This window comes from Halorubrum xinjiangense (assembly GCF_900102375.1).
GTDB lineage: Archaea > Halobacteriota > Halobacteria > Halobacteriales > Haloferacaceae > Halorubrum > Halorubrum xinjiangense.
Map to the genome: position 1 here is coordinate 56033 of NZ_FNBO01000007.1, position 55480 is coordinate 111512.

At 69.9% G+C, this 55480-nt stretch carries 54 protein-coding genes and 2 tRNA genes (2 of these 56 cut by a window edge); 27 read left to right on the forward strand and 29 right to left on the reverse strand.

Annotation, left to right across the window (positions count from 1 at the left end):
• Positions 1 to 94, reverse strand: the start of a protein-coding gene (locus F3H13_RS09510) for an MBL fold metallo-hydrolase (protein ID WP_149798800.1). Its footprint begins 734 nt before the window's first position; only the first 94 of its 828 coding nucleotides appear in the window; it begins with the start codon at positions 92 to 94; its stop codon lies off the left edge, out of view.
• 122 nt (positions 95 to 216) lie between these two features.
• Here F3H13_RS09510 and F3H13_RS09515 point away from each other — a divergent pair, with 122 nt between their 5' ends.
• Positions 217 to 1278: a succinylglutamate desuccinylase/aspartoacylase family protein gene (locus F3H13_RS09515; protein ID WP_149798801.1), complete on the forward strand. Its 1062-nt coding sequence runs from the start codon at positions 217 to 219 to the stop codon at positions 1276 to 1278.
• A gap of 30 nt (positions 1279 to 1308) precedes the next feature.
• On the opposite strand, the gene F3H13_RS09520 is transcribed toward F3H13_RS09515, so the two are convergent.
• The 3 genes from F3H13_RS09520 to F3H13_RS09530 all read right to left on the reverse strand — a co-directional run bounded on the left by F3H13_RS09520 (position 1309) and on the right by F3H13_RS09530 (position 2890).
• Complete coding sequence (locus tag F3H13_RS09520; RefSeq protein ID WP_149798802.1) at positions 1309 to 1794, reverse strand: Tfx family DNA-binding protein; 486 nt, start codon at positions 1792 to 1794, stop codon at positions 1309 to 1311.
• 126 nt (positions 1795 to 1920) lie between these two features.
• Entirely contained in the window at positions 1921 to 2388 is a 468-nt protein-coding gene (locus F3H13_RS09525; RefSeq protein ID WP_149798803.1) for a TRAM domain-containing protein, read from the reverse strand.
• 154 nt (positions 2389 to 2542) lie between these two features.
• The gene (locus tag F3H13_RS09530; protein WP_149798804.1) at positions 2543 to 2890 is read right to left on the reverse strand and encodes a hypothetical protein; all 348 of its coding nucleotides are present in this window, start codon (positions 2888 to 2890) and stop codon (positions 2543 to 2545) included.
• A 221-nt stretch (positions 2891 to 3111) separates the two neighbouring features.
• Between F3H13_RS09530 and F3H13_RS09535 the strand changes: the two genes are divergently transcribed.
• The 3 genes from F3H13_RS09535 to F3H13_RS09545 are packed head-to-tail and all read left to right on the forward strand — an operon-like array spanning position 3112 to position 5471.
• Complete coding sequence (locus F3H13_RS09535; RefSeq protein WP_149798805.1) at positions 3112 to 4368, forward strand: RNA-guided endonuclease InsQ/TnpB family protein; 1257 nt, start codon at positions 3112 to 3114, stop codon at positions 4366 to 4368.
• 48 nt (positions 4369 to 4416) lie between these two features.
• A complete protein-coding gene (locus tag F3H13_RS09540) occupies positions 4417 to 4632 on the forward strand; it encodes a hypothetical protein (RefSeq protein WP_149798806.1) in 216 nt (71 codons plus the stop codon).
• A complete protein-coding gene (locus tag F3H13_RS09545) occupies positions 4629 to 5471 on the forward strand; it encodes a BKACE family enzyme (RefSeq protein WP_149798807.1) in 843 nt (280 codons plus the stop codon). The genes F3H13_RS09540 and F3H13_RS09545 overlap by 4 nt, the downstream gene beginning before the upstream one ends.
• Positions 5472 to 5963: 492 nt before the next feature.
• On the opposite strand, the gene F3H13_RS09555 is transcribed toward F3H13_RS09545, so the two are convergent.
• Positions 5964 to 7862, reverse strand: a complete 1899-nt coding sequence (locus F3H13_RS09555; RefSeq protein WP_149798809.1) for an ATP-binding protein — start codon at positions 7860 to 7862, stop codon at positions 5964 to 5966.
• Between the two features lie 132 nt (positions 7863 to 7994).
• On the opposite strand from F3H13_RS09555, the gene F3H13_RS09560 reads away from it, so the two are divergent.
• The gene (locus F3H13_RS09560; RefSeq protein ID WP_149798810.1) at positions 7995 to 8246 is read left to right on the forward strand and encodes a hypothetical protein; all 252 of its coding nucleotides are present in this window, start codon (positions 7995 to 7997) and stop codon (positions 8244 to 8246) included.
• A 300-nt stretch (positions 8247 to 8546) separates the two neighbouring features.
• Here F3H13_RS09560 and F3H13_RS09565 read toward each other — a convergent pair whose 3' ends face one another.
• Both F3H13_RS09565 and F3H13_RS09570 read right to left on the reverse strand, forming a co-directional pair.
• The gene (locus F3H13_RS09565) at positions 8547 to 8852 is read right to left on the reverse strand and encodes a hypothetical protein (protein ID WP_149798811.1); all 306 of its coding nucleotides are present in this window, start codon (positions 8850 to 8852) and stop codon (positions 8547 to 8549) included.
• The gene (locus tag F3H13_RS09570; protein WP_149798812.1) at positions 8852 to 10396 is read right to left on the reverse strand and encodes an acyl-CoA carboxylase subunit beta; all 1545 of its coding nucleotides are present in this window, start codon (positions 10394 to 10396) and stop codon (positions 8852 to 8854) included. The genes F3H13_RS09565 and F3H13_RS09570 overlap by 1 nt, the downstream gene beginning before the upstream one ends.
• A gap of 295 nt (positions 10397 to 10691) precedes the next feature.
• Between F3H13_RS09570 and F3H13_RS09575 the strand changes: the two genes are divergently transcribed.
• From F3H13_RS09575 to F3H13_RS09590, 4 genes are all read left to right on the forward strand, one after another.
• Entirely contained in the window at positions 10692 to 11330 is a 639-nt protein-coding gene (locus tag F3H13_RS09575) for a 50S ribosomal protein L1 (protein ID WP_149798813.1), read from the forward strand.
• On the forward strand, positions 11327 to 12370 hold the full coding sequence (locus F3H13_RS09580) for a 50S ribosomal protein L10 (protein WP_149798814.1): 1044 nt from the start codon (positions 11327 to 11329) through the stop codon (positions 12368 to 12370). Before F3H13_RS09575 ends, F3H13_RS09580 begins: the two co-directional genes overlap by 4 nt.
• 16 nt (positions 12371 to 12386) lie before the next feature.
• Complete coding sequence (gene rpl12p, locus F3H13_RS09585) at positions 12387 to 12728, forward strand: 50S ribosomal protein P1 (protein WP_149798815.1); 342 nt, start codon at positions 12387 to 12389, stop codon at positions 12726 to 12728.
• Positions 12729 to 12846: 118 nt separating this feature from the next.
• Positions 12847 to 13038: a hypothetical protein gene (locus F3H13_RS09590; protein ID WP_149798816.1), complete on the forward strand. Its 192-nt coding sequence runs from the start codon at positions 12847 to 12849 to the stop codon at positions 13036 to 13038.
• 26 nt (positions 13039 to 13064) lie between these two features.
• Here the strand turns inward: F3H13_RS09590 and F3H13_RS09595 are convergent, their stop codons facing one another.
• Positions 13065 to 13682: an SWIM zinc finger family protein gene (locus tag F3H13_RS09595; RefSeq protein WP_223174400.1), complete on the reverse strand. Its 618-nt coding sequence runs from the start codon at positions 13680 to 13682 to the stop codon at positions 13065 to 13067.
• 167 nt (positions 13683 to 13849) lie between these two features.
• Between F3H13_RS09595 and F3H13_RS09600 the strand changes: the two genes are divergently transcribed.
• Positions 13850 to 14065, forward strand: coding sequence for a DUF7472 family protein (locus F3H13_RS09600; RefSeq protein WP_149798817.1), 216 nt, complete (start codon positions 13850 to 13852; stop codon positions 14063 to 14065).
• A 71-nt stretch (positions 14066 to 14136) separates the two neighbouring features.
• Here the strand turns inward: F3H13_RS09600 and F3H13_RS09605 are convergent, their stop codons facing one another.
• From F3H13_RS09605 to F3H13_RS09620, 4 genes are all read right to left on the reverse strand, one after another.
• Complete coding sequence (locus F3H13_RS09605; protein ID WP_149798818.1) at positions 14137 to 15315, reverse strand: DNA primase; 1179 nt, start codon at positions 15313 to 15315, stop codon at positions 14137 to 14139.
• Between the two features lie 102 nt (positions 15316 to 15417).
• Positions 15418 to 16068 (reverse strand): HVO_2922 family protein, encoded by a 651-nt coding sequence (locus F3H13_RS09610; RefSeq protein ID WP_149798819.1) that lies wholly within the window; start codon positions 16066 to 16068, stop codon positions 15418 to 15420.
• Between the two features lie 125 nt (positions 16069 to 16193).
• Positions 16194 to 16838, reverse strand: coding sequence for a protein sorting system archaetidylserine decarboxylase (locus tag F3H13_RS09615; protein ID WP_149798820.1), 645 nt, complete (start codon positions 16836 to 16838; stop codon positions 16194 to 16196).
• Complete coding sequence (locus F3H13_RS09620; protein ID WP_149798821.1) at positions 16835 to 17884, reverse strand: AAA family ATPase; 1050 nt, start codon at positions 17882 to 17884, stop codon at positions 16835 to 16837. The genes F3H13_RS09615 and F3H13_RS09620 overlap by 4 nt, the downstream gene beginning before the upstream one ends.
• Positions 17885 to 18345: 461 nt before the next feature.
• Here F3H13_RS09620 and F3H13_RS09625 point away from each other — a divergent pair, with 461 nt between their 5' ends.
• The 4 genes from F3H13_RS09625 (at position 18346) to F3H13_RS09640 (ending at position 22737) form a co-directional block, all read left to right on the forward strand.
• Positions 18346 to 19503, forward strand: a complete 1158-nt coding sequence (locus F3H13_RS09625) for an ABC transporter substrate-binding protein (protein WP_188128048.1) — start codon at positions 18346 to 18348, stop codon at positions 19501 to 19503.
• A gap of 10 nt (positions 19504 to 19513) precedes the next feature.
• Positions 19514 to 20554 carry a carbohydrate ABC transporter permease gene (locus tag F3H13_RS09630; protein WP_149798823.1) on the forward strand — a complete coding sequence of 347 codons (1041 nt, stop codon included), beginning with the start codon at positions 19514 to 19516 and terminating at the stop codon, positions 20552 to 20554.
• Positions 20551 to 21495 carry a carbohydrate ABC transporter permease gene (locus F3H13_RS09635; protein WP_149798824.1) on the forward strand — a complete coding sequence of 315 codons (945 nt, stop codon included), beginning with the start codon at positions 20551 to 20553 and terminating at the stop codon, positions 21493 to 21495. Before F3H13_RS09630 ends, F3H13_RS09635 begins: the two co-directional genes overlap by 4 nt.
• 96 nt (positions 21496 to 21591) lie before the next feature.
• Positions 21592 to 22737: an ABC transporter ATP-binding protein gene (locus F3H13_RS09640; RefSeq protein WP_149798825.1), complete on the forward strand. Its 1146-nt coding sequence runs from the start codon at positions 21592 to 21594 to the stop codon at positions 22735 to 22737.
• 44 nt (positions 22738 to 22781) lie between these two features.
• Here F3H13_RS09640 and F3H13_RS09645 read toward each other — a convergent pair whose 3' ends face one another.
• From F3H13_RS09645 to F3H13_RS09655, 3 genes are all read right to left on the reverse strand, one after another.
• Complete coding sequence (locus F3H13_RS09645) at positions 22782 to 23462, reverse strand: hypothetical protein (RefSeq protein ID WP_149798826.1); 681 nt, start codon at positions 23460 to 23462, stop codon at positions 22782 to 22784.
• A 154-nt stretch (positions 23463 to 23616) separates the two neighbouring features.
• Positions 23617 to 24030, reverse strand: a complete 414-nt coding sequence (locus F3H13_RS09650; RefSeq protein WP_149798827.1) for an SHOCT domain-containing protein — start codon at positions 24028 to 24030, stop codon at positions 23617 to 23619.
• A gap of 77 nt (positions 24031 to 24107) precedes the next feature.
• The gene (locus F3H13_RS09655; protein ID WP_149798828.1) at positions 24108 to 24596 is read right to left on the reverse strand and encodes a DUF192 domain-containing protein; all 489 of its coding nucleotides are present in this window, start codon (positions 24594 to 24596) and stop codon (positions 24108 to 24110) included.
• 60 nt (positions 24597 to 24656) lie between these two features.
• Between F3H13_RS09655 and F3H13_RS09660 the strand changes: the two genes are divergently transcribed.
• Positions 24657 to 24730: transfer RNA gene (locus F3H13_RS09660), tRNA-Val, on the forward strand.
• A gap of 146 nt (positions 24731 to 24876) precedes the next feature.
• Here F3H13_RS09660 and F3H13_RS09665 read toward each other — a convergent pair.
• From F3H13_RS09665 to F3H13_RS09680, 4 genes are all read right to left on the reverse strand, one after another.
• On the reverse strand, positions 24877 to 25692 hold the full coding sequence (locus F3H13_RS09665) for an ABC transporter permease (protein WP_149798829.1): 816 nt from the start codon (positions 25690 to 25692) through the stop codon (positions 24877 to 24879).
• Positions 25689 to 26765 carry an ABC transporter ATP-binding protein gene (locus F3H13_RS09670; protein WP_149798830.1) on the reverse strand — a complete coding sequence of 359 codons (1077 nt, stop codon included), beginning with the start codon at positions 26763 to 26765 and terminating at the stop codon, positions 25689 to 25691. The genes F3H13_RS09665 and F3H13_RS09670 overlap by 4 nt, the downstream gene beginning before the upstream one ends.
• Positions 26766 to 26837: 72 nt before the next feature.
• The gene (gene ligA / locus F3H13_RS09675) at positions 26838 to 29015 is read right to left on the reverse strand and encodes an NAD-dependent DNA ligase LigA (RefSeq protein ID WP_149798831.1); all 2178 of its coding nucleotides are present in this window, start codon (positions 29013 to 29015) and stop codon (positions 26838 to 26840) included.
• Between the two features lie 631 nt (positions 29016 to 29646).
• Positions 29647 to 30828, reverse strand: coding sequence for a metal-dependent hydrolase family protein (locus F3H13_RS09680; protein WP_188128043.1), 1182 nt, complete (start codon positions 30826 to 30828; stop codon positions 29647 to 29649).
• A 146-nt stretch (positions 30829 to 30974) separates the two neighbouring features.
• Here F3H13_RS09680 and F3H13_RS09685 point away from each other — a divergent pair, with 146 nt between their 5' ends.
• On the forward strand, positions 30975 to 32660 hold the full coding sequence (locus F3H13_RS09685) for an HVO_2922 family protein (protein WP_149798832.1): 1686 nt from the start codon (positions 30975 to 30977) through the stop codon (positions 32658 to 32660).
• A gap of 59 nt (positions 32661 to 32719) precedes the next feature.
• Here F3H13_RS09685 and F3H13_RS09690 read toward each other — a convergent pair whose 3' ends face one another.
• The 7 genes from F3H13_RS09690 to F3H13_RS09720 all read right to left on the reverse strand — a co-directional run bounded on the left by F3H13_RS09690 (position 32720) and on the right by F3H13_RS09720 (position 38809).
• Positions 32720 to 33037: a glutaredoxin family protein gene (locus F3H13_RS09690; protein ID WP_149798833.1), complete on the reverse strand. Its 318-nt coding sequence runs from the start codon at positions 33035 to 33037 to the stop codon at positions 32720 to 32722.
• A complete protein-coding gene (locus tag F3H13_RS09695; protein WP_149798834.1) occupies positions 33034 to 33417 on the reverse strand; it encodes a DUF7126 family protein in 384 nt (127 codons plus the stop codon). Before F3H13_RS09695 ends, F3H13_RS09690 begins: the two co-directional genes overlap by 4 nt.
• Positions 33417 to 34334 (reverse strand): glutamine-hydrolyzing GMP synthase, encoded by a 918-nt coding sequence (guaA, locus tag F3H13_RS09700; protein ID WP_149798835.1) that lies wholly within the window; start codon positions 34332 to 34334, stop codon positions 33417 to 33419. The genes F3H13_RS09695 and guaA overlap by 1 nt, the downstream gene beginning before the upstream one ends.
• Positions 34335 to 35990 (reverse strand): CTP synthase, encoded by a 1656-nt coding sequence (locus tag F3H13_RS09705; protein WP_149798836.1) that lies wholly within the window; start codon positions 35988 to 35990, stop codon positions 34335 to 34337.
• 673 nt (positions 35991 to 36663) lie between these two features.
• Positions 36664 to 36747: transfer RNA gene (locus F3H13_RS09710), tRNA-Leu, on the reverse strand.
• A 30-nt stretch (positions 36748 to 36777) separates the two neighbouring features.
• Entirely contained in the window at positions 36778 to 37848 is a 1071-nt protein-coding gene (locus tag F3H13_RS09715) for a sensor histidine kinase (protein ID WP_149798837.1), read from the reverse strand.
• A gap of 79 nt (positions 37849 to 37927) precedes the next feature.
• A complete protein-coding gene (locus tag F3H13_RS09720; protein WP_149798838.1) occupies positions 37928 to 38809 on the reverse strand; it encodes an EamA family transporter in 882 nt (293 codons plus the stop codon).
• Between the two features lie 159 nt (positions 38810 to 38968).
• Here F3H13_RS09720 and F3H13_RS09725 point away from each other — a divergent pair, with 159 nt between their 5' ends.
• Both F3H13_RS09725 and F3H13_RS09730 read left to right on the forward strand, forming a co-directional pair.
• Complete coding sequence (locus tag F3H13_RS09725) at positions 38969 to 39559, forward strand: DUF309 domain-containing protein (protein ID WP_149798839.1); 591 nt, start codon at positions 38969 to 38971, stop codon at positions 39557 to 39559.
• A 51-nt stretch (positions 39560 to 39610) separates the two neighbouring features.
• Positions 39611 to 40414, forward strand: coding sequence for a M14 family metallopeptidase (locus F3H13_RS09730; protein ID WP_149798840.1), 804 nt, complete (start codon positions 39611 to 39613; stop codon positions 40412 to 40414).
• A gap of 48 nt (positions 40415 to 40462) precedes the next feature.
• Here the strand turns inward: F3H13_RS09730 and F3H13_RS09735 are convergent, their stop codons facing one another.
• On the reverse strand, positions 40463 to 40843 hold the full coding sequence (locus F3H13_RS09735; RefSeq protein WP_149798841.1) for a cupin domain-containing protein: 381 nt from the start codon (positions 40841 to 40843) through the stop codon (positions 40463 to 40465).
• A 55-nt stretch (positions 40844 to 40898) separates the two neighbouring features.
• Here F3H13_RS09735 and F3H13_RS09740 point away from each other — a divergent pair, with 55 nt between their 5' ends.
• The 3 genes from F3H13_RS09740 (at position 40899) to F3H13_RS09750 (ending at position 45310) form a co-directional block, all read left to right on the forward strand.
• The gene (locus F3H13_RS09740; protein ID WP_149798842.1) at positions 40899 to 42083 is read left to right on the forward strand and encodes a CBS domain-containing protein; all 1185 of its coding nucleotides are present in this window, start codon (positions 40899 to 40901) and stop codon (positions 42081 to 42083) included.
• A gap of 72 nt (positions 42084 to 42155) precedes the next feature.
• Entirely contained in the window at positions 42156 to 44207 is a 2052-nt protein-coding gene (locus tag F3H13_RS09745) for a DUF460 domain-containing protein (RefSeq protein WP_149798843.1), read from the forward strand.
• A 116-nt stretch (positions 44208 to 44323) separates the two neighbouring features.
• Positions 44324 to 45310 (forward strand): tyrosine--tRNA ligase, encoded by a 987-nt coding sequence (locus F3H13_RS09750; protein WP_149798844.1) that lies wholly within the window; start codon positions 44324 to 44326, stop codon positions 45308 to 45310.
• A 6-nt stretch (positions 45311 to 45316) separates the two neighbouring features.
• On the opposite strand, the gene F3H13_RS09755 is transcribed toward F3H13_RS09750, so the two are convergent.
• Positions 45317 to 46102 (reverse strand): topoisomerase DNA-binding C4 zinc finger domain-containing protein, encoded by a 786-nt coding sequence (locus tag F3H13_RS09755; RefSeq protein WP_188128044.1) that lies wholly within the window; start codon positions 46100 to 46102, stop codon positions 45317 to 45319.
• A gap of 579 nt (positions 46103 to 46681) precedes the next feature.
• Entirely contained in the window at positions 46682 to 49024 is a 2343-nt protein-coding gene (locus F3H13_RS09760; protein WP_149798845.1) for a DEAD/DEAH box helicase, read from the reverse strand.
• A gap of 274 nt (positions 49025 to 49298) precedes the next feature.
• Between F3H13_RS09760 and F3H13_RS09765 the strand changes: the two genes are divergently transcribed.
• The 6 genes from F3H13_RS09765 to F3H13_RS09790 all read left to right on the forward strand — a co-directional run.
• A complete protein-coding gene (locus tag F3H13_RS09765) occupies positions 49299 to 49661 on the forward strand; it encodes a TRAM domain-containing protein (protein ID WP_149798846.1) in 363 nt (120 codons plus the stop codon).
• Positions 49662 to 49783: 122 nt separating this feature from the next.
• Positions 49784 to 53824: an LAGLIDADG family homing endonuclease gene (locus tag F3H13_RS09770; RefSeq protein ID WP_149798847.1), complete on the forward strand. Its 4041-nt coding sequence runs from the start codon at positions 49784 to 49786 to the stop codon at positions 53822 to 53824.
• Entirely contained in the window at positions 53825 to 54124 is a 300-nt protein-coding gene (locus F3H13_RS09775; protein ID WP_149798848.1) for a DUF7854 family protein, read from the forward strand.
• A gap of 105 nt (positions 54125 to 54229) precedes the next feature.
• Positions 54230 to 54568: a DUF7855 family protein gene (locus F3H13_RS09780; RefSeq protein ID WP_149798849.1), complete on the forward strand. Its 339-nt coding sequence runs from the start codon at positions 54230 to 54232 to the stop codon at positions 54566 to 54568.
• Positions 54565 to 55368 carry a DUF7856 family protein gene (locus F3H13_RS09785; protein ID WP_149798850.1) on the forward strand — a complete coding sequence of 268 codons (804 nt, stop codon included), beginning with the start codon at positions 54565 to 54567 and terminating at the stop codon, positions 55366 to 55368. Before F3H13_RS09780 ends, F3H13_RS09785 begins: the two co-directional genes overlap by 4 nt.
• A 59-nt stretch (positions 55369 to 55427) precedes the next feature.
• Positions 55428 to 55480 carry the start of a DUF7857 domain-containing protein gene (locus F3H13_RS09790; RefSeq protein WP_149798851.1) on the forward strand. 784 nt of this gene lie beyond the right edge of the window, so 53 of the gene's 837 nt are visible here — the first part of the coding sequence; it begins with the start codon at positions 55428 to 55430; its stop codon lies beyond the right edge, outside the window.

The following is a 55480-nucleotide window of genomic DNA, read 5'->3' on the forward strand; positions in this document are numbered from 1 at the left end:
CCCCGCGCTCGCGGGCCGTTCGGCAGGTCTCGCAGTCGCAGCCGACGGTCGGCGTCCCCGTCGTGTCGCCCGTCCCGAGGAGGGTGACCCGCATGGAACGTGGTGTGCGGGCCACGGCCTTAGCGTCCGCGGTCGCGGCGGGCGAGCGAGGGGGCGACGCGAGGTCGCCGCGTCGCCACCCCGGAGGTATAACTCCGGGCCGCCCCGATCCGGACCATGCACACCAGTCGCAGCCTCACCCTCGCGCGGCTCCCCTCGGGCGTGCCGGTCCGGACGACGGTCCACGCGTACGGCGAGGGCGAACTCGTCGACGGCGACGACGGCCCCGAACTCGACGCGCCCGGCGACGTCCCCGTGGTGTACGCGCAGGCCGCACAGCACGGCCGAGAGGTGAACGGTACCGCAGTCCTCCGGCGCCTCCACGACCGGCTCGTCGGGGACGCGACGGAAGCCGGCGACGGAGCCGAGTCCGGGGACGAAGCCGGCCCGACGGCCGCCGAACTCGCCGGCACGCTCGTGACGGTCCCGGTTGCGGACCCGCTCACCTTCGATCACGTCTCGTACACGACGCCGGAGTCGCTCGACTCGCGGCAGCCGAACATGAACCGCTGCTGGCCCGGCGATCGGGAGGGCTCGCTCCACGAGCGGATGGCGGCCCGGCTCTGGGCGTTCGCGGGGGAGGCGGACGCGATCGTCGATCTCCACACCGGCTCGCCGTCGATGGCGACGCACACGGTGTACATGCGCGGCGACGACGACTGCCGCGGGCTCGCGGAGGCGTTCGGCACCGACCTCCTGCTCGCGGAGGCCGCCGGGGACGACGCCGACACGGAGTGGGACGAGCGGGGCTTCGCCGGGAAGCTCCGCGTCGCCGCCACCCGCGAGGGGATCCCGACGATCACGCCCGAGCTCGCTCACAGCCGGGAGATCGTTCCGGAAGCGGTCGAGACCGGCGTGCGGGGGATGCTCGGCGCGTTGCGACAGCGGGGACTGCTCTCCGGCGACCCCGACCCGTGGGACGGGGTCGTCGCGCGCAACCACCTCGGACGGGTGATCGCCGACGAGGCCGGGCTGTTCGTTCCCGAACCCGATCTCGCCGTCGGCGACCGGGTCGCGGAGGGCGAGCGCGTCGGGGAGGTGTTCGACCCGACGACGTTCGAGACGCTCCAGGTCGCGCGCGCCGACCGCGACGGGATCGCGTACTCGGTCGCTCGGGAGGCGACCGTCACCGCGGGCGCGACGCTGGTCGGCGTCGCGGAGCGGATCGACAGAGAGTGAGAGCGAGTCGAGCCGATCAGACGTCCGGTGCTACGGCCGCCGAACGCGGATCTGTCCGTCTGCGGCGACCGTGACGAACAGCCGGCTGCGGACCTCGCGGCCGCGGACCGCGTCGCCGGCGCGGTCGCCGATCGTTTTCATCAGCTCGGGCGCGGTCTGGTTCACCTTGACGCCCGCCTCGTCGCAGGCGTCGTACACACGCTTGGGCGCGTCGTAGAGGTCGGTCCCATCCTCGATCTCGACGCGGACCGGCGCCGACAGCGCCTCCGCGAACGCGACCGTCTCGCGGGCGCGCTCGACGTTGTCGCGGGCGCTCGCCTCGACGCTGGAGACGTTCGCGCGCGAGGTTCCGAGCCGGTCGGCGATGTCCGACTGCCGGAGCCCGCGCTCGCGGAGCGCCAACACCTCCGCCTGTCGGCGGGTGAGCACGCTCTCGTCGGCGTCGAAGCCGGCTCGCTCCAGGATCGAGTCGGCGTCGACGTCCGCTGGGTCCGGCCGCCCGTCGTCTGCCACCATGTGGTCACCGATGAGCCGGCCGCTCAAAAAACGGCGGTTTCGCGCGGGGTCGAGAACGGGCGCGGGTCGCCCGAGAAATTGACGGCGTCCGGACTGTCCGTGGGGTGGGGCTCCCCCGAGACGCCGTCACTTGCCCCAGAAGTTCTCGCGGCTGCCGAGCCGCTCGCGGTCCGTGCGGTCCGGGCGACCGCGCTCGTCGTCCTCGTCGTCGTCCGCGGCCTCGTCGGTCGCCGCTCCCTCCTCGTCTTCCTCCGGGTCGTCGGGGAGGCGCTCGACCACTTCCTGCGCCGTCGCGTGACTGGACTTCACGCGGTGGATCTTGACCTCGGCGCGCGCCGGGGGCAGGAGGCCGTCGACGAGGACGATGAACCCGTCGTCGGTACGGCCGACGCCGGCCCCGCTCTCGTGGATGTCGTCGACCTCGACGACGACCGCCTCGCCGGGCTGGACCGGCTGCTGTTTCAGCTCGTAGATCGGCATGTCGTAGTGGTTACACCACTCCGCGCCGCCTTTGTTGCCGTAGTGTTGACACCCCATCCCCTGGATCCGTTCGTCGAAGCTGGGGCAGTCGTCGGCGAGTGGACAGTCCGCCATACCCTAGGGGAGACCGGCCGCGGTTGTAAACGTTTTCGACTCTCAGACCGAAATTTATGAAAACGGCCGATTCACGCGGTCGAGCGGCGGCTACTTCGAGAGGAGAACGAACGGAGAGGGCGGCGCACGGACCGAGGCACGGACCGCGTCGGAATCAAAGGAACTCGCGGACCTCGGAGTACCACATGTCGTGGTGGTCGACGGCGCCGAGCGCGTCGGCGACGTCGACCGCGATGGCGTGCCAGCAGCGCTGGTCGGGGTCGTCGGCGTCGAGGTTGTACGTCGCGTCCGCGCAGTTGCACTCCCCGTCTTCGACCACGTACTCGTCCTCGTGACCGACGACGACGGTGAAGTCGCGGTAGCGCTTCACGCGCCCCTCGCCGACGGCCTCGATGGCGCGCTGGCCGCGGTCCCCGTGAGCCTCGACGATGGCCGCGGCGATCGGGCCGGTCAGCTCCCCGGCATCGTCGATCGCCGACCGCCAGTCGTCGACCGGCTCCATGCCAACCCGTTCTCGGGCGTTCGGTTAAACAGCGTCGGTCAGATCGAGGTAGGTCGGGTCGAACCGGAGCGGGGGTCCCGACGCGTGGTTTCAACTGAAGCGGTAGCGCGGAGTCCCCTTCCTCAAGGAGCGACCGGAGGGAGCGAGTAGGGAGGCGAGGAGCGCGTTTGTGTTGGTCGCAAACACCAATCTATAAGTAGCCTATTGATCACATTGAAACTGTGGCAGACGACTACGTGCGTCGGACGGCAATCACTCGTCTCTCGGTAGACGATGAGCAACGCGAGTTGCTTGAGGAAACCATCTCCGAGTGGAAGCGTGGATGCCAACTCGCCACGGACATGGCGTGGGGCAAATACAACGCGAAAAGCGACGTACAGCCCCTCGCATACGACGACGTGCGCGAACACACCGACCTCGGGAGTCAGCACGCGATTCTCGCCACCCACCAAGCCGCACAAGCCATCACCGGCTGTATCGAACGGAAGGCGAAGGACAAGAAGGTGAGTAAGCCCACCTTCACCGCACCCACGGTGAAATACGACACCCGGACCATGACGGTATTTGATGATGATACGGTGTCACTCTCCACCACAGAGAGTCGCGTACGGTGCGACCTAGCCCTCTCTGACGCCGACGATGGCTACCAACGGCAATACCTCGACTCTGACAACTGGAGCGTCACGGAAAGCACGCTCACCGTCCGTGACGGCGACTATTTTTTACACATCGGCTTCCGCCGACCCAAGACCGACACCGAACGGAACACCGCCGAGGACGGGACGGTCCTCGGGGTTGACCTCGGTATCGAAAACCTCGCCGTCACAAGCACCGCCTCCTTCTTCAGCGGGCGGGAGTTAACCCACGATCTCCGCGAGTTCGAGAAGGTACGCGCCGGACTCCAACAGACTGGGACGAGGAGTGCCCATCGGACGCTCGAACGATCGAGCGGCCGTGAACTTCGCTACGTTCGGGATGTACTCCACCGAGCATCCAACGCTATCGTCTCGGAAGCGCTCCGGTACGAGTGCGACGTGATCGCGTTCGAGGACCTAACCAATATCCGCGACCGTACGGGAGCGTCGTGGGGACACAAGTGGGCGTTCCGAACGCTGTACGAACAGGTGGAATATAAAGCCGAAGCGGAAGGTATCACGGTGAAGCAAGTTGGATCGGCATACACATCCCAACGGTGCGCCGAGTGTGGATTCACGGCAGACGAGAATCGCCGAACTCGCAACGACTTTCGATGTGTGAAGTGTGAGTCGGAAGCGAACGCGGATTACAATGCGGCGAAGAACATCGGGATGCGGTATGTCCGTCGAGGCCAACAGTCGTCTCGGCGGACGGGCGACAGTCAACTCGCCCTGAAGTCTGGAACTGTGACACCGAGTGGCGGATTCACCGCCTACCCGGACGGGTTTGAGGCCGAGTTCATGGACAAGCCCCACCCTCAACGAGCGAACCCATCAGGGTGAGCGAAGTAGGGTGGGGTAGTTGACGCCGCTCCCCCGCTTCCGGCCGCCATGGACGAGACGTGCCAGCACTTGGCGTACCGCGAGGAGGGCGACGGGCAGTCGTTCGAGACCGCCCGCGCGTTCTGTACCGTGACGGGGTCGTTCGTCCAGCCCATGCGCGCGGACGTCTGTAACGCGCGGTACGGGCTCGACCCCGAGACGGACTGCGAGTTCTACGCGGAGGCGGAGCCGGCGACGGCCGACGGCTCGGACGCCGACCGATGACCTACGACGACTACCTCGACGGGAAGCCGGCGGTCATCACCGCGGCGCTCACCGGCGGCGTCCACGGAAAAGAGGCGCACCCGGCCCTCCCGGAGACGCCCGCGGAGATCGCGGCGGCCGCGGCCGCCTGCGAGGACGCGGGCGCCAGCGTGCTCCACCTCCACGCGCGCCGCGAGAACGGCGAGCGCGCCTTCTCGACCGAGCGGTTTCAGGAAGTCGCGGACGCGGTCCGCGAGGCCACCGACGACGCCGTCCTCCAGCACTCCACCGGCGGGACCGCTGCCCCCGATGCGCTCCGGCACGAGCCCCTGCGGACCGACCCGGCCCCCGAGATGGCGTCGCTCGACATGGGGCCGCTCAACCGCTACGACCGGCTCACCTCGGAGAACACGCGCGATCTGGTGGCGTCGCTTCACGCGGAGATGAAAGAGCGCGGAATCAAGCCCGAACTGGAGGTGTTCAACGACGGCCATCTCAACGAGTCGCTGGCGATTCTCGACGACCTCGACGACCCGCCGTACCTCAACTTCCTGTTCGGCGGCGGGACCACGTCGCCGCCGCACCCCCGGAACCTGGTGAACCGGGTCGAGGCGCTGCCGGAGGGTGTCGAGTTCAACGTGATCGGGTTCGGCCCGCACCAGCTTCCCATGACGACCCAGTCGCTGCTGCTCGGGGGGCACGTCCGCGTCGGTCTGGAGGACAACCGGTACTACGAGCGCGGCGAACTCGCGACGAACGAGCAGCTCGTGGCGCGGGCGGCGCGGATCGCGGAGGAGCTCGGTCGGCCCGTGGCGACACCGGAGCAGACGCGGGAGCTACTGGGGCTGCGAGGGCGGTAACGGGAGTATGCGTTGCGAACTCCAATATCGACGCGGTATTTAAACGAAGCGGGAGGTGGCGACGGTTACTTATAAATGAACGACGCGGTGGCGCGTGCCTGCGAGGCCGCTCCGCGGCCGAGCAGCACGCGCGAGGGAGTCGGCCGACCGGAGGGAGGCCGACGAGGCTGGGGAGGCGTGAGGTGCGGTGCGGAGCGGTGCGGGGTGGGACTCAAAGGGGCAGCCGCAAGGCCACAGTAGGCGACGTAAGCACCGCAGCGAGCAACACGAGCGAGGAGCGCAACGAGCGTACTGTGGCCTCGCGGCTGGGGCTCTGGAGGTCTCCGCCGCAGATTTGTTCTCGACCATTTATAAACGAGCGGCTGGGGCTTTGGCGGTGGTCGTCGCCGATCCGCTGACGACTATTTATAAATAAGCGACTGAGAATTCGGAACGACTCTCCGCAGAGCCGCCGATTATTTATAAACAACCACGCTCGGAGAACGCTCGATCCTACTCCAGTACGATCAGCACGTCGCCCATGTCGACGCTGTCGCCCTCGCCGACGTGGACGCTCGCGACGGTGCCGCCGCGCTCGGCGACCACGTCGTTCTCCATCTTCATCGCCTCGAGGACGCAGACCACGTCGCCGGCGGCGACCTCGTCGCCCTCGTCGACGTCGACCGAGAGGATCGTCCCCTGCATCTCCGCGTCGATGGCCTCGCCGCCCTCGGCCACGTCGACGCCGCCCTCGTCACCGCCGTCATCGGACGTCGCCTGGGGCGGGCGCTGAGCGCCGCCCGCACCGCCCCCGCCCGAGCCGCCCTCGGGTACCGGGATCGCGGGCGCGCCGCGCTCCTCTAACTCGACGTCGAAGCGCTTGCCGTTCACCTCGACGGTGAACTCGCGTTCGGTGACCTCCTCGTCGTCGCCCCCGCTCGACGACGATTCGGTCCCCCACTTCTCTTGCGCCTCGGCGACCAGCTCGCGGTCGAGCTCCTCGTCGAGGTACTTCGTCGTGTGCGTCCCGTCGACGAACCGCTCGTCGTCGAGCATGAGCCGGTGGAAGGGGACGATGGTGACGACGCCCTCCAAGTCGTACTCCGCGAGCGCGCGCTTCGAGCGGGCGAGACACTCCTCGCGGTCCGAGCCCCACACGATCAGCTTCGCGATCATCGAGTCGTAGTCGGTGACGAGCTCGTCGCCCTGCCGGAGCGCGTCGTCGACGCGGACGCCGATCCCGCCCGGCGGGTCGTACGTCTCCAGCGATCCCTCGTTGGCGGGCTGGAAGTCGTCGGCGGCGTTCTCGGCGTTGATCCGGAACTCGATCGCGTGCCCCTCCAACTCGACGTCGCCCTGCGAGACGGAGAGGCCCTCGCCGCTGGCGACCCGGAGCTGCTCTTTGACGATGTCGATCCCCGTCAGCTCCTCCGTGACGGTGTGTTCGACCTGGATCCGCGTGTTCACTTCGAGGAAGTAGAACGGCGTGTCGGGGCCGAGCGGCTCGGACGGGTCGCGGTCGGGGTCCTCCTCGACGAGGAACTCGACCGTCCCGGCGTTGGTGTAGTCGGCGGCGGCGACGCCGCGGCGGGCCGCCTCGCCGATCTTCTCGCGCAGCTCGTCGGAGAGCGCGGGGGAGGGCCCCTCCTCGATCACCTTCTGGTGGCGGCGCTGGAGCGAGCAGTCGCGCTCGCCGAGGTGGACCACGTCGCTCTCGGTCACCGGGGCGTCGGCGCCCGCGTCGTCCGACGCCGCCGGGTCGTCCGCGACGATCTGGACCTCCACATGGCGGGGGGTCTGGAGGTAGCGTTCGAGGTACACCGAGTCGTTCGAGAAGTACGCCTCGCCCTCGCGTTTGGCGGATTCGAGCGCCTCCTCGGCCGCCGCGGCGCTCTCGACGACCTTCATCCCGCGGCCGCCGCCGCCGCCCTCCGCCTTGATCGCGACGGGGTAGCCGTACTCGTCGCCGAACTCCGTGACGGCGTCGACCTCGGTCACGGGCTCCGTCGTCCCGGGGACGATCGGCACGTCGGCGTCGTCCATCACGCGGCGCGCGTGCGTCTTCTCGCCGAGCCGTTCCATCGCGTCGCTTTCGGGGCCGATCCACGTGATCCCGTCGGCGGCCTCGACGCGGGCCGCGAAGTCGGCGTTCTCCGCGAGGAAGCCGTAGCCGGGGTGGATCGCGTCGGCGCCGGCCGACCGCGCCGCCTCGACGACGGCCTCGCCGTCGAGGTACGAGTCGGCCGCGCGGGCGGGCCCGACGTTGTACGCCTCGTCCGCGTACCGGACGTGGCCGCCGTGCTTGTCGGCGTCGCTGTAGACGGCGACGGTGTCGACGCCCAGCTCCGCGCAGGCGCGCATCACCCGGACCGCGATCTCGCCGCGGTTCGCCACGAGAACCTTATCGAACATTCCTGTCGGTTCTTCCACGAACTGCTACCAAACTCTGTCGGTCCGTGCCGAAACGAACAGTCGGTCCGTGCCGGGACGAATGATCGATCCGTGCCGGGACGGTTAAGGGGGTCGCGGGCGCCACGATGAGGTATGCTCGACGCGGGAAACCCGTACGTGCTGCCGTCGGTGTTGGTCGGCGCCGCCGTCTATCTCGGGCTGACGGTCGCCACCGAGGCGTCGCTTCCGATTCGGATCGGCGCGCTCCTCGTCTTCGTGGGCGTCGTCCCGGTCGTCCTCAACCGACTGCTCGGCGACCGCGGCGGACCGACGGGACTCGGCGACGGCGACGAGTCGACCGCCGCGACGGCGGGCGAGGACGCCGGCGACGAGGGGACGCGCTGAGCGACCGACCGCGGGAGATGTTACCATAGGTATATACGTCAGCGGACGTATCTCCGAACGCGCCCTGAGGCAGGGCCGGGTCGACAGTGCGACGGTTTGACGCCGCGCTGTCGGGGGAATGTACGCGACCGGACGCCTCCGCGTCCGGCGACTCCGTTCGACGTGTCGACTACTCGACCAGCGACGGGTGTATCGACCGAAACGGAAAAACCAGCGCGGCGCGGCCGCGGAAACCAGCGCGGCGCGGCCGCGGAAACCAGCGCGGCGCGGCCGCGGAAACCAACGCGACGCGGCCGCTATTCAGAAACGGTCGCTGCGACCGGCCGCGCTCCACGGGTCTGTAGGCGCGTCGGCGGGGACGCGCACCCGGCGACGGTGGAGCCGCTCGATCCGGCCGGCGAGCCCCCAGCGGTCCTCGTCGCGGCCGTCGTCCACGTCGCTCGCGGCGGCCGCCGCGGCGAGTTCGCCGTCCCGGAGGTGCGCGGCGACCGCGGCGGCGATGGCGGCCGCCTCGTCGTCGCGGGCGTCGTCCGGGATCGAGAGACCGGCAATCGGGAGGGCTTCGTCGGCGGTCTCCCCGTCGACCGGGTCGTCGTCGGCCGCCATCAGATCGGGATGTTACCGTGCTTCTTCGCGGGCTGGTCCGTGCTTTTCCCCTTCAGCATCCGCAGGTCCTCGACGAGGCGCGCGCGCGTCTCGGCCGGCTCGATGACGTCGTCGACGAAGCCGCGGTCCGCGGCGGTGTAGGGGTTCGCGAACTCCTCGCGGTACTCGTCGATGAGCTCCTGTCTGCGCGCGTCGGGGTCGTCGGCCTCGGCCAGCTCCTCGCGGTAGAGGACGTTGACCGCGCCCTTCGGCCCCATCACCGCGATCTCCGAAGTGGGCCACGCGTAGTTGACGTCGCCGCCGATGTGCTTCGACGACATCACGCAGTAGGCGCCGCCGTACGCCTTCCGGGTGATGACGGTGAGCAGCGGCACGGTCGCCTCCGAGAAGGCGTACAGCAGCTTCGCGCCGTGCCGGATGATCCCGTTGTGCTCCTGATCGGTGCCGGGCATGAAGCCGGGCACGTCCTCGAAGGTGAGGATGGGGATGTTGAACGCGTCACAGAAGCGGACGAAGCGCGCGCCCTTCTGGCTCGCCTCGATGTCGAGCGTGCCGGCGTTCACGCGTGGGTTGTTCGCGACGATTCCCACCGAATGCCCGTCGAGCCGAGCGAAGCCGACGACGATGTTCTTCGCGAAGTTCTCGTGCACCTCGAAGAAGGAGCCCTCGTCGGCGACGCTGCCGATAACGTCTTTCATGTCGTACGGCTTCCGGGGCGCGTCGGGGACGATCTCCGCGAGCTCGTCGTCGGCGCGCTCGGGGTCGTCCCACGGCTCGACGCGCGGCGGGTCCTCCACGTTGTTCGCCGGGAGGTACGAGAGCAGCCGCGCGATGTTGTCTAACGCCTCCTCCTCGCTCTCCTCCGCGAAGTGCGCGACGCCGGAGGTAGAAGAGTGGGTGACCGCGCCGCCCAGCTCCTCGAAGCTCACCTCCTCGCCGGTGACCGTCTCGATGACGTCCGGCCCGGTGATGAACATGTGCGAGGTGTCTTTCACCATGAACGTGAAGTCCGTGATGGCCGGGGAGTACACCGCGCCGCCGGCACAGGGGCCCATGATCGCCGAGATCTGGGGTATCACGCCGGAGGCCTCCGTGTTGCGTCGGAATATCTCGGCGAAGCCGCCGAGCGAGGCGACCCCCTCCTGGATCCGGGCGCCCGCGGAGTCGTTGAGGCCGACGACGGGCGCGCCCACGTCCATCGCCTTGTCCATCACCTTACACACCTTCTCGGCGAACACCTCGCCGAGCGACCCGCCGAAGACGGTGAAGTCGTGCGCGAACACGAACGTCTTCCGGCCGTTCACTTCGCCGTAGCCGGTCACCACCCCGTCGCCCGGGATCTGCTGTTCCTCCATCCCGAACGTGTGGTTGCGGTGGGTGCGGAACCGGTCGAACTCGTGGAAGGTGCCGTCGTCGAGGAAGTAGTCGATCCGCTCGCGGGCGGTCATCTTCCCTTTGTCGTGTTGCGACTGGATCCGTTCTTCGCCCCCGCCCTTCGCCGCCCGCTCGCGGCGCTCGCGGAGGTCCTCGATGCGGTCGTCCATTGTCACGGCGGACCACCCTGCGTCATTACCTCGTGGGTCGGCGACCGCCGTCAAAAGGGTTCCCCTATCCGACGTTTCGACGTTCGACATCCGTCGAATCCGCGCCGCGACGGCGACGGCGAAGCGGGGGCAGCAGGGGTCGACGGCGTGACCGCCGCGGAGCGGCCCTGCTTCCGGTTCACACGGGGACGGGCGGTTCGACGCTTTTAAACCTCCGATGGACCTCTCTCCGATGAGACAGGCTTCGCCTGTTTCACTGACCCGTAGGAGCGACCTGCGTACTACGGAGGTGAAAATGGCAGACACAATACAAGAGGCCGTAACCCTCGCACTCGACGATGCGCCCGAGCGGAACTTCCGCGAGACCGTGGACATCGCGATCAACCTGCGAGACCTCGACCTCAACGATCCGTCGAACCGTATCGACGAGTCCGTCGTGCTGCCGGCTGGAACGGGGCAGGAGACACAGATCGTCGTCTTCGCGGAGGGCGAAACCGCCGTCCGCGCAGGGGACGTCGCTGACGAAGTACTCGACAGCGACGACCTCGAAGACTTAGGAGACGACGACGACCGCGCAAAGGACCTCGCCGACGAGACCGACTTCTTCGTCGCGGAGGCCAACCTGATGCAGGACATCGGTCGGTACCTCGGTACCGTCCTCGGTCCGCGCGGGAAGATGCCTACCCCACTACAGCCGGACGACGACATCGTCGACACAGTCAACCGGATGAAGAACACGGTGCAGCTCCGGTCGCGCGACCGGCGCACGTTCCACACCCGCGTCGGCGCCGAGGATATGGGCGCCGACGCGATCTCGGACAACATCGACGTCATCATCCGGCGGCTCGAAGCGAACCTCGAGAAGGGCCCGCTCAACATCGACGGGATCTACGTGAAGACCACGATGGGTCCCGCGAAGGAGGTGCCCGTATGAGCTCGGTCCGCAAGACCGAGACGATCCCCGAGTGGAAACGCGAGGAGGTCGACGAACTCGTCGAGTTCATCGACTCCTATCAGTCCGTCGGGATCGTCGGCGTGGCCGGCATCCCGAGCCGGCAGCTCCAGGCCATGCGCCGGGAGCTCCACGGCTCGGCAGCCGTCCGCATGAGCCGCAACACGCTCACGAACCGGGCGCTCGAGGAGGTCGACGACGGCGTCGAGGCGCTGACGGAGTACGTCAGCGGCCAGGTGGCGCTCGTCGGCACCAACGACAACCCGTTCGGCCTCTTCAAGCAGCTCGAAGCCTCGAAGACCCCCGCCCCGATCAACGCGGGCGAGGTGGCCCCCAACGACATCGTGATCCCCGAGGGCGACACCGGCGTCGACCCGGGACCGTTCGTCGGCGAGCTTCAGACCGTGGGCGCGTCCGCGCGCATCATGGACGGCTCGATCAAGGTGACCGAGGACTCGACCGTGTTAGCGGAGGGCGAGGTCGTCGACGACGACCTCGCGAACGTCCTCGTCGAGCTCGGCATCGAGCCCAAGGAGGTCGGCTTAGACCTGCGCGCCGTCTACTCCGAGGGCGTCCTGTTCGAGCCGGACGAGCTCGAAATCGACGTCGACGAGTACCGCGCGGACGTCCAGTCCGCCGCGGCCGCCGCGCGCAACCTCTCCGTCAACGCCGCGTACCCGACGGCCGCCACCGCCGGCACCCTTCTCGCGAAGGCGTCCGGCGAGGCGAAGTCCGTCGGCCTGTTCGCGGAGATCGAGAGCCCGGACGTCGTGCCCGACCTGATCGGGAAGGCCGACGCCCAGCTGCGCGCGCTCGCGGCGCAGATCGACGACGAAGAGGCGCTCCCCGAGGAGCTCCAGGGCGTCGAGGCGGCGCCGGCGGCGGAGCCGGCGACCGACGACGCCGACGAGGAGGAACAGGCGGACGAAGACACGGAAGACGCCGAGGCGGCCGACACCGACGACGACGCCGACGACGACGGCGACGACGGCGGCGAAGGACTCGGCGCGATGTTCGGATAACACGAGGTACACACCAATGGAATACGTTTACGCTGCGCTCATCCTGAACGAGACTGGCGAAGAGATCAACGAAGACAACGTCAGCGGCGTGCTGGAAGCCGCCGGCGTCGACGTCGAGGAGTCCCGCGTCAAGGCGCTCGTCGCCGCGCTGGAGGACGTCGACATCGAGGAGGCCATCGAGACGGCCGCCGCGGCCCCGGCCGCCGGCGCCGCCGCGGGCGGCTCCGCGGACGCCGACGAGTCCGCCGACGAGGCGGACGACGACAACGAGGACGAGGCCGAGGCCGCCGACGAGGCGGACGACGACGACGAGGACGAGGGCGACGGCGGCGAAGGGCTCGGCGAGCTCTTCGGCTGAGCCGGCGCCCCACCGACGCCGACCGCGTCGACCGATCACCGATTTTTCCGACGCGCCAGTATCCGGAGTGATAACGCCGTCCGCGATTTTATATTGCGATCCCGGAAACGGTGAGGCGATGAAGATCGTCGACGGCGACAAGGCGGAGTGCGACCGGTGCGAGTCGGTGTTCCCGCTCGCGGACGTCTCCCTGTTAGAGAAGGAGACCAACCGCAACTACGAGCGGGTACTGTGCGACGAGTGTCTCGAGATCGTCGGCGTGCCGCGGGGGTACACGCTGCGGCGGGACATCACGCACCTCGCGACGTGAGCGGCCGGCGGCGGGTCTCGGGAGCGCTACCGAGTACGCGTGAGCCGGGACGCGGGGAACCCGTACCGCTCGCGCTCCGAGAGCGGCGTTTCTGGTCGAGCCGAGTCGACGTAGACGGCCTCGACGACGGGCTCGTGGGCGCCGTAGGCGGCGTTCGAGTCGTAGGCGGCGACGGGGCGCCCCTCGTCGGTCCGGTACGCGTCGGCCCGTTCAGTCGTGACCGCGACCACGACGAGGCGGTCTCCGGTCTCGCGGTCGCGGACGACCGCGCCCGGGTCGAAGGCGTGTCGCTCACAGAGGTGCGATCCCCCGTCCTCGGCGGGGACGAACGTCTCGGTTCCGCAGACCGCGCAGGCGCCGACGCGCTCGTCGGGAGCCGGGACCGACTCGGCGGTCACCGCCATCGCGACGCGTCGGAGGTGTTTGCACCGCGCGCCGCGGATCGCGTGGTCCGGGCACGTGCAGCTTCCGGCGTCGACGTCGACGACGTACGTGCCGCCGTCGGTCTCGACGACGTACCGACCGTCCGGGAGGGTCCGGATCGTCATCGCCTCCGAGCGGGCGCGCTCGGCGCGCTCGTCGAGGTCGGCGGCGCGGGGCGGGTCGGCGGCTGGCGGCGCGGCCGCGTTTCTGGTGTGGGTCATGTGACGACCGCGAGGCGGGGGCCTCGCTACGTCCGAACGTTGGGGCCGCGAACTCGTAAATCCACCGCCAAACCGGGGTGGAGACGGCGATTCGTCCGGTTCGGGGGCGGAGACCCCTCGCCGCGCTCATCGAAGTCCTTTTTTAGCGGCGACGGGAAGCCGCAGACATGGAAATCGACGCGGAGCTCCGTCGGCAGATCACCGTCTCGCTGGCGGCGGCGGCGGTGTTCATCGTCGGGCTGGTCGCCATCGGGGTCACCTTCGGCGGGTCGACGGTCCTCCCGGAGGCGGGAGCGATCGCGCTCGTCGCGCTGTTGGCCGGGTTCGTCCTCCTGATGGCCGGGGTCGGGACGTACCTGATGCGCGCGGAAGACGAGTCCTAGCGGGTCCGAGCCGCCCTCCTTTTAGACAGTTTCCGCGTTCGACGCGCGCCGTTCACGCCTCCTCCGCCCCGTCAGTCTTCGCCCGCCTCGCTACTCTCGCGTCCGTCCCGCCAGTCGGTCACCTCGTCGGCGGCGGCCACCCGCTTCTCGTAGTACGAGAGCGGGTCGGCCGCGACCTGCATGTGGTCGTCCTCGTTGTGGCAGATCCCGTAGTTCGCGAGCGTCTCGCAGGTCGGCGGTGGGTACTGGGTCCCCCGGTCGTCGGTCAGGAACTCGGTCTGGTAGCGGATGCCCTCGGCGTCGAGGCTCGTGTCGGCGCAGAAGGCGACGACCTCGTCGGGCGTCATGCCGATGCCGACGAGGAACGCCATCAGCGCGAACGACTCCGCCGCGGAGAGCGCGGCGTCGCGCTCGGCCTTCTCGATCAGGTTCGTCATGCACGGCGGGAACAGCGCGGGGGCGACGACGTCCGGCGGCTCGGCGTACGTCCGCTCGGAGAGCAGCCGTCGCAGGTCGGCGACGCGCGACTCCAGCGCCTCGGCGATCCCCTCGTCGGCCGCCAGCTCGAAGGGGAGCCCCTCGGCGACCCGCGCCTCGACGGCGGCCTCCAGCGCCGCGAGCAGCTCCGCGCGGGAGACGCGCACCGCGCCGTCGGCGAGCGCGCGGTTGACGAGCCGCCACGAGTCGCCCCACTCCGGCGAGGTGAGCCGGAGGTACGGGCCGACGTCGATCCGGTAGCCGTCGGGGTCGCGGCCCGCGCCGCCTCCGGTCGCGCCGCCCGCCGTTCCGCCTCCCGCGCCGCCGCGGACGCCGGCCGGAGCGGTCGCGTCCGGGCGCACGGCGTCCGCGAGGTCGAACTCCGCGAGCAGGTCGTCGAGCCCGACCGTCGGGGTCGACACCGACCGCAGCTCGTCGTCGGTCTCGAGGTCGCGGCGGACCCGCTCCATGGCGGTCGCCGCCTCCGCGGCGGCGTACTTCTCGATGGCGGGGCCGGAGTCGAGAAGCGAGACGAGGATCCGCGCGATGGGGTACGAGAGCAGCTCCGCCTGCGCGTCGTACGCCGACTCGCCGGGGAACGCGCCGCTCTCCGAGGCGACCGTCCCCTCGAGGAGGGCGCGCTCGACGCGCTCCCGGGCCCGCTCGACGGCCGGGGCGTCGGCCGCGACGAGCTCCGGCAGCGACACCGCGGCCCCCGCGACCGCCTCGCGGGCGCTCGCAAAGAACGGGTACTTGGCGTCGAGCGCGTCCATGTCGCTCCGTGGTAGTGAGGGCCGGCGAATAAGCGGTGCGGTCCGCGGTCGGGGAGGCCGCGGTCGGGGAGGGTACGGTCGGACCGGAGCGGCCGCCAACGGCTACTCGTCCGTCTCCTCGACGGCCGCGCCGGGCGCGTTCGACTTGACGCTTCGGAGCCCCTGTTTCGCCTTCTGTTTGGAGGCGTACCCCTGCCCGCTGTCGGCGACGACGTTGCCGTTGTCGTGGCGGAGCCGCCAGCGGTACTCGTCCGCGCTGTCGCGGAACAGCTCGAACGTCGCGTCGCTGCCGCCCTCGTCGGGCGCCTCCTCGTCGCGGGAGACGTCGACGACGTGCGCGCCCGGCGCGTTCCGCTGGACGCTCTCGATCCCGGAGTTCGCGTCGCGCTTGTCGGCGTACCCCTCGCCGCCGTCGGCGATGATGTTGCCGTTGTTGTGGCGGAGCCGCCAGCGGAACTGGTCGGCGCTGTCGGCGTACAGCTCGAACGTCGCCTTGCTCGCGGCCGCGTCCTCGTCGATCGCGGCCGCCTCGTCGGGCCACTCCATCTCGATCTCGAAGTGGACCGTCCCGTCCTCGCGTTCGAGCTCGACCTCGACGTCGCCGGTCCCGGCCGCGTCGACCGTCACCGTGCCGGCCTCGTCGACCGGCACCGGGTCGCCGCGCCCCAGGGCCCGAGCGATCCGGCGGAGGTACGTGGCCAGCCCCTGTCGGGTCCGCGACCGCTTCGACTCGTGGATGGTCTCTTCGGACATCGAAGAAACGGTCTCGCGCGTGAAACAAAAGCGTATGGCCCGACTCGGCTGGGTACGTCGCGTCTTGACCGGAGTATCCGGCGCCGCGCAGCGACGGGATTGTCGGTCGTCTCGCGGCGGCGAAATTATCCGTCGTCGCACGGCCGCTCCGCGATGATCGTCTCGCCGGCGCGGACGCTGTCGCCCTCGGCGACCAGCAGGTCCTCGCGGGTCACGGCCGCGGGTAGCACCACGTCCGCCCGCGAGCCGAACGAGACGTGGCCGACGCGGTCGCCGCGCTCGACGCGGTCGCCGGCCTCGACCGAGGGGTGGATCCGCCGGGCGAACCAGCCCGCGATGACGAGCAGTTCGTACTCGCCGAAGTCGATCGCGACCTGCTCGTTTCGGTCCGACTCCTTGTCGAACGCCGGGCGGTTCGCGCCGGGGCGGTGCCGGACCTCGCGGACCTCACCGGCAAGCGGCGCGCGGTTCACGTGGACGTCGGTGACGTTCATGAACACGCCGACTCGGAGCCGGGAGCCCTCTTCGCGCACCACGGAGACGGTGCCGTCGGCCGGGGAGACGACCGTTTCGTCCCCTTTCGGCGGGTCGCGCGCCGGGTCGCGGTGGAACCAGAGGACCCCGAGCGCGAGCGCGACGAGCGCGGCGCCGACCGGCGGGACGAACGGCAGCGCGACGGCGCCAGCGAGCGCCGGGACGAGCGCCAGGTCCCACGCGGCGTCGACCACCGGGAACGGGAGGAGCCGCGAGAGCGGCGGCGTCCGGCTCACGGGGCCACCTCCGCGTCCCGCAGTTCGGGCGAGAGCTCGGTCCGCCCCGCGGCCCACGCCGCGAGCAGGTGGACGAGGTGGGTCGTGTCGTCGAGCCCGTCGGACAGGTCGAGATCCGCCTCGCCCGCGAGCGCGTGGAGGCGCGCGAGATCGTCGCCGCCGTACTCGGAGCCGGCGCGGGCGACGCGGAGCGTCTCGCGGAGCAGCTCCTGCCCGTCGTACCCCTCGTCGAGGAGGTCGTCGAGCGTCGAGCGGGCGTCCTTCAGGTCGCCGCTCCGGGCGTCGGCGAGCGCCTCGCGGAGCGCGTCGTCGTCGCCGACCTCGCCGAGCGTCTCGTAGGCGGTCGACATGGTGATCTCGTCGCCCTCGACCGCGGTCGCCTGCGCAGCGAGGATCGCCTCGCGGAGGTCGCCGCCGGCCGCGCTGGCGACGAACTCCAGGCCGTCGCCGTCGTAGTCGACGCCCTCGCGGTCGCAGATCGTCTCGAGGACGTCTATCGTCTCGTCGGTGGTCGGCGAGCGCACGCGGACCGGGAAGCAGCGCGACCGGATCGGGGCGATGAGCTTCGAGGGCTGGCGGGTCGCGATCACGAACTGCGTGGTCCGGTGGTGCTTCTCCATCACGCGGCGCAGCGCCTGTTGGAAGTCCTCGCGGATCGCCTCCGCGTTGTCTAAGAGGATCGTCTTGTAGTCGCCGGACATCGGCGCGTACGACGCCGACTCCTTCAGCACGCGGTTTATCATGTCCCGTTTCGCCATGCTACTCCGCCCCGCGAGGAACCCCTCGAACCGCGGGTCGGTCCGGATCTCCTTTTTCGTCCGGCCGAAGAAGTCGGCGACGTTGATCTCGATCAGGTCGGCGTCCGGGTCGGCGTGCGACGCGTCGGCGAGCGCGCGCGCCGCCGCGGTCTTCCCGACCCCTGGCGGCCCCTGAACGACGAGGTTCATCGGCTCGTCGACGGCCCGGCGCAGGCGGTCGCGGGCCTCGTCCTGCCGGATCTCGTCGAGGGCGGGCGCGTGCGTGTCTATCCAGAGCGGTCCCTGCATTGGCGTTCGATCGGGGCCGCGCGGTCAAGAATCGGTCGGTCGGCGCACCAAGAGGGGGAGTCGGCCCGACGGCGGTGAGAACGGGTCGGATCGAACGCCTCGGATCGCTATTTTGTTACGATCACCCCCATACGAATCATCTAGAAAGGGGTGTCGACGACCACCGAATCGCCGAGATAACTCTCTTACAGGGCCTTAGAGAACATCTACGTCCGGCTAACCTATTCTGGGTTTTTTAATAATTTATTGAGTAAATGAACATCAATCGTTAAGTATAGCCCTTCCGAATCTGTGGATACATGTCACGTGACAACAGCGCAGACTCAGAGAACCGACTCACTCGTCGTCACTACGTCGCGGGCGCGGGCAGCCTCGCGACCGTAGGGATCGCCGGCTGTTCCGGCGGCGACGGCGGCGACGGAAGCGACGGCGGCGGCGGGGGCAGCGGTGACGCGGTCGAAGTGCTTCACGGCTGGACCGGCGGCGACGGCGCCGCGGCGGCCGAAGCGCTCGAAGAGGCGTTCAACGAGGCCCACTCCGACACGGACCTCGAGATGAACCCCATCGGTGGCGGCGGGAACCAGAACCTCGACGCGGTCGTCGCGAACCGGCTCCAGAGCGACGACCCGCCGGGAGCGTTCGCCGGATGGCCCGGTCCGAACCTCCTCCGCTATCAGGGCGTCCTCGGCAGCGTCGACGACGTCTGGGATGAGAACGGCTTCGAAGACGCGATGGTCGAGGAGGCGGTGGAGCTCCACCAGCAGGACGGCAGCTACCGCGCCGTGCCGCTCGGCTCCCACCGGCTGAACTGCCTCTTCTACAACGTCTCCGTCGTCGAGGACGCGGGCGTCGACGTCGACTCGCTCGACAGTCCCTCGGCGCTCATCGACGCCTTGGAGACGGTCTCGACCGAGACCGACGCCATCCCGATGACCCACGCGATGGCGGGCACCTGGACGACGACCCAGCTTTGGGGCGCCGTGCTCCTCGGCGAGAGCGGCTACCAGCCGTACATGGACTTCCTCGAGGGCAACGGCGACGAGGAGGCCGTCCGGTCGGCGTTCGAGACGACCGCGGAGATGCTGGAGAACTACATCAGCGACGACGCGTCCTCGATCGCGTTGACCGAGTCGAACCAGAACATCATCAACGGCGACGCCGCCTTCATCCACCAGGGTAACTGGGCGGCGGGCGCGTTCCGGAACGCCGAGGGCTTCGAGTACGACGAGGACTGGGGCTTCAAGACGTTCCCCGGCACGGAGGGAATGTACACGCTCCACTTCGACTCGTTCATCTACCCGGCGGACAACCCGACGCCCGAGGCCTCGAAGACCTGGGAGGCGTTCGTCGGCAGTCCGGAGGCCCAGATCGCGTTCAACCAGTTCAAGGGGTCGATCCCGACCCGCACCGACGTGAGCATGGAGGAATTCGGTCCGTACCTCCAGGAGACGGCCGAGGACTTCGCGGAAGCGGAGTACCGACCCCCGAACCTCCAGCACGGACTCGGCGTGCCCTCCGAGACGATGACGGAGCTCAACGACGTCATCTCCTCGGAGTTCACCGGTCCGTACAACGTCGACGCGGCAACGACGGGCTTCCTGGACGCGGTATCCAACTGAGCACTCCCAGATGCTCGATTTTTATCGTCGATTGTACCGGGCGATCAGGCCCTCCTCGGGGGACGACGAGGCGGCCCGCACCGACGGCGGCGTCGTGAGCGACGGCTCCGCGGCCGACCCGGTCGAGCCGGACCGCGACGCGACGGCCCGCCTCAAGTCGGCGCTGGACCGGCGCTTCGGGAGCGACTTCATGGAGTCGTCGATATTCTGGCTCCCGCCGTTCCTGCTGATGGGGCTGTTCGTCTACGGTGCGGTCATCTGGAACCTCCTCATCTCGCTGACCGACTACCAGCGCTTCGAGAACGCGCCGGACTACTCGAACCTCGACTTCGAGATGTACACCCGGGCGCTCGCGGACTCCGGGTTCATCGACGCCGCGGTCAACACGCTCATCCTGCTCATCCTGTTCACGGCGGGAACGCTCGCCGTCGGCCTCCTGCTGGCAATCCTGATCGACAGGGGGATCCGGTTCGAGAACTCGTTCCGGACGATCTACCTCCTGCCGATGAGCCTCTCGTTCGTCGTCACGGCCCAGTTCTGGCTGTGGATCTACAACTACAACAACGGGATCGCGAACAGCGTCATCGGGACGTTCGGGCTCGGGCCGGTGAGCTGGCTCGGTAACCAGGACATCGTCCTCTACGCGGTCATCTTCGCGTTGATGTGGCAGTTCTCGGGGTACGCGATGGTCGTGTACCTCGCCGGCCTGCGCGCGATACCGAGAGAGCACTACGAAGCGGCCAAGGTCGACGGCGCGTCGACCCTGAAGATGTACTGGCGCGTGATCATACCGCAGCTGAAGGGCGCGACCATCAGCGCCGCCGTGGTGTTGATGGTGTTCGGCATGAAGGCGTTCGACTTCCTCTACTCGCTGGCGGGCGGGTACCGGCCGCCGAACGGCGCCGACATCCTCGCGACGAAGATGGTGCGCGAGGCGTACGCGAACCTCAACTGGGCGTACGGGTCGGCGATCGCCATCGTGCTGTTCGCGATGGCGCTCGGCGTCATCGGCCCGTACCTCGTGTACGAATACCGGAGGGACAACCTATGAGCGACGGAGAAATTCGAACCGACGGCGGCACGACATCGACGACTGCGCGGCTGCGCCGGAACCTCGATCAGCTGACGGTCGAGGACGTCGGGCTGTACGTCGTGTTAGCCTTCGCGGCGGCGTTCTACCTCGTCCCCATCGAGTCCGGGCTGGTGACCTCGTTCAAGACCGGGATCGCGATCGTCGAAACGGCGCCGTTCGCGCCCCCGGGACCGTCCGGACTCACCCTCGAGAAGTGGCAGACGGCGATCGACGCCCTGCTTCGCGGCATGGGGAACAGCCTGCTGTACGCGGTCCCCGCGACGGTGATCTCGGCGTTCGTCGGGAGCATCACCGCATACGGGCTGACGATCCCGACGTGGAAGAAGTCGTACAAGGCGGTGGTGCTGATGCTCATCATCGCCGGGATCTTCATCCCGTATCAGGCCGTGCTGGTCCCGCTGACCCAGTTCTGGTCGCAGTGGGCCCAGCTCGACCAGGTGCTGTCGTTCGTCTGGGCGCTCGGGATCGACAACGACTACGTCGGTATCATCGAACTGGTGATCACCCACGTCGCCTACGGGATCCCCATCTGTACGCTCCTGTTCCGGACGTACTACAAGACGATGAGCGAGGAGATGATCGAGTCGGCCCGCCTCGACGGGGCGACGCTCCGCCGGGTGTACCGGCGGATCGTCCTCCCGCTTTCGGGACCGATGTTCGCCGTCGTCCTCATCTATCAGTTCACCCAGATCTGGAACGACCTCCTGTTCACGCTCGTGATCGTCTCGACGGAGTCGAGCCCCGCGGCGCCCGTCGTGTTAATCTTAGCGGGCCTCGGGAGCTCGCTGGAGGGACAGGACTTCGCGCTCCGGATGGCCGGGGCGTTCTTTGCGGCGCTGCCGACGCTGGCGGTGTACATCTTCTTCGGCGAGGAGTTCGCCGAGGGGGTGGCGGCGTGACCCGCACGTCGACCCAGTCCGGCGGCGGGGACCGCCCGAGAGACGACGCGGCGCGGCGCACGAACGACCACTCGACACCGACCACAACACACAGATATGGCAACGCTTGAACTCGACTCGATAACGAAGACGTTCCAGGACGGCGACGAGGAGATCGTCGCGGTCGACGATGTGTCGCTGTCGATCGACGACGGCGAGTTCCTCGTCGTCGTCGGTCCGTCCGGCTGCGGCAAGTCCACGACGCTCCGGATGGTTGCCGGCCTCGAGACGATCACCGCCGGCACGCTCAGCATCGACAACCGCGTCGTCAACGACGTGAAATCCCAAGACAGGGACATCGCGATGGTGTTCCAGTCGTACGCGCTCTACCCGCATATGAGCGTCCGACAGAATATGTCGTTCGGCTTAGAAGAGTCGACGGACCTCCCGGACGACGAGATCAACCAGATGGTTTCGGAGACCGGCGAGATGCTCGGTATCTCGAACCTGCTCGACCGGAAGCCGAGTGACCTCTCCGGGGGACAACAGCAGCGCGTCGCCCTCGGCCGCGCCATCGTACGCGACCCCGAAGTGTTCCTGATGGACGAGCCACTCAGCAACCTCGACGCGAAGCTCCGCGCGGAGATGCGCACCGAGCTCCAGCGGCTCCAGAACGACCTGGGCGTGACGACGGTGTACGTCACTCACGACCAGACGGAGGCGATGACGATGGGCGACCGGATCGCCATCCTCGACGGGGGCGAGCTCCAGCAGATCGCGACGCCGCTGGAGTGTTACCACGAGCCGGCCAACCGGTTCGTCGCGAGCTTCCTCGGCGAGCCGTCGATGAACTTCTTCGACGTGACGCTGGAGGGCGACCGCCTCGTCGGCGACGCCTTCGAGTACCCGATCGACGAGGGGGTTCGGGCGGACCTCGGCGACGCGACCGACCTCGTTCTCGGTATCCGCCCCGAAGCCGTCGAACTCGTCGACGAGGACGGCGACCACGAGTTCGAGACGACCGTCGACGTCGTCGAGCCGATGGGCGACGAGAACACGGTGTACCTCCACTTCGACCCCGACGCGGACCCCGAGACCGCGGCGACGCTCGTCGCGACGATCGACGGGTTCAACCGGGTCAGCGAGGGCGACACGGTGACCGCGCGGATCCCGGAGGACGCGATCCACCTCTTCGACCGGAACACGGGCGAGGCGCTCCACAACCGGTCGATGGAGAACGCGGCCGACCAGATCAACCTCTGAGAGCGGTGCGGGTCGTCGCGGGCGTTTTTTAGGTATTCTAAGGCTCACCAGTACTTCGTCCGGTCGACCCCCGCGGCGATCAGCGCCGCGGCGGCGACGTGGGCGTAGGCGCCCCACGCAAGTGCGAGGAGCGCGGCGACGCTCCGCGTCGCCGTCGTCGCGAGCGCCGTCCACGCGACGACGACGAGCACGGTCGCGCCGACCCACGCGAGGAAGTACGAACTCGACGCGGTCCCGCGGATCGCGTCGCGCTTGAGCCCGGCGTGGAGTCCCTTCCGGACGCTCACGGCGGCCGCCGACGGGAAGAGGTACGCGCAGACGACCGTGACGAGGAGCGCGACGGTCGAGAGCGTCGCGAGGCCCACGCCGGTCAGCGCGCTCGGGACCGTCCCGACAGCGACGACGTAGCTGACGGCGGCGACCGTGACGGCCGCCGGAGCGAGGTAGACGGCGGCGACGCCGAGCAGCCGCCCGGCGAGCCGCGCCGTGGCCCGCGTCGCGACGGACGGGAACCCCTCGCCCGCGAGCACGCCGCCGACGAGGCCAAGGAACGCGAGGAGCGGACCGACGGCGAGCAGGAGCGGTGCCAGAAGCGCCGCGTCGGGCCAGAGCCCCGCCGCCGCCCGGACCAGCGCACCGCCGAGCAGCAGCGCCGCGAGACACGTCGCGGTGCCGTCCAGCCGGGCCCGGTCTGCGAACGGGTACCGGAGGGCCTCGAGGAACATCAGGCGCCTCCCGACCGCTTTGCGGCGGCGCGTCCCGATCGCTCGACCGCGACGCCGTCCACCCGACCCTCGGTCGATGTCGACACGTTCGACCGGGTCACCGTCGGCTCGCAAAACGGTGTCGGTCGCGTCCACGGCGAGAGGCTGCCGTCGGTCACTCTCGGATCCGTTCGACCTCGCGGCGAAGCCCCTCGCGGACGCGGTCGGCGACGTCGTCGCCCGGGTCGTCGACCGTCTCGGCGTCCTCGGTCTCCAGCAGGCGGTCCAGCTTGCGCTCGAACTCCCGCTCATCGATGTCGCCGCGCGCGTAGCGCTCGCGGAGGGCGTCGAGCGCGGGGTCGCCGGTCGCGTTCTCGTCGCCCTCGGAGTCGTCGTCTGGAAGCGGCTTCGTCAGGGTGTGGAGGACGGGGAGGACGACGAAGAGGCCGAAGAACAACACGAGCGGGAGGGTCCACCAGAGGCCGGTGATGAGCGGGGCGGCGACGCCGGCACCGACGACGCAGAGCGCGAACACCCGCCGCCAGCGGTGGCGGAGGTTCCACGCGACCCGGCGGGCGAGTCCGGTCATGGTCGGGGCGACGCCTGCGAGGCCCAAAGCGGTTTCGTCGGCGGTCCCCGGCGGGTCGCGACGGGACGCGGCGGTCGTCACGCGCGCTCGCGGTCCTCGATCACTAGTCGGTCGCCGGGCTCGACGCCGTGGCGGTCGCTCCAGCCCCGCGGCACTTCGAGGACGTATCGCCCGGTCCCCTCGTAGCGGGTGAGCGGCTGCGACTCCGGCGCCGCCTCGTGGACGGTGGTGACCGTCCCGTTCGCGTCGACGAAGACGATGTCGAGCGCGAACGCCATGTCGCGCATCACGTAGGCACGCTCCGCGGACTCCCCGTGGACGAACAGCATCCCCTCGCCGTCGTCGAGGGCATCGGTCGCCGAGAGCCCGACGTACCGCTTCACGAAGCCGTCGGCGACCCGGGCCTCGACGGTCGCCAGCGACTCGCCGGTCTCGCCGTCGACGGCCTCGACCGTGGCGGTGTCGTAGCCGGTGATCAGGAGGGCCGGATTCGCAGCGGCGACGCCGATTCCGGCGAGGGCGATCAGTGCGAGCGCGGCCGCGACCCCGACGAGGCGACGGTTCACGGTCGGGGTTCGCGTCGCGGAAGGAAATCGTTTTCCGCTCTCAGGGGGTTGTTTCGGTGAGGGCTCGTGGTCTAGCTGGTTATGACGCGGCCTTTACAAGGCTGAGATCGGCGGTTCGAACCCGCCCGAGCCCACTGTCGGCGCCGCGAACAACTCGTGAGCGGCGCCGCTGTGACTGTTCGAGGGCGCGGTTCGAACTACGCGAGACGAGCGAAGCGAGTCTCGCCATCGAGTTCGAACCCGCCCGAGCCCGTTTCTGAGGCGAACGAGGCGACCGACCTCAGAGATCGTCCGCGTCGAACTTCAGCAAGCCGGCGAGCGGCGGCGCGAGCGTCCAGAAGACCAACATTGCGGCCGCAGACAGCTGCTGGTTCACGGCCTCGCCGCTGAACAGCCGTTCGCCGAGGAACGCGTTCGACAGGGCCTCGACGGCGGTCGTGGGGTTCGACACTTGGAGGAACACGTCGAGCTGGCCCGCGGACACGGGCAGCGCGTCGACCACCGGCCCGGCGGCGTTCAACAGCTGCCCGGTGAGCGCGCCCCACAGCAGGACGAAGAGGACGTAGATCCCGACGCCGCCGATGAGCGCCCGACGCTGGGTCGACGACGCCGCCGAGCAGCCCACGGAGATGGCGACGAACACGACGCCGAGCGCGGCCGCGAACACGGTGTAGCCGAGGAACGCGCCGGCGTTGAACACCACCGGCGCAGCGATAAGCACCAGCGCGGGCGGCAGGAAGCCGGCGAACACCGCGAGCGCGAGCGCCGCACCGCGGCCGGCAACCTTGCCCAAGACCACGTCGGCCCGCGAGTGTGGCAGCGACAGGAGCAGCTTCAGCGAGCCGGACTCGCGCTCGCCACTGACCGCGTTGTAGCCGACGACGACCCCGACGAGCGGGATGAGCGTCGTGACGAGGAAGCGACCGATAAAGGCGCTCAACAGCAGCTCCGTGGCGAACTGCTCGCTCTCGCCGGTGGGGCGCACGGCGTACGCGAACGCCGCGACGAGCAGCGAGAACAGCACCACCAGGGCGATCATGCCGCGCGACTGGACCGTCTCCCGGAAGTCCTTCCGGGCGATGGCGGCGAGGCTCATCGGTCCACCTCCTCCGCCGCCGACTCGTCGTCGGCCGGTGGTTCGGCGTCGGTCGTCTCGGCATCCGTCGCGTTGGCGTCGGTTGGCGGTTCGCCGTCGATCGTATCGGCATCGGTCGCGTCGCCATCAGTCGCGTCGGCGTCCGTCGCGCGTTCGCTCGAACTCGCCGCGTCGCCCTCGGTGTACGCCAAGAAGAGGTCCTCAAGCGACGCCTCGCGGGTGTGGAAGTCGGCGACGGCGACGCCGGCGTCCTCCAGTGTAGCGATCACGTCGGTCTTCGCGTCGCTGGCGCAGTTCACCGCCAGCTCGTCGCCGTCGCGAGTGACGCCCGAGACGCCGGGGAGCGCGCGGACCGCCGCGACCGCGTCGTCGTCGGCACCCGCGGCCGCGACCTCCAACGTCTCTTCGCCGCCGACGGCCTCGCGGAGCCCCTCGACCGAGTCCTCAGCGACCAGTTCGCCGTCGCGGAGGATGCCGACGCGGTCGCAGACGGCGTCGACCTGTTCGAGGATGTGCGACGAGAAGAAGACGGTAGCGCCGCGCTCGGCCTCGGCCCGGACGATCTCGCGCATCTCCTTGGCGCCGGCCGGGTCGAGCCCGGAGGACGGCTCGTCGAGGATCAGCAGGTCGGGGTCCCCGACGAGCGCCATCGCCAGAGCGAGCCGCTGACGCATGCCCTTCGAGTACTCGCCGGCGGAGCGGTCCGCCGCGTCGGCGAGGCCGACGCGGTCGAGGAGCGCGTCCGGGTCGTCGGCCGCGTCCTTCGACTCCACGGCGAACTCGACGTGTCGCCGGCCGGAGAGCCGGTCGTACACCGAGAAGCCGTCGGGGAGCACGCCGGTCCGGCGCCGGATCTCGACCCCTTCCGTCGCGACATCGGCGCCGAGGACGCGGACCGTCCCGGCGGTCGGCCGGACGAGGTCTAAGAGCATGTCGATCGTCGTGGATTTGCCGGCGCCGTTCGGTCCGAGGAACCCGTACACCTCGCCGTCTTCGACGGTGAGGTCGAGGTCGCGAACGGCCGTGACCTCCGCGAACTCCTTGGTCACGCCCCGCAGCTCGATGGCGGTCATACCGTTCGGTTCCGGCGCGGCCTGATAAATGGTTGCGGGTCGGAGCGAGCGTCGCCCGCGCGGACCGCGACGCTACGCGTCGGCCGGCGGCCAGTCGACGCCGCGCTCCGCGAGCAGGTCGGCGAACGCGTCCTCGTCGACGACCGGCACGTCCTCGGCGGCCGCGTCGTCGCGCTTCGACCGCCCCGGGCTCTCGCCGGCGACGAGGTAGTCGGTGTTTCCGGAGACGCTCGACGTGGCGTTCGCGCCGTGCGCCTCGACGTGCGCCTGCGCGTCGCTCCGGGGGACCGACAGCGATCCAGTGAACACGAAGGTGAGCCCGTCGAGCGCGTCGGCCCGGCCGTCGCCCGCGTCCGTCTCGAACGGCTCGGGGTCGACGCCGCGCTCGCGGAGCCCCTCGATCGCGGCGCGGTTCTCCTCGCGGTCGAGGAACGTGCGGATCGACTCGGCCACCTCGGGCCCCACGTCGTCGACCTCGCGGAGGGCCGCCTCGTCCGCGTCGAGGAGCGCGTCGAGCGTCCCGAAGCCCGCAGCGAGCGCGCGGGCGGTCGTCGCGCCCACGTCGGGGATCCCGAGCCCGGCGAGGAAGTCGTCGAGCGGCGGGTTCCGGGTCGCGTCGAGCTCGCGGATCAGGTTCCCGGCGCTCGTCTCACCCCACCCCTCCAAGTCGGCAAGCTCCTCGGCGGTGAGGTCGTAGAGGTCCGGCAGCGACTCGACGAGGCCGGCCTCACGGAGCTGTTCGACCCGCTCCGGGCCGAGCCCCTCCACGTCGAGCGCGTCGCGGCGCGCCCAGTGTTCGACCGCCCGTTCGAGTTGCGCCGGGCAGCCGAGCCCGCCGGTACAGAAGGCGAGCGGCCCGTCGCGCTCGATCTCGGCCCCGCAGACGGGGCACTCGTCGGGGAACGCGTACGTCCCCTCGCTGCGCTTCTCGACGACCTCGGGGACGTACGGGATCACGTCGCCCGCGCGGTAGATTCGGACGCGGTCGCCGACGTTCACGCCGAGCGCCTCGATCTCGGCTGGGTTGTGGAGCGTCGCGCGCGAGACGGTGACGCCGCCGACGTCGACGGGGTCGAGCTCGGCGACGGGCGTGAGCCGCCCGGTCCGGCCCACCTGGACCGTGACGCCCTCCACGGTCGTCGTCGCGGTGCGCGGCGGGAACTTGTGTGCGAACGCCCAGCGCGGCGCGCGCGACGTGCTCCCGAGCGCCTCCCGCTGCGCGAGTGCGTCCACTTTGATCACGACGCCGTCGACCGCGTAGTTCAGGTCGTCGCGGGCGGCCAGTATCTCGTCGCGATAGTCGATCGCGGCCTCGATATCGTCGACGAGTTCCACCCGGTCGTTCCGGCGGAGGCCGAGCGACGCGAACGCGTCGAGCGCGTCGCGGTGGCGCGCGGGGCGTTCGGGGCCGTCATCGCCCGCCTCCCACGCGAGCACGTCGAAGAAGAAGACGTCGAGGGGGCGCTCGGCGACGACTGCGGGATCCAGCTGGCGGAGCGTGCCGGCCGCGGCGTTGCGCGGGTTCGCGAGCGGCTCCTCGCCGCGCTCGATCAGGTCCTCGTTGTACGCCGCGAAGGCGTCGCGGGGCATGTAGACTTCGCCGCGCACCGCGAGCCGGTCGGGGTGGTCGTCGCCGCGCAGGCGACCGGGGACAGAGCGGATCGTGCGGACCTGCTCGGTGACGTCGTCGCCCTCGCGGCCGTCGCCGCGGGTGGCCGCCCGGACGTACTCGCCGTCCTCGTAGATCACTTCGATCGAGAGGCCGTCGAACTTCGGCTCGCAGACGTACGCGAGGTCGTCCGGGTCGAATCCGGCGAGGTCGCCGTCGTCGGCCGCGTCGGTCAGTCCCCGACGGACGCGCTCGTCGAACTCGCGGACCGCCGCGGCGTCGGTGTCGTTGTCGATCGACAGCATCGGCGAGACGTGTTCGACCGTCTCCAGCGCGTCGAGGGGCTCGCCGCCGACGCGCCGCGTGGGGGAGTCGTCGGTCGGGAGGTCGAACGCCGCCTCCAGCTCCGTCAACCGGGCGAACAGCGCATCGTACGCCTCGTCCGAGACGAGGGGGTCGGCCTCGACGTAGTACCGGTGGTCGTGTTCGCGGACCGCCGCTCGGAGCAGGGCGGCCTGCTCGGCGGCCTCGTCCGCGGAGAGGTCGTCGACCGGATCGAAGTCGGTCGGGGGGTCCTCGACGTAGGGGTTCTCGTCCGGGTCCGCGTGCCGGGCCGACGACCCGGATTGCGCGCTCGTCATCGACCAACCCTTACGTCGGCTCGGGTTAAAAACGAGCGTTCGACTCGCTCCGCGGCCGGGTGCGTCGATCGAGGGCGGCGAGACAGTTTATGAACGAACGCGCGGCGCGGTGGCGCGCCTGCGAGCGGCCGCCACCGGCGGCCGCGAGCCAGCCCGCGAGGGACGCGGTGAGCGACGGGCGACCGGAGGGAGCCCGAGTGAACCGCGAGGCTGGGGAGGTGTGAGGTGCGGTTGCGGTGCTGTGCGGGGTGGGACTCAAAGGGGCAGCCGCGAGGGCGAAGGCGCGCGACGCAAGCACCGCAAGAGCGAGTGAAACGAGCGACGAGGAGCGTGGTTCGAAACGGCGGAGCCGTTTCGTCATCACGAGACGCCTTCGGCGTCTCGAACGACAGCGAGCGCACCGAGCCCTCGCGGCTGGGGCTTTGGAAGTGTCCAGCACCGATCTACAGTCGGCTGTTTATCACTGAACGGCTGGCGCTTTGGAGGCGGCCTCCGTCGATCCGCTGATAACTACTTATAAACGAACGACCGGGGCTCTGAGAGCGTTCATCAAAGAATCGTTATTCGGGTATCGCCACCAGACTGCGACGCCGCTCGGTCGCTTATAAAGGCCGCACCAGACTGAATTCCCTTATTCCACGCGCTCGCCGCGCGCGAACACCGCGTCCGGGTCCTGCCACGCTTCGACGTCTTCGGTCGGGTCGGCGTCGAGGACGACGAGGTCCGCCCGATACCCCTCCTCGACGAGCCCGACGTCGTCGAGCCCGAGCAGGTCCGCGGCGTTGACGGTGGCCGCCTCCAGCGCGCGCTCTGGCGAGAGCCCGTAGTCGACCATGTACGCCATCTCCTGCGGGATTTCCCCGAAGAAGTTGAACGGCGTGCCCGCGTCGGTCCCCATCGCGATGGGAACCCCGGCCTCCAGGGCGTGGTCCCACGCGTCGTCGAAGCGGCCCGCGGCGTCCTCGGCCTTCGCGACGGCATCCTCGGGGATCCCGGCCTCGACGCCGTTGTCGACGATACCGCGGAGTGCGCTCGCGGTCGGTACCCAGTAGGTGCCGCGCTCGGCCATCATCTCGGCGGCCTCTCGGTCCATGAACGTCCCGTGTTCGACGCTGGAGATGCCGGCCTCGACGGCGTTTTTGATCCCCACTTCGCCGTGGGCGTGGGCCGCGGTCGGCGTGTCCGTCGGCGCGGCCGCATCGGTAAACGCGGCCAGCTCCTCGGGCGTCAGTTCGGGAGCGCCCGTCACCGCGCCCTCGGTGAGGACGCCGCCGGTGGCCATACACTTGAGCACGTCCGCGCCCGCCTTCAGCTGCTCGCGGGCCGCCTTCCGTACCTCCGCGGGGCCGTCCGCCTCGCGACCGAACCAGTTGCCGTGGCCGCCGGTCATGATCACGTTGCGGCCGCACGCGAGGACGCGCGGGCCGTCGATCTTCCCGGCGCTGACCGCCTCGCCCGCGTCGAGCGCGAGCGTCCCGCGGCTCCCGAGGTCGCGGACGGTCGTGACGCCGGCCGAGACGGCGGCGTCGAGGTTGCTCGCGGCCCGGTAGCTCGCGGTGTAGTCGCTGTCGGCGACCGCGGTCGAGACGTCCGGGCGCCCGTCCATCATGACGTGGACGTGCGCGTCGATCAGGCCGGGCGCGACGACCTGGTCGCCGACGTCGATTTCGGCCGGATCGCCCTCGCGCGCCGCGATCGCGTCGTCGACCGCTCCCGGCTCGCCGACCGCGACGACCTCGCCGTCCGCGACCGCCACGTCGGCCTCGCGGGTTCCCGCGGCGTCCACCACGCGACCGCCTCGCAGTACGTACATACCACCACGAGGGAGCCTCGGCGTCGTAAACGCTCGGGTCGCGGTAGTCGGGCGAGTCGAGCGAGCCGAGCAGAGGCCGGGTGAAAGGCGGCCAGAACCGCGTCTGCGCCCCTACTTATAAACAGATAGCCGAAGATGTCTCCGGTATGGCAAGTGATGACCAACCAAACCAAGGCGGCGGACTGTACGAGCGACGGATCGGCGCCCCGAAGACGACCGACGAGGTGAACGGCTACTGGCTGTTCGGGTTCGGAGTGCTGCTCGGCCTCGCCGGCGTCGTCGTGTTCCTCCTCACCGACTCGGCGACGGCCGCGCGCGGCATCGGGTACGCGCTCGCGGCGCTGGCCCCGGTGTTCGTGATGCTCGGAGCCGTGATCCGCTTCCCGCTCCGGCGGGGCGGGACCGCCCTCGGGTATCTGGGGACCGCCGTCAGCGTCCTCGGCGTCGTCTGGTTCGTGAGCATCTTCCCGGACGGCTGGTTCACGGTGTCCGGCGACCCGGCCGTGATCACGCTCTACGGCGTCGGGCTCCTCCTCATCGGGCTCGCCGGGACCGTCGTGCCGCTGCTCTCCGACCCCGTCTACGAGGACTACGACCGGATGCGGGGCGAGGCGGCCGCGGCGACCGAAGCGGCCGAGGAGATGAGCGGGGAACTGGAGGCGACCCGCGAGGAGCTGGCGTCGGCCGAGTCCGAGCTGGACGCGACCCGCGAGGAGCTCGCGTCCACCGAATCGGAACTCGAAGCGGCCCGCGAGGACCTGACGGCCGCGGAGGCCGCGGCCGCGTCGCTACGCGAGAGCAAGGCCCGGTTCGAGCTGTTCGATGACGCGAGCGGGCGGCCGCGCTGGCGGCTCCGCCACCGCAACGGCAACGTCATCGCGACCTCCGGGCAGGGGTACAGCAGCCGCGGGAAGGCCCAGCAGGGGCTCCACAGCGTGCGGCGGAACGCGCTCGGCGCGGGCCTCCTCCGGATCGAGACCCCCGTCGAGGCGGCGGCGGCGATCGCCGCCGACGACGGGCCGGAACCGGAAGACGCCGCTGAGCCGGACGTTGCCGTCCCGAGCGACGACGAGGAGGTCGCGAGCAACGCGACCTTCGAGCTGTTCGAGGACGCGGGCGGCGACTGGCGCTGGCGGCTCGTCCACGACAACGGAAACATCATCTCGGACTCCGGCGAGGGGTACGCCTCCAAGTCGAACGCCGAGCGCGCGCTCGGCCGGATCCGCGACCACGTCGCGGCCGCGGACTACCTCCGGATCGACCCCGCGGCGTTCGAGGTGTTCCGCGACGCCGCCGGCGAGTACCGCTGGCGGCTCGTCCACGAGAACGGGAACGTCCTCGCCGACTCCGGCGAGGGGTACGCCTCCCGGGCGAAGGCCGAGCAGGGGCTCGACAGCGTCAGGTCGAACGCCGGCGGCGCCGGGCTCGAATTCCCCGACGACGAGGACGCGGAGGGGCGAGCGGGCGACGGCGAAAGCAAGGCGACCTTCGAAGTGTACGAGGACAGGGGCGGCTCGTGGCGCTGGCGGCTCGTCCACGACAACGGGAACATCATCGCGGACGGCGGGGAGGGGTACGCCTCCAAGTCCAACGCGACGGACGCGGTCGAGCGCGTGAGCGAGTACGCGCCCGACGCGAGCGCCCTGGCGGCCGGGAGCGCGGCGTTCGAGATCTACGAGGACGCGAGCGAGGAGTGGCGCTGGCGGCTCCGCCACCGCAACGGTAACGTCCTCGCGGACTCGGGCGAGGGGTACGCCTCCCGGTCGAACGCCGTCGAGGCCGTGACCCGCGTGAAGGCGAACGCGCCCGGCGCGGAGACGGTCGAAAAGTAGAGTAGAAGCAGAAGCAAGCGGTCCGAGCGGTCATCGCGGTCGGTCGCGGCTTTTTCGATTCAGGTCGCCGCCAGCAGCTTCAACCGCAGCTCGCGCTCGTCGACCTCGTATTTGAACGCCGGGTTGCCGTCGACGAACACGTACGGGACGCGCTCGCCGTACTCGTCGGCCAGCTCCGGGTCGGTGTCGACGTCGACCTCGTCAAGGGCGACCGTCACGCCGTCGAGGTCGGCGCCGACGGACTCGATCGTCTCGCGGGCGACGACGCACAGCGAGCAGTCCTCGCGGGTGTAGAGGGTGACCGGGACGGTCGCGGGGTCGTCGTCGGGGCCGTCGCTTCCGGCCGCGTCACCGCTCGGCGCGTCGTCCCCAGTCACGCTTCCGCGTCGTCGTCTGTCAACAGCTCCTCGGCGACCGTCGCGGCGTCCAGCAGGTCGGGGTCGACCGCGAGGTCGGCGACCGTCGCGACGAACTCGGGCAGCGACCGGCTCGCGTACGTCACGACCCGGACATCGGGGTTCAGCTCCTTCGCGACCGGGATCCCGGTCGCCTCCTCGACGTCGGTGAGGACGAAGTAGGCGGCCGCCTCGATGCCGGCCTCGGAGAGCGCGTCGGCGGTGACGAGCCCCTCGATCCGGCGGATTTCGGCGCCGAGCGCGGCGAGCTCCTCGCCGAGCCCGTTCTCGTCGGGCCCGGCGACGACGGCGAGCGGGCCCTGGGCGCGGCCGCCGTCAGGGCGGGCGGGGGTCCCCGCCATCACTCGTACTCGATCGTCGCGGGCGGCTTGTGGGTCACGTCGTATACCACGCGCGCCACGTTCTCGTTCTCGCCGGTGATCCGGCTCTGGATCCGCTGGAGCGTGCTCCAGTCGAGCTCCTGCGCGCGGGCGGTCATCCCGTCGCGGCTCTCGACGGAGCGCACCGCGACCACCCAGCCGTGGACGCGGTTGTCGCCCTTGACGCCCGTCGCCTTGCCGAGGACCGCGGCGAACGCCTGCCACGGGTCGTACTCCGCTAACTCCTCCTCGACGACGTGGGTCGCCTCGCGGGCGACCGCGGCCTTCTCGGGAGTCACCTCGCCGACGATCCGGACGGCGAGGCCGGGGCCGGGGAACGGCATGCGCTCGGAGATGATCGCTTCGAGGCCGAGCGCGCGGGCAACCTCGCGGACCTCGTCTTTGTAGAGGTCGCGGACGGGCTCGACGATCCCCTCGAAGTCGACGACCTCGGGGAGCCCGCCGACGTTGTGGTGCGACTTGATGTTCCCCTCTGACTCGATGCGGTCCGGGTAGATCGTGCCCTGAACGAGGTAGTCGGCGTCGACGTCGCGGGCGACGGTCTCGAACTCGTCGATGAACCCCTCGCCGATGACGTGGCGCTTCTCTTCGGGGTCGGTGACGCCGTCGAGCCGGTCGAAGAACCGCTCTTGGGCCTCGATCACCCGCAGCGACTCCATGAAGTCGAACGTGTCGCGGATCTCCTCCGTCTCGCCTTTCCGCATCAGCCCCGTGTCGACGTAGACGGGGGTGAGCTGGTCGCCGACCGCCTCGTACGCGAGCGTCGCCGCGACCGAGGAGTCGACCCCGCCCGATAAGGCGATCACGGCGTTCGCGTCGCCGATCGCCTCCCGGATCTCCGCTTTCGCCTCCGCGATGAATTCCTCCGTCTCGACCATCTATAGCCTCACGTCCGCGTTCCGCTCGGTTGTGTCCGTCGATCCCAGCGCCGCCTCGACCAGAGATACGAACGGCGGACTCGCGCGGTCCGGCCGCGACCGGAACTCGGGATGGGCCTGCGTGCCGAAGAAGAACGGGTGGTCCGGGCGTTCGAGGATCTCCATCCGGTTGTCCGCGCGCCCGGAGAAGGCGAGGCCGTCGGCCTCCAACCGCTCGATGTACTCGGGGTTCACCTCGTAGCGGTGGCGGTGGCGCTCCGTACAGGAGTCGGCGCCGTACACCCGCGCCGCGAGCGTGTCGGGCTCGATGTCGGTCTCGTGGGCGCCGAGCCGCATCGTCCCGCCCATGTCCTCCGTCTCGTACTGGTCGGGGAGGAGGTCGATGACGGGGTGGGGCGTGTCGGGGTCGATCTCCGCCGAGTGCGCCCCGTCGAGCCCGAGGACGTTGCGCGCATGTTCGACGACGGCCATCTGGAAGCCTAAGCAGAGCCCGAGGAAGGGCACGTCGTTCTCGCGGGCGTAGCGGACCGCTTCGATCTTCCCATCCGTGCCGCGGGAGCCGAAGCCGCCGGGGACGACGACGGCGTCGGCCGAGGCGAGCCGCTGTTCGTGTTCCGCGCGCGTCTCGTCGGCGTCGACCCACAGCACGTTCACCTCGGTGCCGGTCTGGATGCCGGCGTGTTTCAGCGCCTCGTGGATCGACATGTACGCGTCTTCGAGGGCGTACTTGCCGACGAGGGCGATGTCGATCTCCTCCTCGCGGTCCCGGGTGACAAGCTCGCGCCACTCCGTCGAGCGCTCCGTCTTCGGGAGCGCCTCATCAGCGAGGCCGAGCCGCTCCATCACGTACTCGTCTAACCCCTCGTCTTCGACCATCAGCGGGACGTGGTAGATGTCCTCGACGTCGGGGTTCGAGAAGACGGCGTCCGTGGGCACGTCACAGAAGAGGGCGATCTTCTCTTTCGTCTCGGGGTCGAGCCGGTCCTCCGAGCGCCCGACGAGGATGTCGGGCTGGAGGCCGATCGAACGCAGCTCCTTCACGGAGTGCTGGGTCGGCTTCGTCTTCTGCTCGCCGTTCTTCGAGTAGGGGACGAGCGTGACGTGCGTGAAGAGGATGTCCTCGTCGTCCTCCTCGTGGGCGAACTGACGAAGCGCCTCGAGGAACGGCATCGACTCGATGTCGCCGACCGTCCCGCCGATCTCGACGAGGCAGACGTCAGAGCCCTCGGCGGCCTCGCGGATGCGGCGCTTGATGTCGTCGGTGACGTGCGGGATGATCTGGACGGTCTTGCCGAGGTAGTCGCCGGCGCGCTCGCGCTCGATGACGTGCTCGTACGTCTTCCCCGTGGTGACGTTGTGGTCGAACGTCATGTCGGTGCCGAGGAAGCGCTCGTAGTTGCCTAAATCGAGGTCGACCTCGCCGCCGTCTTTTAAGACGTACACCTCACCGTGCTCGTACGGGTTCATCGTCCCGGCGTCGACGTTGATATAGGGGTCCACCTTGACGGCGGTGACGTCGAAGCCCGCGTTGGCGAGAAGGCGCCCGGTGCTGGCGGCCGTGATGCCCTTGCCCAGCCCGGACATCACACCGCCCGTGACGAACACGAACTTCCGACCCAGCGACGGGTCGTACCCCGTGTCGGGATCTGCTGGCATATCGACCGTCCGGCAGGCCGGGTCAAAACCGTTTCGGACCCTCCGTTTCGGGTGGACGTTCGTGTTGATCTGGCGTGATGCGTGTCGATAGACGGAGGGTGAGGCGTCAACGTGGTGAGTGACGTCGTCGTACCGGGCTCTTATTTATAATTTGTTGACCGCGGATCGGCTGTGAAGGCCGCCAAATACCCAGCCGTTCGCTTTTAAATAGATGACTACAGATCGGTGGCGAACACCTCCAAAGCCCCAGCCACGAGGCGGGCGCACGCTCGCCGCGCTGCTCGGTCGCTCACTCCGTTCGCTCCCTGCGGTGCTCGCGTCGCCTGCGCCCGCCTCGCGGCTGCCCCTTTGAGTCCCGCCCCGCACAGCAACCGCACCTCACACCTCCCCAACCTCGTCGGCCTCCCTCCGGTCGGCCGACTCCCTCGCGCGTGCGACTCGCGCCCTACGGGCGCTCGTCGGCACGCGCCGACCGCGTCTATTTATAAATAGCAGTCGCTCGCGGCGTTCGAGTGACGTTTTGCGAGGGAAGAACGCTCCGAGAGCGCCCTTCCGCATCACGGGGGATGGACCCCGGCGATGCGAGGGGAGGGATTTGAACCACGGTCGCGCCAGAGGCGCTCCCTGATTCAAATCCTCCCCCGTGTGCATTCGCGCGTTGTGGACGCGCTCATGCGAGGGGAGGGATTTGAACCCACGGACCTCTACAGGAGCGGATCTTGAGTCCGCCGCCGTTTCCGGGCTTGGCTACCCTCGCACGCGGACTGGCGTTGTATCGGCCCCCCCTTTATGCCGTCGGTTCCGCGCCGACCAGCGTCGCCCGGAACCCGCCCTCGGCGGACTCGTCGATTTCGAGCGTCCACCCGTGCGCGGCCGCGACGCGCTCGACGATGGCGAGTCCGATCCCGATGCCGCCGCCGCGAGAGACGCCGAAGTCGACCAGTTCGTCGGTCCGACCCGCGGCGTCGGAGGCCGCCGCATCATCCGGGAGCCCAGGCCCGTCGTCGGCCACGTACACCCCCCGCTCATCGACGCCGACCCGGACCGTGACGGCGTCGCCGCCGTGGTCGAAGGCGTTGCCGATGAGGTTGCCGACCGCCCGCCGGAGCAGCATCGGGTCGCCGGTGACCGGCCCGGGGTCCTCGACGACGAGGTCCGCGTCGGCCGGCCGGTCGCCGAAGTCGCCCGACTCGAGGCAGTCGGCCGCGAGGTCTGCGAGGTCGACCGCGGCGTCCGCGGTCTCGATGTCGGCCGGGTCGCGGGCCATCACGAGCGCCTCGTCGATCATCGCCTCGATCCGGTCGAGCGCGTCCTCGGCGGCCGCCAACCCCTCCTTCTCGCCCGTGTCGCGCGCGAGGTTGACGTACCCCCGCGCGACCGACAGGGGGTTCCGGAGGTCGTGCGAGAGGAAGCCGGCGAGCCGTTCGAGCCGCTCGTTGAGCCGCTTTAGCTCCCGCTCGCGTTCGACCCGGTCCGTGACGTCGCGAATGACCCCGACCGCGCCGACGACCGACCCGTCGCGCTCGATGGGGGTCAGCCGCGTTTCGGTTGTCACTTCCCGGCCGTCCGCGAGCGTCGTCGTGAGCTGGACGCGCTCGTCGGCGGCGTCGCCGGCGAGGACGCGCTCGACGGCGGCCCGGTAACGGTCTCCCGTCTCCGCGCTCCAGTACCCCTCCTCGACGAGCCGCTCTGGGTGTTTCCCGTGGAGGACCGCCTCGTCGAAGCCGGTCACCTCGCGGAGGCGGTCGTTGACGAACGCGCGGTTCCGGTCGGCGTCGAGGACGTACGCCCCGTCGCCGAGGGCGTTCACGATCGACTCGGCGTGGTCGATCGGCATCGGCTCCGGCGGGGAGTCCATACGATCGGGACGGGCCGAAGGACCAAGTGTCTCTCGGGTAGCGGCAGGCGTGTCGGCCGACGCGCCGGCTCGTCCCGCCTTATCCCGCGATCAGCGCGACGCCGACGACCGCGAGGACGGCCGCGACGAGCCGGATCCGGAAGTGGCGCTCGCCGAGCAGCACGCCCCCGAGGACGACCGCGACGATCGCCTGCGTGTTGATCACCGGGGAGGCGACGCTCGCCGGCAGCGCCGCGAACGCGACCGTCGTCAGGTGTTCGCCCAGCGCGACGAGGGCGCCGGCCGCGAGGAACTTCGGGAGGTCGTCTCGACTCGCCTCGATCGGGGTCCGGGCCGCCGCGGGGAGCAACACGACGGCGACGCCGGCGAGCAGCAGCGGCACCCAGAGCGTGCCGGGGATCGCGAGCTCCTGGAGCGCGATCCGCTTGCCCACGTCGCCGACCGCGTAGCAGGCCGCGCTTGCGAGCGCCAGCTGCGCGGGTCGCGAGCGGGCGGCCCGGACGAACGGCGCGAAGAAGCTGCCCGGCTCGTAGTTCGCGACGTACACCGCGAGCGTGGTGACAACGACGCCGGCGACCTGGATCGGCGCCAGCACCTGCCCGAGCAGGCCGACCTCCAGCGGGAGGACGAACATCGGGATCACCTTGTTGATCGGCGCGACGTACGACACCGCGCCGTCCTCGATGGAGCGCAGGAAGAGGACGAAGGCGGCGGCCGTCGCGAGGCTCGTGACGGCGACGACGGCGAACCGCCGCGGGACGACGAACCCGGACAGGCCGGCCGCGGCGTCGCCGAAGCCGACCGTGAGCCCGGTTCCCGCGAGGAACCACCCGAGCGCCGCGGCGTTGATCGCCACCGTCAGCGCCGCGGGGGGATACTCGGCGAAGGCGCGCTTCAGGACGAAGAGGTACGTCCCCCAGACGACGGCGGCGGCGATCGCGAAGAGGAGTCCGGCGTCCATTCGTTCGACCCGAGCGCGACCGGCGGAAAGAAGGGTTCGATCTGGCCGCGGCGCGGCGCCGCCGCCCTCGGCGCGACGGCGGCTCGCCTCCCGCCGCGACACCCGCCTCTCCCCAGCCCCGCGAAACGGTTAGGTCGCTCCCCGGCGAACGACCCGCCCATGGACGAACACACCCGCGACCCGGGCGTCGCCCCGCCCCTCGGCAACCCGACCGGGTGGCACGCGGGCGACCGCGCCCCCGACTCGTCCGCGGCGGGCGACGAGGGCGGGTCCACAGCGAGCGACGAGGGCGGGTCGTCGGGGGGCCCGCCGGACGCGCGCGCGGTCGGCGGCTACTGGGAGCACGCGACGCTCCGGCGCGCGACCGAACACGGCGTGCGGCTGTTCAACGACGGCGCCTACCACGAGAGCCACGACTGCTTCGAAAGCGAGTGGTACAACTACGGCAGCGGCACCGTCGAGAGCGCCTTTCTCCACGGGATGGTCCAGGTCGCGGCCGGCGCGTACAAGCACGTCGACTTCGAGAACGACGCCGGAATGCGGTCGCTATTCGAGACGGCCCTCCAGTACCTCGACGGCGTCCCGGGCGACTTCTACGGGGTCGACGTCGACGACGTCCGGGAGACCCTCCGGGCCGCGCTCGACGACCCGAGCGCGGTCGACGGCTGGCGGATCACTCTCGACGACGCCCGCCCGCCGGCGTACCCCGCCGACTACGAGTACGCGGAGCGCGTCGACGAGGAACACTGAGGATCGCTCCGGATCCGAACGCCACTTATCCGCCGCGCGCCTGCGTGTCGTATGGAGATTCACGATCTGGGCGACGGCGAGCCCGAGGTCGCCGTCGTCGGCGCGATCCACGGCGACGAGCCCTGCGGCGCCCGCGCCGTGGAGCGCCTGCTCGACGCCGACCTCGACCCCGAGCGGCCGGTGCGGCTGATCGTCGCCAACGAGGCGGCGCTCGACGCCGGCGAGCGGTACCTCGACGCCGACCTCAACCGCGCGTTCCCGGGGAACCGCGACGCGGACGCGCATGAGGTGCGGCTCGCGGCCGAACTCGTCGACGCGCTCGCGGGGTGTACCACCCTCGCGATCCACTCGACGCAGTCGTACGCGGAGCCGTTCGCCGTCATCGACTCGATGGACGAGGTGACCCGCGCGGTCGCCCCGCACCTCCCGGTCGACGCCGTGATTCAGACGGACGCGTTCACCGAGGGCCGGCTCATCGAACACCCGCACACGCTCGAGGTGGAGGCCGGGCTCCAAGGCTCCGACGCCGCGGCTGACAACGCCTACTGGCTCGCCCGCGCGTTCCTCGCCGCGACCGGCGCCATCTCCGCGCCCGGCGCCGACGACGTGGTGGACGCCGGCGGGCGGGAGGACGTCTCGGTGTTCCGGCTCCGCGAGCGGATCCCGAAGCCCGACGCGGAGGCGTACGAGGTGTTCGCGCGCAACTTCGAGCGCGTCGAGTCCGGCGAGCGGTTCGCGGCCGCCGACGGCGAGCCGCTGCTCGCCGACGACCCCTTCTACCCCGTGCTGCTGTCGCCGAACGGCTACCGCGACCAGTTCGGCTACGTCGCCGACCGCGTCGGGACGCTGGAGTAGCGGGCCTCTCTCCTCCCTGACCGCGGCGCGCGGCCGGCCCCTCGGCTCCTACTCGACCAGTTCGATCGCGTCGTCGCCGTTCGGCACGACGCAGATGAACGCGCCGGGCTCGTCGCCCTCGTTGCGGTACCAGTGTTCGACGCCCGCGGGGATGAGGAGGGCGTCGCCGGGCGACACCGTCTGCTCCTCGTCGTCGATACCGACGACGTACTCGCCGGCGAGGACGTACTGCTCGTGTTCGACCGCGTTGGTGTGGCGGGGGACCTCGGCGCCGGGCGCGAGCTCGAACCGGCGCATCGCGAAGTTCGGGGCGCCGTCGGACTCGTCGAGGAGGACGCCCTTCGAGAGCCCCTCCGCGGCCGCGACGGGCTCGTAGTCGACGTCGTCGCCGCGCTTCACGACCGGGTCGGCGTGGGCTGTGTCGCTCATAGGCGTCACTGACGGGGCCCGTGTATTTAACCGATCACCGGCCGAACTCGAGGGTATGCGTGGAATCAAGATCGGGAGCGCGTTCGGCATTCCGATCCGGCTCAACTGGACGTTCCTGATCGTCTTACCGCTCTTCGCGTACCTCATCGGCGGACAGGTCGGCACCATCGCGGAGGTGATGAACGAGACCGCCGGCCTCGGGATCGACGCGACCGCCGTCGCCGCCGGCAACACCCCGTGGCTGCTCGGGCTGGCGGCCGCGGTGGGGCTGTTCGTCGGGGTGTTGCTCCACGAGTTCGGTCACTCGCTTGTCGCCATGCGCTACGGCTACGAGATCGAGTCGATCACGCTGTGGCTGCTCGGCGGGCTCGCCAGCTTCGCCGAGTTCCCCGAGGACTGGAAACACGAGTTCTGGATCGCGATCGCCGGCCCGCTCGTCAGCGTCGCGGTCGGGGTCGCCTGCTACGGGGTCGTCCTCGTCGCGCCCGTCGGCTCCGACGCCCTCCTCTTCGTGTTCGGCTATCTCGCGCTGTTGAACATCGTTCTCGCCGTCTTCAACATGCTCCCCGCGTTCCCGATGGACGGCGGGCGGGTCCTCCGGGCGCTGCTCGCGCGGAGCCAGCCGCACGCGCAGGCGACCCAGCGGGCCGCCGCCGTGGGGAAGGTGTTCGCGTTCCTGATGGGGATCATCGGCCTGTTCACCTTCCAGCTACTGCTCATCGTGCTGGCCTTCTTCGTCTACATCGCCGCCTCCGGCGAGGCCCAGCAGACGACGCTGAAGGCCGCCTTCGAGGGCGTCACCGTCACGGACATCATGACACGACGCGAGGACCTCCACACGGTGACCGAGGACACCTCCGTCGCCGACCTGATGAGCCGGATGTTCGAGGAGCGTCACACCGGCTACCCCGTCCTCGACGGCGACGAGCTCGTCGGGATGGTCACGTTAGAGGACGCTCGCTCGGTCCGCGAGGTCGAGCGCGACGCCTACCGCGTCGACGACGTGATGGCGACCGACCTCGTCGCCGTCGACCCCGGCGCGGATGCCCTGACCGCGCTCCAGACGATGCAGGAACACGACGTCGGCCGGCTCCCCGTGGTCGACGCCGCCGGCGAGCTCGTCGGCCTCATCTCCCGGTCGGACCTGATGACCGCGTTCAACATCATCCAGACCGGCGGTACCCCGGGCGTCGTCAGCGGCCGGCGACAGGGGGCTGGCGACGAGCCGCGGATCCTCTAATTCTGCGGTCGGCGGACACAACCGGCCTCCCCCGGCGTGGGGTATATACGCGGCAACGACTTACCTCGGTACGTGACAACCCGGACCATCCGCGCCCGCGACCGGCCGGTGTTCGGCGTCGACGTCCACAGCGGCGACGTCCGCGGCGACAGTCCCTCCTACGCGCTCGTCATCCTGGACCCCGTCGACGAGGACGATCCGGACGCTCCGGACGCGGACGGCCCGATGGCTCGGATCACCCGCGACGTCGTCTCCTTCCGGAAGCTCTGCCGGCTGATCGACGACCGGGAGCCCCTCTACGTCGCCACCGACAACGCCTACGAGCTGGCGGCCGACAAGAACGAACTGGTGGGATTCCTGCGATCCTTGCCGGACGGCACCCGGCTCGTCCAGGTGACCGGCGCGGAGCGCCCGGAGCCGCTCTCGCGGGTCGCCTCCCGACACGGGATCCCGTACGGGAAGAAGCCGATGAAGGAGGCGGAGGCGGCCGCGCGGCTCGCGGCGGCCAACGTCGGCCACGAGGTGACCGCGTTCACCGACGAGACGCGGGTGAAGGTGTCTCGCGGCCGCTCGACGGGCAAGGGCGGGTGGAGCCAGGACCGGTACACCCGGCGGATCCACGGCAACGTCAGGAAGCGGACGCGCCAGGTCCAGTCGAAGCTGAAGGAGGCGAACCTCGACTTCGAGCGCGACGTGACAGAGAAGTACGGCGGCTACGCGAACGCGACGTTCACGGTCGAAGCGCGCCCCGAGGACATCCCGGTCTCGAACTCGCGGGCCGGCGACGTGCGCGTCGAGGTCGAGCGCGAGCGCCGCGACGGCATCGAGTACGAGCCGCTCGTGAAGCGGCGCGACCGCGTCATCGTCGGGATCGACCCCGGGACGACCACCGCGGCCGCGGTCGTCGGCCTCGACGGCACCGTCCACGCGCTCTACTCCTCGCGGACCGGCGACACCGCCGAGGTGACCGAGTGGATCGTCGAGCAGGGCCGCCCGATCATCGTCGCCGCCGACGTCGAGCCGATGCCGGAGACGGTCGAGAAGTTCCGGCGCTCGTTCGACGCCGCGGGGTGGAAGCCCACCACCGACCTCCCGGTCGACGAGAAGCTCCACCGCACCCGCGAGGCGAGCTACGCGAACGACCACGAGCGCGACGCGCTCGCGGCCGCGCTGTACGCCTACGACGACCACGAGGACCAGTTCGAACGGATCGCCGCGAAGACGCCGCCGCGGCTCGATCGCGAGGCGGTGATCGCCGGTGTCGTCGCGGGCGAGTCGTCGGTCGAGGCCGTTATCGCGGACCTGAGCGAGGACGACGGCGACGAGGGCGACAGTGGCGGGAACGAGGCGAAGGGCGACCCGACCGAGCCCGAGCGCACCGAGGAGGAGGAGACGATCCGGCGGCTCCGCGAGCGCGTCGACCGGCTGGAGTCGCACGCCGAGTCGCTCGAAGGCGACCTCGACGAGCGCGACGACCGGATCGCGGAGCTGGAGGGCGAGTTGGAGGAGGCGAAACGCGAGGAGCGCATCGAGGCGCGCACGCGACGGGCGGTCTCGCGGCTCGAACGCGAGACGGACCGGTTAGAGCGCGAGCGCGACGAGGCCCAAGAGCGCGTCGAAGACCTCGAACGCAAGGTGGAGACGCTAAAGGAGCTGTGGCGCCTCGACCACTCGAACTTCGGCGACGTCGCCGAGGGGCGGGGGCTCGTGAGCGTGAAGATCGTCGAGCAGTTCACGCTCGACGCGCTCGACGCCGCGGACGACGCGTACGGGCTCGTCGCCGGCGACGTGGTGTACCTGCGGGACGCTTCGGGGGCCGGGCGCCGGACCGCGGAGCGGCTCGTCGAGACGGAGCCGCGGGCCGTGATCCGCGGCGAGGGGAACCTCTCGGACGTCGCGGACGCGGTGCTGTTCGAGCGGGGGGTACCGGTGGTGCCCGCCGACGCGGTGCCGGTCCGCGAGGTGGACGAGTTGGCGGTCGCAAGCGAGGAGGACCTCGCCGCCGCCGTCGACGACTGGGAGGAGGAGGCCGCGGAACGCCGGCGTGACCAGAAGGCAGAGCGGATCGACCGGATCATCTCCGAACACCGCGCGGGGCGGACGCTGCCCGAAACCGAGAAGTGAGCGCGGCGGGACGCCCTCGTCGTCGCGAGGTGCTCGACCGCCGCGCTGACCGCGCTCCGCGTGATCCGTCGGCACGCATCCAGAAGTCATATGTCCGGTAACGTACAGTCGGACGTATGGACGCTCACGAGCTGATCACCCGGAACGCGGCCGAGGTGGTCACCGAGGAGGAGATCGAGGCGCTGGCCGACGACCCCGAGGGCAAGCGGGCGTACGTCGGCTACGAGCCTTCGGGAGTCCTCCACATCGGCCACATGCTCACCGCGAACAAGCTCATCGACCTCCAGGAGGCGGGCTTCGAGGTGACCGTACTGTTGGCCGACGTGCACGCCTACCTCAACGACAAGGGGTCCTTCGAGGAGATCCGCCACACCGCAGAGCGGATGCGAGACCAGTTCATCGCCTACGGGCTCGACGAGTCGAACACGCAGTTCGTCCTCGGCTCCGACTTCCAGCTCGACGACGACTACACGCTCGACCTCCACGCCTTAGAGCTTGAGACCACCCTCGCCCGCGCCGAACGCGCGATGGCCGAGATCAGCTCGGGCGACTCGGTGAAGGTGTCGCAGGCCGTCTACCCGCTGATGCAGGCGCTCGACATCCCGTACCTCGGCGTCGACGTCGCGGTCGGCGGGATGGAGCAGCGGAAGGTCCACATGCTCGCGCGCGACGTGCTGCCGAGCATCGACCGCGAGCCGCCGACGAGCCTCCACACGCCGCTCATCGCCGACCTCGGCACCGGCCGCGGGAAGATGTCCTCCAGCGAGGGCGTCACCATCTCGATGGAGGACTCCCGCGCGGACATCGAGTCGAAGGTGAACGACGCCTACTGCCCGCCGACGGCCGACCCCGAGCCGACCGACGACGGCGTCGAGCGCGACAACCCCGTCCTCCAGGTGTTCGAGTACCACGTGTTCCCGCGGTTCGACGCGGTCACCGTCGAGCGCCCGGAGGAGTACGGCGGAAACCTGGAGTACGACGCCTACGGCGACTTGGAGGCCGATCTGGAGTCCGGCGAGCTCCACCCCGCGGACGCGAAGGGCGCGCTCGCGGAGTACCTCGACCGCCTCATCGCGCCGGGGCGCCAGCAGCTCGCAGAGTAGTCGGCGTCATCCGGCGTTCGGGTCCGGGGATTCGGTCTTTTCGCTGCTCGTCGCGTATCCGTCGAGCGAGCAGGTTCCGTCCAGACAGCCGAGTCCGGCCGCCGTCTCGAAGACGGGGAGCCCGCAGTCGCACTCGTCGACGACGACGCCCGCCGGGAACGAGAAGGTGGTCTCGCAGTCGGGGTAGTTCTCGCAGCCGAGGTAGACGCGGCCGGGCGCCGAGCGCACGCGGAGATCGCCCTCGCAGTCCGGACAATCCCAGATTCCGTCGAACCGGTCGCTGACCGCGTCCTCCATCGGGTCACAGGCGGGGTCGAGACAGAGGTGGAACGGCTCGCCGCGCTCGACGCGGATCTTCGGGAGCCCGCAGTCGTCGCAGGTCGCGTCCGTCACGCTCGCGCCCGCCGGGAGCCCCCAGCGTTCCTCGCAGTCGAGACAGACGACGTCGCCGCGCGAGCGCACGAGCGGCCCGCCGTCATCGGGGCAAGTCCCCACCGGGACGCCCGCCTCGGTGACGGGAAGGGCGCGGCTGGCGGTCGCCTCTTCAGTGACCACCCGGAGCCGGCGGGAGCCGTCGCGGGCGGTGACGGTGAACCCGTCACCGTCGCCCTCGACGACGACGCTCTCGGGCCGGGTGAGCCACGCGACGGGCTGGTAGCCGTCGGCGTCGTGGACGAGCGTCGTGTCGTCGGGCTTTATCAGGACGACGACGCGCCCGCGATGGGTGCGGGTGCGGTCGCCGCGGTCGGTCACTACGCAGTCGCCGGCGAGCACGCGGAGTCGTTGCGGCATGGGACGGGTGGCCGCGGTATGGGTGAAAAGCGGTCGTTACGGGGGTTTAAACGGGATACGTGGCGGGTCTCGAGGAGTGGGGATGATGCGGGAAGGGCGCGAATCGCTCGGACGCTCCGATTGTTTATTTATAAATGGTCGCTGCCGGATCGACGGCGAACACCGCCAAATCACCAGCCGCTCGCTTATAAATAGGCGATACCGGATCGAAGGCCAACGCCGCTAAAGCCCCAGCCGCGAGGACTCGCGCGGCTCGTTGCGCGCCTCACTCGGTCGCTTGCGCTCCCTCGTTCGGTGCTTCCGTCGCCGTGCTTCGTCCTCGCGGCAGCGTGGCGCTACGCGCCACGGGCAGCCGGCGGCGAAGCCGCCGGCGACTGCCCCTTTGAGTCCCGGCCCGAACCGCACAGCACCGCAGCCTCACACCTCCCCAGCCTCGTCGCTGGCGCCGGCGGCGCCAGCGACTCCCTCGCGCGTGCGACTCGCGCCCTCCGGGCGCTCGTCGGCACGCGCCACCGTCGTTTATTTATAAGTCACCGTCGCAGCCGACCGTTCGCAAAATTGGAGTCCTGCGCGGCGAGCCTACTCGACCCGAACCTTTCGGGTCGCCGTGACCGGCAACAGCGGCAGGTCGGGGAAGACGACCTCGACGACGAACTCCAGTTCGTCGGCGTCCGGCGGTCCGAACACGCCGACCGGGAGCGTCGCCTCGCCGTCGAGGTACGTCGTCGTCGCGGTCATCTCCACGTCGTTGACGGTGACCCGGATCCCCGCGCGGGCGCTCCCGGAGACGGCGGCCACGGCGACCTCACACATCTCGTTTTCGCCGACGGCGATCGCCTCGGGGAAGTCGCCCCAGTCGACGTCGATCCGGGGACAATCGCGCGCGGCGTCGACGATGCGCTCCGCGACGGAGCCGCTCATGCCGGCGTTTTCGAGTTCGCTCGCGCCGGCGTCGACGACGTCGGCGGGGGAAGTGAGACCGGCGTCAGCGAGGCGCTCGGCGCGCCCGGAGCCGACTCCCTCGATCGCGGTGAGCGCGACCGCCTCGCGGGAGACGCCGTGTTCGACGCGCGCCTCGACGCGGCGCGCGAGGTTGGCGGCGCGGGGGCCGGCGAAGCGGTCGAGGAACTCCGCGAGCGCCGCGAGCAGTCGGAGCGCGTTCTGCCGGATCACCCACGCATCCGACCGGAGGTCGGCGGGGATCGAGTCCGCCATCCCGGCGAGCAGGATGGCGAACACCTTGCGGTGGCCGTCCTCCAAATCGGTGTCGCGGCCGTCGAGGATCCGGTCGATCGCGTCCGACTCGGCCGAGCGCGCCGAGACGGAGTCGAACTCGCCGGCCGACGCGACCGTCGCTAACACCGAGTCGACCGTCAGCGTCTCGCGGTCGGCGAGGCGCCGGAACACGCGCGCGGTGTCCAGGCGGAGGTAGTACTTCGAGGCGAGCCGGCCGAGGGAGGTGGGCTCGATCGCGAGGTCGTCGTCGGCCGCGACGAACCCGTCGTCGACGAGCGATTCGAGCGTGTCGCGCACGCGGTCCCGGAGCGTCGGGAAGTCGTACGCGTCCGGCTCCGACCGCGCGCGGACGTAGTAGAAGGTCGTCTCGAGCCACGCCATCACGTCCTCTAACCCCCGGATCGTCCCCATCGCGATCTCGGCGTTGAGGTGCGACTCGAGGTCGGCGGCGAGCCGCGACTCGATCTCTTTGCCCTCGCGTAGCAGCTTCCGGTACTTGTCTGCGTCCGCGCGGTCGCAGACCACCCAGCCGTACCCCACGTCGTCGTACTCCGGCCGACCGGCGCGCCCGAGCATCTGGAGCACGTCCAGCGGGGAAATGTCCGTCTCCCCCTCCAGCGGGTCGTGATACTTCGTGTCGCGGATGACGACGCAGCGCGCCGGGAGGTTCACCCCCCACGCGAGCGTCGACGTCGAGAAGAGGAACTTGATCTTCCCCTGCTTGAACCACTCCTCGACGCGGTCGCGGTCGTCCTTCCCGAGCCCGGCGTGGTGAAAGCCGACGCCGTCGGTGACCGACTGGCGGAGCGTGTCGTTCGTCAGCTCCGTCGCCTCGTTGTGGAAGTCGTAGTCGTCCCGGGAGTCGATTGGGATGTCCCGTTCGGTGATCTCGTCGCGCGCCTTCTTCGCCGCCTGGACCGTGTCCTGCCGCGAGGAGACAAACACGAGGGCCTGCCCGTCCTCGCGGACGTGCGGCTCGGCCAGGTCGAGCGCGCGGTAGAGCCGGCGGTACTTGTCGGCGAACGCGTTCGAGCCGTGCGAGTACGTCTTCACGCCGGTCTCGAGGTCGACGGGGCGGTACTCGTCGCCGAACGCGTAGGTCGTCTCCGCGGGCGCGTCCAGCCACTCCGCGACGTCGGCGATGTTCGGCATCGTCGCCGAGAGCGCGACGACGCGCGGGTCCTGAAGCCGGCGGAGCCGCGAGACGGTCACCTCCAGCACCGCGCCGCGCTTCTCGGAGTCGAGCAGGTGGACCTCGTCGATGACGACGCAGTCCACGTCGGTGATAAAGGAGTAGCGCGCGGAGTCGTGCTTCCGCGTCGCGCTGTCGGCCTTCTCGGGGGTCGTCACCAGCACGTCCGCGCGCTCGGCGCGCCGGGGGTTCAAGTCGCGCTCGCCGGAGACGACGTAGACGGAGTAGCCCAGCTCCTCGAAGCGCTCCCACTCGCTCTCCTTCTCGTTGGTGAGCGCGCGCAGCGGCGCGATGAAGAGCGCAGTCCCGCCGGCGGCGAGCGTCTTACAGATGGCGAGCTCGGCGAGCGCCGTCTTCCCGGATGCCGTCGGCGCCGAGGCGACCACGTTGTGGTCGGTCTCTAGGATGCCCGGGAGCGCCTCCCGTTGCATCCGGTTGAACTCGTCGAACCCGAAGGCGTCGGCGAACTCCGGCACCGCGTCCGCGACCTTCACGGCACACCACACCCGTGCGCGAGCCGTCGGGAACCGCGGCTGTGTCGCATCGGATCGAGACGGGGGCTTCGAGGGCAAAGGCGTTTCTCATGCGGCCGCGACGGGGCGGGGCGGTCGCGAGCGCCAGCGGAGGCGCTCGCCGCGCGCCGCAGGGCCGCCGCGCTCCGCAGGGTCGCCGCGGGACGAAACGTCCCCGCGCTCCGCAGGATCGCCGCGGGACGAAGCGTCGCCGCGGACCCACACCGTTTAGGCGGCCGCGGCCGACCGCACGGGTATGACCCCCTCGTCGCCGGTCGTCGTCGGCATCGCCGTCGCGGTCGCGCTGCTCGCGCTGTTCGTGCTCGTCCGTCGACTCCGCGGCCCGTCCGCCGACGCCCGCGAATCGAAACGGGCCCACGACGCGGCCCAGGAACGCGAGCCGCCGGTCGAGATCGGCGAGACCTACGAGTTCGGCGTCACCGAGCTCACCGACCACCACTCCGGCGAGGAGGTCGCCGTCGGGAAAGTCGAGGGGTTCGTCGTCTTCACCGAGGACGTCCCGGGCGGGCTCGAGCCGGGCGACGTGATCCGCGCGAAGGTGCTCTCGTTCAACGAGGGGCGCACCTCCGCCGACGCGACGTTCATCGGACGCGCGTAGTCGAGGGAGCCGGGGCGCACCCGCCGACGACCGCGCCGGCGCGGCGCCGTCGCCGCCGGCCGGCAGACCACGTCCGCTCCGAACCGGAGGTTCATACGTGATGCCGACGAAGTGGTGTCGCAATGGCTCAGGCCGGCACCCAGGACCTCACGGAGCAGTTCATCCAGTTCTATCGTAACTACTATCGAGAGGAGATCGGGCAGCTCGCGCAGCGCTACCCCAACGAGCAGCGCTCGCTGTACGTCTCCTACGACGACCTCTTTCAGTTCGACCGCGACCTCGCCGAGGACTTCCTGAACAAGCCGGAGCAGATGCGCGAGTACGCCGAGGAGGCGCTGCGACTCTACGACCTCCCTGCCGACGTGAGCCTCGGCCGCGCGCACGTCCGCATCGAAGACCTCCCAGAGAGCGTCGACATCCGCGGCATCCGCGTCCACGACGACCACATCGGGAAGCTCGTCTCGATCCAGGGAATCGTCCGCAAGGCCACCGACGTGCGGCCGAAGGTGACCGAGGCCGCATTCGAGTGCCAGCGCTGCGGCACGATGACGTACATCCCGCAGTCCGACGGCGGCTTCCAGGAGCCCCACGAGTGCCAGGGCTGCGAGCGACAGGGCCCCTTCCGCGTCAACTTCGACCAGTCCGAGTTCGTCGACTCCCAGAAGCTCCGCATCCAGGAATCCCCCGAGGGCCTGCGGGGCGGCGAGACCCCCCAGTCGCTCGACGTCGACATCGTCGACGACATCACCGGCGAGGTGAGCCCCGGCGACCACGTCACCTGCGTCGGTGTCCTCCACATCGAGCAGGTCGAGCAGGGCAACGAGAAGTCCGCGATCTTCGATCTCTACATGGACGGCGTCTCCATCTCCATCGAGGACGAGGAGTTCGAGGACATGGACATCACCGAGGCGGACAAACGCGACATCATCGAGCTCTCCGAGCGCGACGACATCTACGAGGCGATGGTGGGCTCCATCGCGCCCGCCATCTACGGCTACGAGGAGGAGAAGCTCGCGATGATCCTCCAGCTGTTCTCCGGCGTCACGAAGCACCTCCCCGACGGCTCGCGGATCCGCGGCGACCTCCACATGCTCCTGATCGGTGACCCTGGTACCGGAAAATCACAGATGATCAGTTATGTCGAGAATATTGCCCCAAGATCAGTTTATACCTCAGGAAAAGGATCATCTGCTGCGGGGCTCACGGCCGCGGCCGTCCGCGACGACTTCGGCGACGGCCAGCAGTGGTCGCTCGAGGCCGGTGCGCTCGTCCTCGCGGACAAGGGGATCGCCGCGGTCGACGAGCTGGACAAGATGGACTGCGTCACCGGCGACACGCTGGTGTCGCTCGCCGACGGTCGTGTCGAGCGCATCGCCGAACTGGCGCGGGAGGCCGCCGCGGATGGCGACGTCGAGGAGCTCTCGAACGGCCGCCACATCCGCGACGTCGACCTCGACGTCTGGACGATGGACGAGGACGGGAACTTAGTGGAGCGTCCCGTCTCCGCAGTCCACGAGTACGACGCGCCGTCGAAGCTGACCCGAGTGACGATGGAGACCGGCGAGTCGCTGACCGCGACCGCCGACCACCCGTTCTTCGTCCTCGACGACGGGGAGCGCGTCGAGCGCGAGGCGGCCGCGCTCGACGACGGTGACTGGGTGTACGTCCCCCGAGAGATTCCGACGAAGGCCGCCGACGGCGGAGCGGTGGCTGCGAGCGGCGGAGCCGGGGCAGCGGCCGAGCCTGTCGACGGCGAGGGAGTCGACGCCGCGATGGCGAGCGTACTCGGATACCTCTCCGGTGACGGGAACGTCTACTACGACCGGGACCAGGGCGTCTACGGCGTCCGGTTCACCAACACCGACGAGGACCTGCTGGCCGACTTCGAACGCGCGGCGCACGAGGCGTTCGACGCGGAGCCGACTCGGCCGCCGAGCGAGAAACGCGACGGCGGCGTCGAGACGGTCCGCGTCACCGGGAAAGAGCACGCCGACGCCGTCCTCGACGCGGGGATGAACCTCGGTCGGTACGACGAGAAGTGCTTCCCGACTCCCGTTTCGACCGGGAGCCGCGCGGCGAAGGCCGCGTTCGTCCGCGCTCTCGCCGACAGCGAGGGACACGTCGACGAGTCGGCCGGCAACGTTCGGATAGCGTCTGCGAGCCGAGACCTGCTGAGCGGCACGCGGAACCTCCTCTTAGGGTTCGGCGTGTCGAGTCAGCTCCAGCGGAGCGAGCGAGACGAGGGCCGCGACGTGTACTACCTCACGGTGACCGACGCGGATTCGCTCGCGGCGTTCCGACGCTTCGTCGGGTTCACCGCCACCCGAAAGGCGGAGTCGCTCGACCGCGTCGTCGATGCGGCCGACGGCGACCGCACGATTCTCGACGTGATCCCGGACGTCGGCGACGCGCTCGCGCGGTCTCGCGAGTCGCTCCGGTTTCACCAGCGCGAGTGCGGACTCAACGCGGGCGCGTATCACGGCTTCGAGAGCGGGGATGCGAACGTCTCGCTTCACCGCGCCCGCCGAGTGCTCGCGGCGTTCGAGGACAGACTGGAGACGGCCGCGGAGGACCGGGATCGGCTCGACGCGACGCCGACGTGGGAGACGCTGTCGAAGCTGCGGCACCGATACCACGTCTCGCAGTCCGAACTCGCGGACGGAACCGGGGTGTCTCAACAGCAGATCTCCCGCGAGTGGGGCGAACGCGACGAGCTCCGTCGGACGGTGACCGAGCGGCTCCGAGGGATCCTTACCGAAGTCGCGGAGACCGACCTCGACGACCTCCGTGAGTTCGTCCGCGGCGACGTGAAGTGGCGCCGCGTCGAGTCGGTCGAGACGGTCCCCCCGGAGTCGACCGAACACCGCGGCGAGGTGCGCCGACAGCGCCTCGCAGACGTCATCGGCGGGCCGGTCGAGACCGTTAAAGAGCACGCTCGCGACCTGCTCGACCGGGGACCGGTCGGCGAAACGCGATCGGACCTGTCGGCGGCGCTCGACGCCTACGGTGTCAGTCAGGCGGACGTGGCGTCGCGGCTCGACGTGAGTCAGGCGACTGTGTCGCGGTGGTTGACCGGCGCTATCGAAACCGACCGGCTCGACGACCTGCGCGAGGCCGTCGCGGCGGAGGTCGACGCCGTGAAGGCGGAACTGCGGTCGATACTGGCGCGGATCGAGGACGGCGAGCGACCGCGGGTGTACGACCTGACCGTTGAGGAGACGCACAACTTCGTCGCGAACGGGCTCGTCGTCCACAACTCCTCCGACCGCTCCGCGATGCACGAGGGGCTCGAACAACAGAAGATCTCCGTCTCGAAGGCCGGGATCAACGCCACTCTCAAGGCGCGGTGCTCGCTGCTCGGCGCCGCGAACCCGAAGTACGGCCGGTTCGATCAGTACGAGCCGATCGGCGAGCAGATCGACTTAGAGCCCGCGCTCATCTCGCGGTTCGACCTCATCTTCACGGTGACCGACAGCCCGGACCCGGAACACGACTCCCGGCTGGCGAAACACATCATCAAGACGAACTACGCCGGCGAGCTCAACACCCAGCGCGAGGAGCTGGCGAGCTCGGAGTTCACCTCGGAGCAGGTTGCGGAGGTGACCGAGGAGGTCGCGCCGGAGATCGACTCGGAGCTGCTTCGCAAGTACATCGCCCACGCGAAGCGGTCCTGCTTCCCGACGATGACGGAGGAGGCGAAGGAAGTGATAGAGGAGTTCTACGTCGACCTGCGCTCGAAGGGCGCCGACGAGGACGCGCCGGTTCCGGTCACCGCCCGGAAGCTAGAGGCGATGGTGCGGCTCTCGGAGGCGAGCGCGCGGGTACGCCTCTCGGACACCGTCGAGCGCGAGGACGCCGACCGCGCGACGGACATCGTCGAGTCGTGTCTCAAGGACATCGGCGTCGACCCCGAGACGGGGCAGTTCGACGCCGACGTAGTCGAGACGGGCACCTCGAAGAGCCAGCGCGACCGCATCAAGAACATCAAGGGGCTCATCGCCGACATCGAAGAGGAGTACGAGGACGGTGCCCCCGTCGACGAGGTGCTCGACCGCGCGGGCGAGATCGGGATGGACCCGGGGAAAGCGGAACAAGAGATCGAGAAGCTCCGCACGAAGGGCGAAGTGTACGAGCCCAAGCAGGGCCACCTCCGGACGACGTAGATGGACCGGATCTCCGCGATACGGAACGTCGAGGACGCGCTCCGCGAGTTCGAGAACGGCGAGGCGGACCTCGCGGCCACGGAGCGGCGCGTCGCGGCCGTACTCCGGACCTACGCCACCGAGTTCGACGGCGACGACGACGTGTACCGCGCGGTCGGCGACGACCCCGTCGACGGCACGGTCGTCGTCGCGCCCTCGGAACCGGCCGCGCGCGACCGCGTCCTCGCGGCGAGCGACGTCGAGGGGGAGGGGAGTCCGGACGCCAGCGACGGTCCCGCGTTCGACGTCGAGCGGTTCTGACCAGCGAGGTCGGAGCCGCGTGCGGAGGGCGGTCCGCCGTCGCTGAAGGCGACTGAAACGTTCCGGTCCGGAACGGATAAGTTCCGAAATCGACCACCGGCTGGCGTGTTGCTGGTCGTAACGTATTCGGCGGCCGCCCGGACCGGCCTCCGAAACCTGTGTCGTCGCCACGAGTCGGTCGTCGCCCGGCGGTTCGGCCGCGCCGCGCTGTTGGACGAGACGGTGTACGCCGCGTTCCTCGCGCTGCGGCTGCGGGAGTCTCACGGCGGGGACATCCAAATAGAGCGCACCGAGCCGTTCAACGAGTTCGTCGCCGTCGACGACGAGGTCAGAGCGGCCGCCGCGGCCTACGCGGACCGGTCCGCGAAGTCGACGCCGTACGCCGCCTTCGCGGCGGGGACGGAGCATCCGGACCCGGACGCCATGCGCGGCCGAGAGCTGTGAACGGGGCGAGGTCGACGTCGTCCGGATCGGACAGCGAGGAGACCGAGGAGACCGGTATTTCCGTCGAAGCGACTCCGGAACCGAGCGCGGTACTCGGACGGCTCCCCGCCGAGGCTGAGCTACAACGGCAGCTCGCGGCGGCCGCGCGCTCGCGGGGGCGGACCGCGTCGGTCGCGCCCGAGATCGACGAGATCGAGGCTGAACTCGCGGCGATCGAGATCGAACCGGTCGACCTGACCGAAGCGCGGCGACGGGTCGCCGAGACGACCGGCGAGATCGAGCGGCTAAAGGAGCGAGTCGCGGCGCTGCGCGGCGACGCCCGGGCGCGCCGCGCGGTCGACGCCGAGGCGGACGAGACGCTCGACGACCTAGAGGCGGCGGCCGCGGAGCTGTCGGCCGCACAGACGGAGGCGATCGCGGCCGAGCAGGCGCTCGAACGCGCACGAGCCGAGGCGGCGCGGAACCGCGACGAGCGGCGGCGGCGACTGCGGCTCCGCGACCGGCTCCGGAACCGGCGGCGGACCGCCCGCCGGGAGCTCGCGAGATCGGTGTACCCGGCGTTTCGGCGCGCGCTCGCGGCCGTGCCGGGCGGCGATCCGGGCGCGGCCGGCGCGGAGCCGAGCGCCTACGACGGGGACCCCGTCGCGGCGTCGCTCGCGGCGGTCAGGGTCGCGGCGCTCGACGGTCCCGTCGAGCTACGCGGCGACGCGGCACGGCGGATCGAGGCGTCGGAGCGGAGCGCGAGATCGCTGCTTCGGGCGGCCGACGTTCGCCTCCGAGGCGCGCCCGGCGGAGTCTGAGCCGGCGGCGGCCGCGAGTTCGCCCCGACGTTTAAATGCGATTCCGCGGGACCCGGCGCATGGAACTCGACTGGTCCGTCGACCGCGAGGGGGACGCGTCGCTCGTCGGCTT

Coding starts and splice junctions, on each gene's coding strand:
- F3H13_RS09515 (WP_149798801.1), top strand. CDS start 217: ATGCACACCAGTCGCAGCCTCACCCTCGCGCGGCTCCCCTCGGGCGTG.
- F3H13_RS09520 (WP_149798802.1), bottom strand. CDS start 1,794: ATGGTGGCAGACGACGGGCGGCCGGACCCAGCGGACGTCGACGCCGAC.
- F3H13_RS09525 (WP_149798803.1), bottom strand. CDS start 2,388: ATGGCGGACTGTCCACTCGCCGACGACTGCCCCAGCTTCGACGAACGG.
- F3H13_RS09530 (WP_149798804.1), bottom strand. CDS start 2,890: ATGGAGCCGGTCGACGACTGGCGGTCGGCGATCGACGATGCCGGGGAG.
- F3H13_RS09540 (WP_149798806.1), top strand. CDS start 4,417: ATGGACGAGACGTGCCAGCACTTGGCGTACCGCGAGGAGGGCGACGGG.
- F3H13_RS09545 (WP_149798807.1), top strand. CDS start 4,629: ATGACCTACGACGACTACCTCGACGGGAAGCCGGCGGTCATCACCGCG.
- F3H13_RS09555 (WP_149798809.1), bottom strand. CDS start 7,862: ATGTTCGATAAGGTTCTCGTGGCGAACCGCGGCGAGATCGCGGTCCGG.
- F3H13_RS09560 (WP_149798810.1), top strand. CDS start 7,995: ATGCTCGACGCGGGAAACCCGTACGTGCTGCCGTCGGTGTTGGTCGGC.
- F3H13_RS09565 (WP_149798811.1), bottom strand. CDS start 8,852: ATGGCGGCCGACGACGACCCGGTCGACGGGGAGACCGCCGACGAAGCC.
- F3H13_RS09570 (WP_149798812.1), bottom strand. CDS start 10,396: ATGGACGACCGCATCGAGGACCTCCGCGAGCGCCGCGAGCGGGCGGCG.
- F3H13_RS09575 (WP_149798813.1), top strand. CDS start 10,692: ATGGCAGACACAATACAAGAGGCCGTAACCCTCGCACTCGACGATGCG.
- F3H13_RS09580 (WP_149798814.1), top strand. CDS start 11,327: ATGAGCTCGGTCCGCAAGACCGAGACGATCCCCGAGTGGAAACGCGAG.
- rpl12p (WP_149798815.1), top strand. CDS start 12,387: ATGGAATACGTTTACGCTGCGCTCATCCTGAACGAGACTGGCGAAGAG.
- F3H13_RS09590 (WP_149798816.1), top strand. CDS start 12,847: ATGAAGATCGTCGACGGCGACAAGGCGGAGTGCGACCGGTGCGAGTCG.
- F3H13_RS09595 (WP_223174400.1), bottom strand. CDS start 13,682: ATGACCCACACCAGAAACGCGGCCGCGCCGCCAGCCGCCGACCCGCCC.
- F3H13_RS09600 (WP_149798817.1), top strand. CDS start 13,850: ATGGAAATCGACGCGGAGCTCCGTCGGCAGATCACCGTCTCGCTGGCG.
- F3H13_RS09605 (WP_149798818.1), bottom strand. CDS start 15,315: ATGGACGCGCTCGACGCCAAGTACCCGTTCTTTGCGAGCGCCCGCGAG.
- F3H13_RS09610 (WP_149798819.1), bottom strand. CDS start 16,068: ATGTCCGAAGAGACCATCCACGAGTCGAAGCGGTCGCGGACCCGACAG.
- F3H13_RS09620 (WP_149798821.1), bottom strand. CDS start 17,884: ATGCAGGGACCGCTCTGGATAGACACGCACGCGCCCGCCCTCGACGAG.
- F3H13_RS09630 (WP_149798823.1), top strand. CDS start 19,514: ATGCTCGATTTTTATCGTCGATTGTACCGGGCGATCAGGCCCTCCTCG.
- F3H13_RS09635 (WP_149798824.1), top strand. CDS start 20,551: ATGAGCGACGGAGAAATTCGAACCGACGGCGGCACGACATCGACGACT.
- F3H13_RS09640 (WP_149798825.1), top strand. CDS start 21,592: ATGGCAACGCTTGAACTCGACTCGATAACGAAGACGTTCCAGGACGGC.
- F3H13_RS09645 (WP_149798826.1), bottom strand. CDS start 23,462: ATGTTCCTCGAGGCCCTCCGGTACCCGTTCGCAGACCGGGCCCGGCTG.
- F3H13_RS09650 (WP_149798827.1), bottom strand. CDS start 24,030: ATGACCGGACTCGCCCGCCGGGTCGCGTGGAACCTCCGCCACCGCTGG.
- F3H13_RS09665 (WP_149798829.1), bottom strand. CDS start 25,692: ATGAGCCTCGCCGCCATCGCCCGGAAGGACTTCCGGGAGACGGTCCAG.
- F3H13_RS09670 (WP_149798830.1), bottom strand. CDS start 26,765: ATGACCGCCATCGAGCTGCGGGGCGTGACCAAGGAGTTCGCGGAGGTC.
- ligA (WP_149798831.1), bottom strand. CDS start 29,015: ATGACGAGCGCGCAATCCGGGTCGTCGGCCCGGCACGCGGACCCGGAC.
- F3H13_RS09680 (WP_188128043.1), bottom strand. CDS start 30,828: ATGTACGTACTGCGAGGCGGTCGCGTGGTGGACGCCGCGGGAACCCGC.
- F3H13_RS09685 (WP_149798832.1), top strand. CDS start 30,975: ATGGCAAGTGATGACCAACCAAACCAAGGCGGCGGACTGTACGAGCGA.
- F3H13_RS09695 (WP_149798834.1), bottom strand. CDS start 33,417: ATGGCGGGGACCCCCGCCCGCCCTGACGGCGGCCGCGCCCAGGGCCCG.
- guaA (WP_149798835.1), bottom strand. CDS start 34,334: ATGGTCGAGACGGAGGAATTCATCGCGGAGGCGAAAGCGGAGATCCGG.
- F3H13_RS09705 (WP_149798836.1), bottom strand. CDS start 35,990: ATGCCAGCAGATCCCGACACGGGGTACGACCCGTCGCTGGGTCGGAAG.
- F3H13_RS09715 (WP_149798837.1), bottom strand. CDS start 37,848: ATGGACTCCCCGCCGGAGCCGATGCCGATCGACCACGCCGAGTCGATC.
- F3H13_RS09720 (WP_149798838.1), bottom strand. CDS start 38,809: ATGGACGCCGGACTCCTCTTCGCGATCGCCGCCGCCGTCGTCTGGGGG.
- F3H13_RS09725 (WP_149798839.1), top strand. CDS start 38,969: ATGGACGAACACACCCGCGACCCGGGCGTCGCCCCGCCCCTCGGCAAC.
- F3H13_RS09730 (WP_149798840.1), top strand. CDS start 39,611: ATGGAGATTCACGATCTGGGCGACGGCGAGCCCGAGGTCGCCGTCGTC.
- F3H13_RS09735 (WP_149798841.1), bottom strand. CDS start 40,843: ATGAGCGACACAGCCCACGCCGACCCGGTCGTGAAGCGCGGCGACGAC.
- F3H13_RS09740 (WP_149798842.1), top strand. CDS start 40,899: ATGCGTGGAATCAAGATCGGGAGCGCGTTCGGCATTCCGATCCGGCTC.
- F3H13_RS09750 (WP_149798844.1), top strand. CDS start 44,324: ATGGACGCTCACGAGCTGATCACCCGGAACGCGGCCGAGGTGGTCACC.
- F3H13_RS09755 (WP_188128044.1), bottom strand. CDS start 46,102: ATGCCGCAACGACTCCGCGTGCTCGCCGGCGACTGCGTAGTGACCGAC.
- F3H13_RS09765 (WP_149798846.1), top strand. CDS start 49,299: ATGACCCCCTCGTCGCCGGTCGTCGTCGGCATCGCCGTCGCGGTCGCG.
- F3H13_RS09770 (WP_149798847.1), top strand. CDS start 49,784: ATGGCTCAGGCCGGCACCCAGGACCTCACGGAGCAGTTCATCCAGTTC.
- F3H13_RS09775 (WP_149798848.1), top strand. CDS start 53,825: ATGGACCGGATCTCCGCGATACGGAACGTCGAGGACGCGCTCCGCGAG.